The sequence below is a fragment of the Aeromonas sp. 159 genome (genome assembly GCF_963862045.1).
In the GTDB taxonomy this organism is placed as follows: Bacteria; Pseudomonadota; Gammaproteobacteria; order Enterobacterales; family Aeromonadaceae; genus Aeromonas; species Aeromonas veronii.
This window is the reverse complement of the sequence record NZ_CAWLMI010000013.1, coordinates 1-52,190: the sequence shown is the minus strand read 5'-3', so window position 1 is coordinate 52,190 and position 52,190 is coordinate 1. Positions and strand designations below refer to the sequence as shown.

The window sequence follows — 52,190 nt, the reverse complement described above, 5'->3', positions numbered from 1 at the left end:
TCGCCTGCCGAGACGGCGGCGCCGCCATCCTGATCGGCACTCGCTCTGCGGTGTTCACCCCGTTTCACAACCTCGGCATCATCATCATCGATGAGGAGCACGACGGCTCCTTCAAGCAGCAGGACGGTTTTCGCTACCACGCGCGGGATCTGGCGGTGATGCGGGCTCATCGTGCCGGTATCCCCATCCTGCTTGGCTCGGCCACCCCGTCGCTGGAGACGCTGCACAACGCCCGCACCGGCAAGTATCACCATCTCACCCTGACTCGCCGTGCCGGTAACGCCCAGACCGCCCGTCAGGTGATCCTGGATATCAAGAACGTGCGGCTGCAGGCCGGGCTCTCTCCCCAGCTGGAGCAACTGATGGCAGAGCATCTGGCGGCGGGCAATCAGGTGATGCTGTTTCTCAACCGCCGTGGCTATGCCCCGGCTCTGATCTGTCACCAATGTGGCTGGAGCGCCGCTTGTGAGCGTTGCGATGCCTGGTACACCTGGCATCAGGCCGGGCGACGGCTGCACTGCCACCACTGTGATAGCGTGCGCCCGTTGCCCCACCACTGCCCCGAGTGTGGCAGCAACGAACTGATCGGATCGGGAGTCGGCACCGAGCAGCTGGAACAGCTGCTCACCACGGTTTTCCCGCAATATCCGGTGGTGCGCATCGATCGGGACAACACCCGTCGCAAGGGGGAGCTGGAGACCCATCTCGGCGACATCAAGGCGGGCAAGTACAAGATCCTGATCGGCACCCAGATGCTGGCCAAGGGCCACCACTTCCCGGATGTGACGCTAGTGGGTCTGCTGGATGTGGATGGCGCTCTGTTCAGCGCCGATTTTCGCGCCGCCGAGAAGCTTGCCCAGCTCTACACCCAGGTGGCGGGCCGTGCCGGTCGTGCCAGCAAGCCCGGGTTGGTGGTGCTGCAGAGCCACCATCCGGAGCACGCCCTGCTGCAGGATCTGACCCAGAACGGTTACGGCCACTTCGCTGATACGGCGTTGAAAGAGCGCCGCCTGCTGGGGTTGCCGCCCTTCAGCTATCAGGGGCTGTTTCGGGCCGAGGCCAACGGCCGTGACGAGGTGCAACTGTTCCTCTCTCGCCTTGCCGATACCCTACGCAGCGCCCGCTATCCCCACGTTCAGGTGCTGGGGCCCATCAGCGGTTTTATGGAACGCAAGGCGGGCAAGTTCCGCATGCAGTTGCTGGTGCAGGGGCCGAACCGGGCACCGCTGGCCCAACTGCTGGATTGGGCGGTGAAGGAGCTGGAAGGCTGGCCCGAGACCAAGCGGGTGCGCTGGAGCCTTGACATCGACCCCACCGAGCTGAGTTGATGGTGGCACCGGAGCCGGTCGCTGGCAGTTATCGTCAGCGACCGATGGGTGATTTCATTTCAAGGCTCAGACCCGCAGATCGATCTGCTGCACCCAGCCTCCTGTACCCTGTTCGGTGAGATAGAGGCCGGATTGGCGCAGCACCCCCTGAGTGCCGCTCTCCCCCAGATGGTTGAAGGGGGTGTCGAGGGGGCGTAGCAGGATGGCGCCGATCCCCAGTTCGACCAGCGCGATAGGTGCGTGCTCCGGATGCCAGAACTGCAGGGCTGAAAACTGGCTATCCCCCTCATCCAGCACCCCGTTGCCATCCTCATCCAGGGTTGCCAACTCGCCGAAGCCATTGCCGGATCGAGCACCAAACAGCTCGCCCCCATCGTCTATGGTGCCGTTGCCATTGCGATCCAGCGCCACAAAGCCGCTGCCTTCACTCAAGCCCGGCAGGCTATCCTCTTTGCCATCCTGATCGATGTCGAAATTGACCCGTGCCTCGGTCAGATCGGCAATCTTGCCATCCAGACTGAGCACCAGCGGATCCTTGAGGGCATTGAGGGTGGTGCGCCGCTGGCTCACCTCCAGCTGGCGCCAGTCGAGCACAAAGCCGAGATCGAGCTGAATAGTCTGACCATCCCGAGTCGCTACGCTGGCCGATGCCACCACGTTGAGCTGCTCCTGTTGCAGCATGGTGTCTGTCACCTCCACCAGTTGATCCGGCTCGGCGGCCTGAGCTGCGGTTTCTACTTGGGTCACCCCTTCGCCCCCCTCTTCGGTGGGTTTGATCGGCTTGGGCAGCTCGATCTCGTGGCCCAGCATCGCCTCGATCATCAGCTTGATCAGCCGCTGGCGGTTATCCAGTCCATCGTCGGGAATACCATCCTGCTCTTTGCCTACGTCCGCTGCGGGCGGGGCGGGAGGTGTTGCAGCTTGTTGGCTGGCGGCTGATTGCCTTGCGGTTTGCAACGTCAGGGCGCTGGTGAGGGTCAGAGTGCTGCTGCGTTCGCCGGCCGCAGCCGTGTTGTTGCCCTCCGGTGGATTGACGACGGGTGGCACTGGTCCGAGGTTGCGCACCTTGCGGCTCTGTGCCTGTTGTTGCCAGTATTGCACCTCCCCCTGGAGGTCGTAGTGATCGATGCGCATACGTTCGCCCTCGGCGCTATACATCTGGTCAGTTATCGACCAGTCAATGAGCAGGGCTTAACACCAAATCGGACTAATCAGAGAGGTGGTTAGTACTAGGTTGCAAGGTGGTGGCGTGGCAGGATGATGGGCATGCGGGTGCTGGCCCGTTTGCCCAAGCGCAGGGCGCAACAAGTGAAGAGGAAGAGAGGATGAGAAATTGTCTGGTGATGGGAGCGGCAGGCTATATCGGTTACTATCTGGTGCCTCACCTGCAAACGCTGGGCTACAAGGTGATTGCCGGGGCGCGCCGTCCCTGCCGCTTGCCTGAGGGAGTCGAGTTTCGCCTCGCCGATAGCCTCAAGCCGATCACCTTGCTGCCTGCGCTGGCGGGCATCGATACCGTCTTCTATCTGGTGCATGCCATGGGGGCGGGGGCCGATTTTCATCGGCTGGAGCAGCAGGGGGTAAAGAATTTTGCCGCCGCTGCCCGCGCCGCCGGGGTGCGCCGCATCATCTATCTGGGGGCGATCCAGCCTGAACAGTGCAACAGCCGCCATCTCAATTCCCGCCGCCACTGTGGCGAGCTGTTTCGTGACTCCGGTGTGCCGACGGTGGAGCTGCGCGCCGGCATCATCATCGGGCCCGGTTCGGCGGCGTTCGAGGTGATGCGGGATCTGGTGTTCAACCTGCCGATGATGGTTACGCCCAAATGGGTGCGCTCGCGCACGCCGCCGATTGCGCTGTCCAACCTGCTGCACTATCTGGGTGGGCTGGTGGAAGCCGACGAGGTGGATGGCCGCATCTTCAATGCGGTCGGCCCCGAGCTGCTCAGCTATCAGCAGCAGTTGCAGAAGTTCGCCGCCCATATTGGCAAGCGCTGCCCCATCATTCCCATCCCGTTTCTGAGTCCGCGCCTCTCTGCCTGGTGGCTGCAGTTTGTCACCTCGGTGCCGCAGCCGGTGGCCAAGGCGCTGGTGGGCGGTCTCAAGCACGATATCCCGGCCGACGACGGCCCGCTGCGTGCCCTGCTGCCCCAGACTCTGCTCAGCTTCGACGAGGCGCTGGCGGAGAGTCTGGCGCTGGAGCAGAAGCTGGGTGCCGAACAGCAGGGGCAGGAGACGCCGCTCGGCCTGCGCTGGCGCCATCCCGAATATGGCTTCTATGACCGTACCGCCAGCGGCGAGGCCATCTGCCTCGCCTCTCCCGAGGTGGTGTGGCAGGTGTTGCAGCAGTTGGGGGGGGAGCAGCGCTACTTCTACATGAACGAGCTGTGGGTGGTGCGCGAATGGATGGATCATCTGATCGGCGGCCCCGCCCGCACCCGTGGCCGCACCAATCCGGATCACTTCGTGAAGGGGGATATGCTCGACTCCTGGCAGATCCTCGGGGTGGATGAGGGGCGCAGGCTCGATCTCTTGTTCAACATGAAGGCCCCGGGCGTCGGGCGGCTGGAGTTCAACATCCTGCCGGAGGAGTCCGGGTTGACCCGCATCCGGGTCACCGCTCACTGGCACCCGCAGGGCGCCTGGGGGCTGGCCTACTGGCTCGCCATGCTGCCGTTCCACCTCTTTATCTTTCAGGGGATGACCGAGGCCATCGCCCGTCAGGCCGAAGCGAGGGCAGGTATCCCGGTGATGGATTAAACCCTCTTCACACTATCCCCGCTGATAGAGTGCCCCATTCGGGGCATTTTTTATGCGGCGGCCATGCCAGGTTATGGCAGATAGTGGTAGGCGTCTCATGGCAAAGGCTGGCATCATGCCGCGGTCTTGTTTACCGCGGATAGATAATCAGTCAGAAAAAGAAGGGATTATGAAGAAAAAACCGTCAATTTTGGGGGGCGCCTGCATCATTGCCAGCGTCTGCGTGGGAGCTGGCATGCTCGGTCTGCCGAGTTCGGGGGCGGGGGCCTGGACCCTCTGGTCGGTGCTGGCGCTGACCGTCACCATGGTGATGATGACCCTCTCCGGCTGGATGCTGCTGGAATCCTTCCAGCACCACGATATGCGGGTCTCCTTCAATACCGTGACTCGCGAGCTGCTGGGGGAGAAGCTCAATCTCCTCAACAACCTCTCGGTCTACTTTGTTGGCGGCATTCTGCTCTACGCCTATATCACCTCCTCCGGTGCCATCCTGCAGGGGATACTGGGGATCGACAGCAAGCTCGCGTCCGTGCTGTTTGTGGCGCTCTTCTCTGCGGTGGTGTGGCACTCGACTCGCGCCGTTGACCGTATTTCGGTGGTGCTGATCGCCTTCATGATCCTCAGTTTCGCCCTCGGTGTGGCCGGGCTGCTCGGCAGTATCAAGCTGCCGACCCTGCTCGATCTGGCGGGCAGCGAGAGTCGCTACGCCCCCTATGCCATGGCGATGCTGCCAGTGGCGCTCACCTCGTTTGGCTATCACCACTCGGTTGCCTCCCTGCGTGCCTATTACCAGAACGAGCAGCAGGCCAGATGGGCCATTCTGGGGGGAACCCTGATCGCGCTGGCGCTATACGTGCTCTGGCTGCTGGGGATCTTCGGCAACCTGCCCCGTCAGGATTTTGCCCCTGTGATTGCCAAGGGAGGTGATGTGAGCGTGCTGCTCTCCGCCCTTTCCGGGGTCATTGAATCGGAGAAGGTGGCCAGCGCCATCAACGGCTTCTCCATGGCGGCCATTCTCTCCTCCTTTATCGGGGTGGGGCTCGGGGTGTTCGACTATCTGGCTGATCTGTTCAAGTTCGACAACAGCCGCGCCGGTCGCTGCAAGACCTGGGCGGTCACCTTCCTGCCGCCGCTGATGCTCTCCCTGCTCTTCCCGTTCGGCTTCCTGCTGGCCATCGGCTATGCCGGTGCCGCCGCCACCATCTGGACCTGCATCATCCCGGCACTGCTGGTATTGCGCACCCGAGCGCGGGCCGAGCGGGGCGAGGTGACTCCCCACTTCGTCACCCCCGGCGGCAAGCTGATGGCCTGGCTGCTGATCCTGTTCGGATTGGCGACCGCGCTGTTCCATTTCCTGTCGATGGCAGATCTGTTGCCGGTCTATCTGGGCAACTGAGTCAGGTCTACAGCACTGGCAGAAAGGGTGGCAAGGCCAACTTGCCGCCCCTTTTGCTCCATTTTTATCCCATGCGGCAGAATCTATAACTAAAGTGGTAGGTGTGGGTGGGGTAAGGTGCTGAAATAACTGGTCTGATCTGGCTGATGGCAGCATGATCTGCTGGGCATGCCCACCGCTTTCTTTTATGATCCCCGCCCTTCTGCGTGCCCCCTGTCGGCACCTCATTTTTGCACCAACCACATCGGGGTCCCCCATGTCCGATCTGCGTCAAGAAGCACTCGATTACCACGCCCAGCCCGTACCGGGCAAAATTGCCATCGCCCTGACCAAGCCTGCCGAAACCGCCCGTGATCTGGCGCTGGCCTACAGCCCGGGTGTTGCCGAGCCGGTGCGCGAGATCGCCGCCAACCCGGCCGATGCCTACCGCTATACCGGCAAGGGCAATCTGGTGGCCGTCATCTCCAACGGCACCGCCATTCTGGGTCTGGGCAATCTGGGGCCGCTGGCCTCCAAGCCGGTGATGGAGGGCAAGGCCCTGCTGTTCAAGCGCTTCGCCGGCATCGACGCCATCGACATCGAGGTGAAGCACGAGACCAGCCAGCAGTTCATCGACACGGTGGCGGCTATCGCCGATACCTTCGGCGGCATCAATCTGGAAGATATCAAGGCGCCGGAGTGCTTCGAGATCGAGCAGGCGCTGATCGAGCGCTGCGATATTCCGGTGTTCCATGATGACCAGCACGGTACCGCTATCGTCACCGCAGCCGGTCTGCTTAACGCGCTGGAGATCCAGGGCAAGCTCATCAGCGACAGCCGCATCGTCTGCATGGGGGCGGGGGCTGCCGCGACCGCCTGCATGGATCTGCTGATCAAGTGTGGCGCCAGAGCGCACAACATCTTCATGCTGGATCGTCAGGGTGTTATCCACACCGGCCGCAGCGATCTCAACAAGTACAAGCAGCGCTTCGCCAACGAGACCCCGCTGCGCACCCTGATGGATGTCATCGAAGGGGCTGATGTGTTTGTCGGCGTCTCCGGCCCCGATGTGTTGCCCGCCGAAGCGGTCGCACTGATGGCGCCCAATCCGGTGATCTTCGCCTGCTCCAACCCGGACCCGGAGATCAAGCCTGCGCTGGCCCACGCCGTACGCAGCGACCTCATCATGGGCACCGGCCGCTCCGACTACCCGAACCAGATCAACAACGTGCTCTGCTTCCCCTTCATCTTCCGCGGTGCCCTCGATGCCCGCGCCAGCCGCATCAACGATGCCATGAAGATTGCTGCGGTCGAGGCGATCCGCGCGCTGGCCAAGGAGCCGGTGCCGGCCGAAGTGCTGACCGCCGCCGGGGTCAGCGAGCTCGCCTTCGGCAAGGATTACGTCATTCCCAAGCCGATGGATGCCCGTCTGCTGCCGCGCGTAGCCCGCGCCGTGGCGCTGGCGGCGGTTGCCTCCGGCGTCGCCCGCATCGAGCTGCCCGCGGACTACATGCTGTAATCCGGCATTGCAAACGGCCCCATAGCGGGGCCGTTTTGATTTCTGCTTCTGGCGATAGCCAGAGACGCCATCCGGGCGACAGGTTGGGGCAGATCGAGGCAAATCGGGTGCAAAGGTGGTCAAACAGCGCTCTCCTCTGACACAATATTGCCACTATGACGCTAACGAGAATCAAGATGCAGCAGCCTGTCAGCGGCCGTTTGGCCCACGCCCTCTCCTTCTTGCGCCATGATGGTCGCCACTTTGCCCAGTTTGTCTGGGGCCGTTTCCAGCAGGACAGATTGACGGTTACCGCCGGTTATCTGGCCTATGTCACCCTGCTTTCACTGGTGCCGATGATCGCCGTGGTGTTTGGCATGATGTCCGCCTTCCCGGTGTTCCAGAGCCTCAAACAGGCGATGGAGCAGTTCGTCTACCACAACTTCGTGCCGACGGCGGGAGAGGTGCTCAAGGAGTACATCGACGGCTTCGTCGCCAATGCTACCAACACCACGGCGGTGGGGATCGGGGCGCTGGTGGTGGTGGCACTGATGCTGATCTCCGCCATCGACAAGAACCTCAACTACATCTGGCGTTCGACCCAGGGCCGCCCGCTGGCACAGGCGTTTGCCATGTACTGGATGATCCTGACCCTGGGGCCTGTGCTTATCGGGGCCAGTATCGCCATCTCCTCCTACATCTTCTCCCTGCGGCTGTTTGGCGCCGAGAGCCTGTTCGGCATCGGTTATCTGCTGCTGCGTGGGTTGCCGTTCCTCTTCTCGGTGCTCACCTTCCTGCTGGTCTATACCGTGGTGCCGAACTGCAAGGTGCGGCTGATCCACGCCTTTATCGGCGCACTGGTAGCGGCGACCCTGTTCGAGCTGGCCAAGCGCGGCTTTGCCATCTACATCACCAGCTTCCCCTCCTATCAGGCCATCTATGGCGCGCTGGCGACCATCCCGATCCTGTTTGTCTGGGTCTATTTGAGTTGGCTGGTGGTGCTGCTCGGTGCGGAGACCACAGCCTGCCTCGGCGAGTACGAGAAACCGGCGAGCGAGGAGCTTGGCTAAGCCATCGCCTTGCCCACCGGTTTATTGGTAGCATCGACGACCGCCCCTGCAATCGAGCCGGGGCGGTCGTTCTGTTTTCAAAGGAGAGGGATGTGATTGCACTGATTCAGCGGGTCTGCGAGGCCAGCGTGACTGTCGAGGGGGAGGTGACCGGCGCCATCGGTCAGGGACTGCTGGTGCTGCTCGGGGTGGAGCAGGGGGATGATGAGGCCAAAGCCGACAAACTGCTGCACAAGGTGAGCGGCTATCGGGTCTTCTCCGACGAGAATGGCAAGATGAACCTCAATGTCGGCCAGATCGGCGGCAGTCTGCTGGTGGTCTCCCAGTTTACCCTGGCGGCTGACACCAAGAGCGGGATGCGCCCCAGCTTCTCCTGCGGCGCCCACCCGAGCGAGGCCGAGCGGCTCTATGACTACTTCGTGGCCAAGGCTTCAGCCAGCGGCATTCCGACTGCAACCGGGCGTTTTGCCGCCGACATGAAGGTGGCGCTGGTCAACGACGGCCCGGTGACCTTCTGGCTACAGGTCTGAGGATGCCTGATCCCGCGGTATGACGTGGACGATCACGTTGATGAGCCCCGCGACCGGGTAGGGGGTAGCCGGGCCAATCCACTGTTCTATCAGTGTCAGGGCGTGGGTTAGCTCCAGTTCGGTGCGTGGCAACAGGTTGATGACCAGAGTGCCGCAGAGGCGGGGAGCCAGCGCCCGGTAGAGCCGTTCCTGAAACAACAACAGCGGGTTGCCATCCTGACTGAAGAGATCGAGCAGGATTAGGTCGTACTGCTGCTCGCTCTGCTCGAGAAAGGCGAGGGCATCGGCCTGATGGAGTGCCGGCGCGGCGTGTTCATCGCTCTCCTGATGCTGGAAAAACTGCTGATAAACGGTCAGCACCTCTTCGTCGAGGTCGACGCACTCGTGGCGAGCATCGGGCCAACGCTGACTCAGATGGCGAGTGAGATCACCGCCACCCAGCCCCAGTTCGAGGATCTGCTCAGCCCGCTCCGGCAGCAGGCAGGCGATGACCCGCTGATGGGGTAGACAGAGGGTAGCGGGGTCGGCCAGCGACATGGCGGATTGCACCACGCCGTCTATCTCCAGCCAGCGGTGCTGGTCATTTTCCTGTACCGTGAGGCGGCGCTGGGGTTTGACGCTGAGGTGCAACAAGTGATCGGCTTGGTACGCTTGCAGATTGAAGTCCATGAATTTGCACGGCAAGATGGTTTCCGACCAGTGTAACTCAAGGATGAAACTATGTACTGGGTAGTCACCCCTCAGACAGTCGCCGAGCTGGATGCCTACTACCAGTTGCGCTGGGAACTTCTGCGTAAGCCCTTCAATCTGCCCGTCGGTTCCGAGCGGGACGAATATGACACGGTTGCCATTCACCGGCTGATGCTGGCACCCGATGGCACCCCCATCGCGGTGGGTCGCCTCTTTATCGGCGGCGATGAGGCGCAGATCCGCTTTATGGCGCTGCGTCCGGAATATCGTGGCCAGGGGCTGGGCGCCCGAATGGTGGAGGATCTCGAGGAGCTGGCCCGCAGCGAGAAGGTGAAACGGCTGGTGATGAACGCTCGTCAAGAGGCGGTGGAGTTCTATCGCAAGTGCGGTTTTCTCGAAGTGGGGGGCGGCCCCGTCTCCTTTGGCCGCATTCCCCATCGCCAGATGATCAAATCCCTGAGCCCGTTGCAGACTATCCAGTACCGGCCGGAGTGGTGTCAGGATCTCACCACCCGCTGGTCGCGCGGGGTACCCATCAGCGAGAAGATGGGGATGCACATCAGCCACTACGACGGCCAGACCTTCCATCTCAAGGCCAATCTGGCGGCCAATTTCAACGTGCATGGCAGCATGTTCGCCGGCAGTGTCTACAGCCAGTGCGTGCTGGCGGGCTGGGGGCTGATCTGGCTGCAGCTTAAAGAGGAGGGGCTGGTGGGCGAGCCGGTGCTGGCCGAGAGCACCATCAAATATCATGGCCCGGTCGATGAGGAGCCCGAGGCGCGAGTGGCCCGCGAGGGGATGCCCGCCGTGCTGCAGCCGCTCAAACGGGGCGAGCCTGCCACCTTCAGCCTCAAGATCCAGCTGTTCAGCGGCAGCAAGCTGGCGGCGGAGTTTTGCGGCCACTATGTGGTGCAGCCGCCCCGCCGCCCAGGCCAGTAACCGCGTCGTTTCCCCATCAAACAACAAGGCCTCATCATGAGGCCTTGTCTGTTTTTACCCTTGCTGGCTGTCGCTTGTCTGCCCGGCTTGGGTCTGCACTTGGGCCTGGTTTTGGGCTTTCGGCGCGGGAGCCGGTCGCCAGAGCGGGGCGCTGTTGCCTTGCGGCGGATAGCGTACTCCCACTTCCCAGCCGCAGGCGTCCTGCTTCTGCGGGAAGCTCCAGGCCAGTGTGGGTTCCGTCAGCGGCCCGCGCCACTGGCCGAGCAGCTCGGCGCAGCGGTTGCCATTGAGCACTCCCAGATCGAGCTGCCACTGTTCGTTGACCAGGTCGATCCCCCCTTGCAGCGCCAGCAGATGGGTGATGGTGGAGGCGCCAGCCTGCTCGATCTGCAGTTGCCCCTTGTCGATCTTGCCCTGCAGCTTGATGCGGTAGAAGGGGGTGTCACCCTCCTGCATCGCCTGCCACAGCTGATCCGGCGTCAGGGTGGGCGGGGTCGTCCCTTTGAACCACTCATCCAGCAGCGGATCTATCTTCACCTTGTCCCAGAACGGCTCGTCGGCATCGAGGGCAAAGCTGCCTTGCAGGGTCTGGCGCCACTCGCCCGCCGTTTTGCCGTGTTCGGCTTGCAGGTCGGCGCTCACGTCCGCCTTGCCAGCGAACGAGACAGGGGAGTGGAATATCTTGCCCCACTGCACAAGATCCAGCTTGGTCGCCTGCAGTTGGAGGCGGCTGCTCTGGCCCGGTTCGCGGCCCCACTGGCCACTCAGGCTGAGGGTGCCCTCATCCGGCAGCGAGCTGGTGAGTTTTCCCAGTTGCCAGGAGCTGGGGGTCAGCTCCCCATCCAGCTCGCCGTTGCGGGCGCTGAGTCCATCCCACACCAGCTCGAACCACTTGCTCTCGATACGAGCACGGCCGAGCAACGGGCCTGGCTGGTTATCGCGCAGGGCGAGATCGCTCAGATAGAGCTGCCAGCCGGTCAGCGACAGGGGCAGGGTATCGTCGAAGGAGAGCACCTTGAGCTTGTCAAACGCCAGCTTGCGGATATCGACCTGCTGCGGGCGCCAGCTCTGCCAATCCTGCCACCAACCCTGCGGCAGGCTGATATCCATGCCGCTTAGCGCCACGTCTTTCAGGGTCAGCTTCTGCTGCTGGGTATCGAGGGATAGCTCGACATTGAACTCCCCTTCATAGGCCTTGCCCTGCAGTTCGCCATCGATCTGCTGGGGCGAGAAGGCGAGCTTGCCCTTGATCTCCTCCAGCTGGAACAGACCACGACCCATGTCGCCCAAGGTGCCGCTCAGATAGCCGGTGGGCTGGTTGCCCGCCTGCCAGTTGAAGGCGGTGAGCTGGCCGCTGAAGTTGTTGAAGGAGAGCTCCTGATTGATGTCGTTGAGGCTGACGCCATCCAGCTGACCGCGATCCAGCGACACGCTTTGCAACGGGAAGCGCTGTGGGAAGCCTTGCTGTGTCAGATCCCCCAGCTCCACCCGCATGCCGCGCGCCTTGAGATCGTGCAGTTGCAGGGTGCGAGCGGGCCAGTCCAGCACCATGCCGGTCTCCAGCAGACCGTCGAACAGGTTGGTCACCAGCTTGTCGGTGCGCAGCACTTCCCCTTCCAGCCGTCCTTGCAGGCTGAGACGGGCGAAGGTGAATTGTGGGGTCTCCAGCTGGCCGATATTGAGGCTCAGGTTGGCCTGTGGCTGCCGTTTCGGGTCGATCAGCTCCCAGTCGCTCAGGGTGGCATTGAGGCCGCGCAGGGTCAGCTCGGGGCTTTCCAGACTGAGCCGGTCTATGGTGCTGTCACTGATGGTGAGGGAGTGCACCGGCAGGCTGGGCAGCTGGTTGGGCAGCGGCAGCTTGATGGCGGGGCGAATGAGGTCGAGATGGGCGATCCGCACATCGCGGCTCAGCCAGTCGATGCTCTCGATCTCCAGATAGATCTTGTCGAGGGAGACCGCATCGCCGTAGCGCACCTGCTCCGCCAGCAGGGTGTAGGGGTGGAGCGGGTTGAATACCAGTCGCCCTATGGTAACCGGCACGCCGGTCTGCTGGCTGAGCCAGCTGGCGATGGGGCCTTTGGCGCGCTCGGCGTCGAACAGGCCGAGGGCAACCCAGACAAAGAGCAGCAGGAAGGCAAAGGTGTAGAGCAGGCCGCGTAGCCAGGAATTCATAAGTGCTTTCCTCCTGTATTGGTTGAGTGATCAGGCGTTGGCAGCGTGATTCCGCAGGTCAGGCATTGGAATAGTGATCCCGTAAGCCAAGCCAGCGCCGTATCAAGGGTTCGACATGACTCGGATGCCTATCCATAAGGAAGCGCGCCATCTTCTGTACCTGCGGAATAAGCGGTTGATCCCGCACCAGATCGGCGATTTTGAGATCGGCCAGACCGGTCTGGCGGGTGCCGAGCAGTTCCCCCGGGCCGCGCAGCTCCAGATCGCGCTGAGCGATGAGGAAGCCATCGTTGGTCTCACGCAGCACCCCGAGCCGGCTCTGGGCCGTTTTGGACAAGGGGGCATGATAGAGCAGCACGCAGTGCGAGGCTACCGCTCCGCGTCCGACCCGGCCGCGCAGCTGGTGCAGCTGCGCCAGCCCGAGCCGTTCGGGGTTCTCGATGATCATCAGGCTGGCGTTGGGCACATCCACCCCCACCTCGATGACGGTGGTGGCGACCAGCAGTTGCAGTATGCCTGCCTTGAACTCCTCCATCACCCGCTGTTTCTCGACCGGACGCATCCGGCCGTGCACCAGCCCGATGTGCAGGCCGGGCAGCAGGTTCTGCAGCTCGGCGGCGGTATCCTCGGCAGCCTGACACTCCAGCACCTCCGACTCCTCGATCAGGGTGCAGACCCAGTAGGCCTGCTTGCCCTCGGTGCAGGCGAGCTTGACTCGCTCGATCACATCGCCACGCCGGCTGTCGGGCAGCGCGACCGTGGTGATGGGGGTTCGGCCCGGCGGCAGTTCGTCGATGACCGAGGTGTCGAGGTCGGCATAGGCGGTCATCGCCAGGGTGCGGGGGATGGGGGTGGCGGTCATGATGAGCTGATGGGGATGCACCCCCTCACGTTCCCCTTTCTCGCGCAGGGCGAGGCGCTGATGCACCCCGAATCTGTGCTGTTCATCGATGATGACCAGCGCCAGACGCTGGAACACCACCTGCTCCTGAAAGATGGCGTGGGTGCCCACCACCATCTTGACGCTGCCATCGGCGATGGCGGCCAGCGCCTCCTCCCGTGCCTTGCCTTTCTGCTTGCCCGCCAGCCAGCCGACTCCGATGCCGAGCGGCTCCAGCCATTTGGCGAAGTTGATGGCGTGCTGTTCCGCCAGCAACTCGGTCGGCGCCATCAAGCCCACCTGACAGCCGTTGCCGATGGCCTGCAGGGCGGCCAGCGCCGCGACCAGGGTCTTGCCGGAGCCTACGTCACCCTGCACCAGCCGCATCATGGGGTGACTCTGTTGCAGATCCTTGCTTATCTCGGCCACCACCCGGCTTTGGGCGCCGGTGGGCTTGAACGGCAGGGCGCCGAGCAGCTGTTCGACCAGCGCGGGCGCCGGTTTGAGGGCGCGGGCCAGCTGGGTTTGTGCCTGAGCGCGCACCTTGAGTACCGAGAGGTTGTGAGCCAGCAGCTCCTCCAGTACCAGCCGCTGCTGGGCCGGATGTTGGCCGCTTTCGAGCAGTGGCAGTGCCACCGAGGGGGGCGGACGGTGCAGCAGTTTCAGGGCTGCGGCCAGCTCAATCTGGTGGGGATAGAGGCCGGCGGGCAGCAGCTCCTCGACGCCATAGAGGTCTAGCTGGGCCAGCGCCTGATCGGTGAGGTTGCGCAGGGTGAGTTGGCGCAACCCTTCGGTAGTCGGGTAGACGGGGGTGAGCGCCTCTTCGGTTTGGCCGGCCTGCTCCTCGCCGAGCAGCTTGTACTCGGGGTGGGCCATCTCCAGCCCGTATTTGCCGGGGCGTACCTCGCCAAAGCAGCGGATCAGGCGGCCTGTCGCCAGACTGTTCTTCTGGGCGGCGGTGAAGTTGAAGAAGCGCAGGGTGAGGGTGCCGGTACCATCGCTGATACGGCAGACCAGCATGCGGCGGCGCCCCATCACCAGCTGAGTGTCCTGGATCTCCCCCTCGACGGCGCCGTGCAGGCCGGGCGGCAGATCGCCGATGGGCCACACCTGGGTGCGGTCCTCGTAGCGCAGGGGGAGGTGGAACAGCAGGTCCTGTACCGTGGCCAGTCCCAGCCGCTCGAGCTTCTCCTGCATCTTGCTGCCGACACCCTTGAGGCTGTCGAGAGGAATTTTATCCAATTTCATCAATTAGATGCCCGAAAACACTGTAAATATGTCCAGATGATAGGGGTTGTTGAGGGGCCGATGCAAGCCGAGTTGCTGCTGGCTGAGTCGCCAACGCGGGGGAGATGACGGATATAACAAAGGCCTGCCGAAAACGGGAGGCCTTGGTCTGATTGCCGTTGGGCTGGGTGGGCGCTGCGCGCCCCCGGGTCAGATGATCCGCTTGAGCAGCAGATGCGCCTTGACCCGGTGGATCCGTCCCAGCAGCTTGCGCACTTGCTCCGGGTAGTCGTGGATCTGCTCTACCTGATCGAAGTGGCTGATCCGCTTGGTGTTGGCCAGAATGTTCTCCCGCTCGGCATTGAACTGGGGACGCAGGTGGTGGCGACGATCGTGCACCAGCAGGCCGTTCTCCAGATCCAGCGCCCAGGCACGCGGGTTGAGGTTGTTGCCGGTGAGCAGGGCCCACTCGTCATCCACGAAGATCCCCTTGAGATGGTAGGAGTTGCGCTCGCAGCACCAGAGCATCAGGTTGAGACGACCATCATCGATGTGATGCTGGTTGCGCTCGGCAAACTTGCGCAGGTTGGTCTCGTAGAGATAGGGCAGGCCGCCGATGGTGGAGAACTTCTCCTCCGGCGGGATGAAGAAGTCGTTGGCGGTCTTGTCGCCCACCACAATGGTTACCTTGCAGCCGCGCTGCAGCAGATCTTCGATATCCTTGCTCAACTCCTTGGGCGGGTTGAAGTAAGGGGTACAGATGAAGATCTCCCGCTCGGTGGAGCGCACCAGATTGCGGATCATCTGGTTGAGCTGGTTGTTACGCTTGCCCAGACCCGCCATCGGGGTGATGGCCACCTCCTGGGTGTTGACCGGCATGGTGGCGAAGCGGTACTGCCCCTGACGCAGACTCAGCTTGAAGCGGCGGATCGGCCCCTTCAGCTGTTTGGCGCTGGGCACGTCGCTGCGATCCAGTCGCTGCACGGCGTCGCTCTTCACGAACAGGTCATCCACGTAATTGACCATGCTGCGGGCCAGCTCCGGGCTGATGATCTGGTGATAGCGGTCGAAGCGGTAGCGATCCTGCTGGTGCAGGTAGATGTCGTTGAGGCTGGCACCGGAGTAGAGCACCGCATCGTCAAAGATGAAGCCCTTGAGGTGCAGCACGCCGAGCAGCTCGCGCCCCTTCACCGGTACGCCGTAGATTTCGATCTTGTGCTCGTAGCGGGCAGCCATCTCCTGATACATCAGGTGGTTGCCACCCTGCTTGCCCTTGCCGATCAGGCCGCGCTGGGCACGGTGGAAGTCGACGAACACCTTGACGTCGAGAGCCGGGTTGCGCTGTTTGGCCTCGTAGAGGGCGGTGAGGATCTCGCGACCCGCGTCGTCATCCTGCAGATAGAGCGCGACCAGATAGATGCGCTGGGTAGCACTGGCAATGAGTGCAAGAATGCGGCGCTTGAAATCCTTGGCGCTGTAGAGCACTTCAAACTGGTCTGCCGCGACGGCGATCTGGGGCAGGCGTGTCAGCAGTTGTCGATAATGGGCCGATGAATGCATAGAGAGACCTGAAATCACGGGGTTAAGCGTTCCACTCGGAGCGATGAATAGGCGATTCTAGCAATCTCGCCCTCTCAGCCAAAGAAAGAATCGTCAGAAAGATGAAAAAGGCCTCACAAGTGAGGCCTTTTTTGTGCGTATCGACAGTGATCAGAGGAAGCTGTAAATGATCATCGCCATCACGCCGCCGGTGGTGCCGATGATGGTCTCCATCACGGTCCAGGTCTGCAGGGTCTGCTTCTCGGAGAGGCCGAGGTAGCGGTTGGCCAGCCAGAAACCGGAGTCGTTGACGTGGGAGAGCACGATGGCACCGCCGCCGATGGCGATGGTGACGGCAGCCAGCTGGGCACCGTTCAGGCCGAGCGGCTCCAGCATCGGCAGCACCAGACCGCAGGCGGTCAGCATGGCGACGGTGGCAGAGCCCTGAATCACCCGCACCGCGGCAGCCAGAATGAAGGCCAGCGCGACGATGGGCAGACCGGAGTCGGCCAGCATGTTGCCAAGGGCGGCACCCACGCCGGAATCAACCAGCACCTGCTTGAACACGCCACCGGCACCGGTAACCAGAATGATGACGCCGGCCGGCTGGATGGCGCTGTTGCAGACGCTCATCACCTCGTCACGGGACATGCCGCGGCGAATACCCAGCAGATAGAAGGCGGCCAGACAGGCGACCATGATGGCGGTGAAGGGGTGACCGATGAACTCCAGCCAGTTGTGCAGGGTAGAGCCCGCCTCGACGAAGCGGCCGACGATGGTCTTGAGGCCGATCATCAGCAGCGGCAGGCCGATGAGACCCATGGCCAGCCCGAAGGAGGGCAGGGATTTGCTGTCATCGTGGACGCTGTTCTGGGCATCGGCGGGCAGCGGCACATCGACGATCTTGCTGATGAAGTCACCGAACAGCGGGCCTGCCAGGATCAGCGCCGGTACGGCGGCGATCAGGCCGAACAGGATCATGTAGCCGAAGTCGGCACCCAGCTGGGAAGCGACCAGAATCGGGCCCGGCGCCGGAATAAGGAAGGCCTGACAGGTGGCGATACCCGCCAGCAGGGCGATACCGATCTTCACCACGCTGCCGCCGCCACGACGGACGATGGCGAAGGCGACGCCGATCAGCAGCACCACGGCCACGTCAAAGAAGAGCGGCAGGGCGCAGACAAAGCCGGTCAGGGCCATGGCCCAGTTGGCGCGCTTGACGCCGAACTTGCCGAGCAGGGTGTGAGCCACCCGGTCGAGGGCGCCGGTCACTTCCATCACCTTGCCAAACATGGCACCCAGCGCCACCACCACGGCGACGAAGCCGAGGGTGCCGCCCATCCCTTTCTGGATGGTGGCGGCGATGTCGGCCGGGTTCATGCCGGCGGCAAGACCGGCCACCATGGAGACCAGAATGAGGGAGACGACGGCGTGCAGACGAGCCTTCATCACCAGGAAGAGCAGCAGCACGATCGAGCCAGCGGCCGTCATGATCAGGGAGAGGTCAGACATTGTTATGCGTTCCTTAATCCAAGTTCGGTAGTGACACCCTGTCGATCCGTCGACAAACCATATCTTTATGATTTATTTAGATTTATGGCAAGGGCTCAACATCATATGCCCAGGTGACTATGGGTTTGCTCAGTCTGTGGCAGACTTCACATTTTTAATCGTTACCGGTAACATGTTACCGGTAACGTGCTAGATTAGAACCCATCAACAGCTGGTTTTTTGAAAAGTGGGACAGAGGTCAAATTATGGCGGGTAAGTGCATTATCGTGATGGGTGTATGTGGCAGCGGTAAATCCAGCGTGGGCCTCAAGGTGGCAGAAGCGCTGGGCGCCAAGTTCATCGATGGTGATGATCTCCACCCCAAGGCCAACATTCAGAAGATGGCTGGCGGCAACCCCCTCAACGATGAGGATCGCGCCCCCTGGCTGGAGCGGATCCGCGACGCCGCCTACAGTCTCGAGCAGAAGAACGAGACCGGCATCATCGTCTGTTCCGCCCTCAAAAAGAAGTACCGCGACCAGATCCGCGAAGGCAACGAGTCGGTCAGCTTCATCTTCCTCGACGGCAGCCAACCGCTAATCCTCGAGCGGATGCGTGCCCGCAAGGGCCACTTCATGCGCGAAAGCATGGTACAAAGTCAGTTCGATACTCTGGAGCGCCCGGATGGCGAAGCCGGTGTATTCCACATCGATATCGACGGCACCTTCGAACAGGTGGTTGACCGCGCCGTCACAGCATTGGAGCAAGCCCAATGATTCATAAGGTAATTTCCGACGTCACTGCCCGCATCCGCGAGCGCAGTGTCGCCCGTCGTCAGGCATTTCTGGCCCGCATCCAGCGTCAGGCCGAGCAGGGCAAGACCCGCGCCACACTGGCCTGTGGCAACCTGGCCCACGCCGTGGCCGCCTGCAGCAGTGACGAGAAGGGTCGCATTCTCGACATGACCCGTGCCAACGTCGGCATCGTCACCGCCTACAACGACATGCTGAGTGCCCATCAGCCCTATCAGGGCTATCCGGATATCATCAAGGGCGCGCTGGCCGAGCTGGGCCACAGTGCTCAGGTTGCTGGCGGCGTGCCCGCCATGTGCGACGGGGTGACTCAGGGTCAGCCGGGGATGGACATGTCCCTCTTCTCCCGCGACCTGATCGCTCAGGCAACCGCGCTGTCGCTCTCTCACAACACTTTCGATGCTACCCTGCTGCTCGGCATCTGCGACAAGATCGCCCCGGGCCAGATCATGGGGGCGCTCTCCCACGCCCACCTGCCGACGGCATTTGTTCCTGCCGGCCCGATGGCGAGCGGTATCAGCAACGACGAGAAGGTGAAGGTTCGCCAGCAGTACGCCGCCGGTGAAGTGGGCCGCGATGCCCTGCTGCAGATGGAGTGCGGCGCCTACCATGCGGCGGGCACCTGCACCTTCTACGGTACCGCCAACACCAATCAGCTGGTGTTCGAGGCCATGGGCCTGATGCTGCCGGGCTCTGCCTTCGTCCATCCGCACAGCGAGCTGCGCCATGCCCTGACCGTTGAGGCGGCACGCCGCATCAGCGCCATGATCCCGGGTTCCCCGGCCTATCGCCCGCTGAGCGAAGTGCTGGACGAGCGCTCGCTGGTCAACGGTCTGGTGGCCCTGCTCGCCTCCGGCGGCAGCACCAACCACAGCATCCACATGGTGGCGCTGGCCCGTGCGGCCGGTCTGGTACTGACCTGGGATGACATCAGCGATCTCTCCGACGTGGTGCCGCTCTTGGTTCGCATGTACCCGAACGGCCCAGCCGACGTCAACGCCTTCGAACAGGCGGGCGGCGTGCCCGGCCTGATGCGCCGTCTGGCCGAAGAGGGGCTGATCCACATGGATGCCACCCCGGTCTTTGGCGAGATGCAGGATTACCTCAGCCGTCCGGCATTGGTCGATGGCCAGCTGGTATGGCAGCCGGTGGGCGAGAGCGGCGATGCGAGCGTGCTGTCGCCTTCCGGCAGCGTATTCCAGGCCACCGGCGGCACCAAGCTGCTGGCGGGCAATCTGGGCCGCGCCGTGGTCAAGGTCTCCGCCGTGGCTCCCGAGTATCGGGTCATCGAAGCGCCGGCGCGGGTCTTCTCCTCCCAGCATGCGGTGGAAGCGGCCTACAAGGCGGGCGATCTCAATCAGGATGCCGTGATCGTGGTGCGCCACAATGGCCCGGCCGCCAACGGTATGCCGGAGCTGCACAAGCTGATGCCGGTGCTCGGCAACCTGCAGAAGGCGGGTTACAAGGTGGCGCTGGTCACCGATGGCCGCCTCTCCGGTGCCTCCGGCAAGATCCCGGCCGCCATCCACGTCACCCCGGAAGCGCTGCACGGCGGGGCCATCGGCCTGCTTGCTGACGGCGACCTGCTGCGGGTTGATGCGGTAAACGGCAGCCTCGACTGCCTGACCGATTTGAGTGGCCGTACCCAGGCCGAGATTGACCTCACTCTGGAACAAGAGGGGTGGGGCCGTGAACTGTTCAGCGTGATGCGTCGCGCGGTATCGAGCGCCGAGTGTGGCGCTACCATCTTTGACTAAGGAAGAGCTATGCAGAACTGGAAAGTGACCCAGGCCGAGGTGTTTGCCGCCTCCCCGCTGGTACCCGTGATGGTTATCAACGAGCTGGATCAGGCCCTGCCGATGGCCAAGGCGCTGCTCGACGGCGGCATCTCTGTCTTCGAAATCACCCTGCGCACCCCGGTGGCCCTCGATGCCATCGCCCTCATCGCCAAGGCGATGCCGGATGCCATGGTCGGTGCCGGTACCGTGCTCAACTGCGAGCAGTTTGACGCAGCCGTCGCTGCCGGTGCCCGCTTCGTCATCTCCCCGGGGATGACCCCGGCCCTGCTGGCCCACGCGGCCAAGAGCACTGCACCGCTGATCCCGGGCGTCGCTACCCCGTCTGAAGTGATGCAGGCGCTGGAAGCGGGCTATGACCATCTGAAGTTCTTCCCGGCCGAAGCGAACGGCGGCACCAAGGCGCTCTCCGCCATTGCCGCGCCGCTGCCCCAGGTGAAGTTCTGCCCGACCGGCGGTATCGGCCCGAAAAACGTGGCCGACTATCTGGCGCTCAAGTGCGTCGCCACCGTCGGCGGCTCCTGGATGCTGCCGGCCGATGCGGTCAAGAGCGGCAACTGGGAAGAGGTGACCCGCCTCTCCCGCGAGGCGGTTGAGTTGGTAAAACGCTAAGCATCAGTTGTGCAGAAAAACCAGACAGGCCACCCTCGGGTGGCCTGTTTGCTATCAGCGTGACTTAAGTGGGTGAGGGAAGGGATTACCCAAGACTCTCCCCGACATAGAGGGAGAAGCCGATATCCTTGCGGGTGTCGGGTTGGGATTGGCCGTTGAGACGAGCCAGCAGCATGGTGGCCGCCTCCCGACCGATCGCTTCCCGCGGGGTGGCGATACTGGCCAGTTTGGGGGTCATGGCGTGGCCGATGTCGAGAGCGTTGCAACCGGCGATGGCGATCTGCTGGGGCACCGGGATCCACTTTGCCTGACACTGCAGCAGGGCGCCCACCGCCAGGTCATCGTTGGTGCAGAACAGGCCGTCGAGGTCGGGATAGCGTACCAGCGCCTGATCCAGCAGCTCACCCCCCAGAGTGAAGCTGGAGGATTGTTCGGTCAGCAGATGCTGGCCGGTGAGGCCGAAGTCGGTCATCGCCTGATAGTACCCCTCCATCCGCAGCTGGGTGCGCACGTCGAGCCGCGCCCCCAGATAGACCACCTTGCGTCGGCCCCGGCGCAGCATATCTGTTACCATGGCCCGGGCCGCGGCTCTATGGTCCATGCCGACCACCATGTCGATGGGGGTTTGCGGCAGATCCATGGTCTCCACCACCGGAATGCCGGCGGTGGCGATCATCTTGCGGGTGCGCTCTGTGTGCTGGCTGTCGGAGAGGATCAGCCCATCCACGTGATAGGAGAGCAGGGACGCGACTTGCTCCTCCTCCCGCTCCGGACTGTAGCCGTAGTGGGCCAGCAGGATCTGGTAACCAGCCGGTCGGGTCACCGACTCGATGCCATGGATCACCGCAGAGAATACCTGGTTGGAGAGGGAGGGGATCAGGATGCCGATCGCCTTGCTGGTCGCGTTGGAGAGAATATCCGGCGCCCGATTGGGGATATAACCCAGCTCTTCCACCACGGCCGCGATCCGCTCGCGGGTCCCCTCCGCCACGGTCTGCGGGTCGCGCAGATAGCGGCTGACAGTCATCTTGGTCACGCCGGTCTGGTCGGCGATATCTTGCAGGGTGGGGCGGCGCTTGCGGGTGGGGCTCATAAGGGTGTCCAGCGTGGATGTTACATGTAACATTACCGTTTTTGGCGGATAAAGTCAGCATATGAAGCCGTTTTTGCAGGAGTTTTCCGATGATCAGAGGCAAGCAGTTCGTGGATGTCCGGTTCGAGCAACAGGATGTGGAGGGGGAGCAGTTCTCGGAGTGCCGCTTTATCGGCTGCAACTTCTCCTGGCTGGATCTGAGCGATAGCCGCTTCATCGACTGCAGCTTCTACGATCGGGCGAGTGAACGGGGCTGCCTGTTGCAGGGTTGCGATCTGCGCGAGGCCAGCTTCCTGCGCTGTGATCTCACCATGGCCGATTGCAGCCGCAGCCAGTGTCTGGGGTTGGAGATGCGCGACTGTCAGGCGGTCGGCATCAACTTCGGCCACGCCAGCTTCGCCAACCAGATCACCGCCAAATGCTACTTCTGCGAGGCCCATCTGACCGGCAATAACTTCAGTTACGCCAGCTTCGAGAGTTGTCTGCTGGAGAAGTGCGAGCTGACCGGCAACCGTTGGCAGGGGGCCAACCTGTTTGGTGCCTCGCTGGCGGGCTCCGATCTCAGCGGCTCCGAGTTTGGCCAGATCGACTGGACCAGCTTCAAATTGCAGGGCTGCGATCTGCGCCAGTGCGATCTGCCGGGGCTGGATCTGCGGCGGGTCGATCTGCAAGGGGTGCAAATTAACGAGGATCAGCAGCAGGTATTGCTGGAGCAGATCGGTATGGTTGTCTTTCCCTGAGCCGAGCGAAAAATTAGGTAATTTTTCATCAAATGGGGGTGACAGCGGGTTGCTGTACTCCTGAAACGACAAAAGCCTGCGTGAGGCAGGCTGTTGTTGTGAGCGTGTGATGCGTTTGTCGGCCGGGTTGACTCAACCCCTGGCCAGCCATTTGGTCGGGTTGATCGCCTCGCCCTGATAGCGAATTTCGAAGTAGAGGCCCGGTCTGTCCTGACCGCCACTGTCACCGACCAGCGCCACCGGTTCACCCTGTTCCACATTCTGGCCAACCTGACGCAGCAGCGACTGATTGTGACCGTAGAGGCTCATATAGCCCTTACCGTGATCGATTACCAGCAGCATACCGAAGCCATCGAGCCAGTCGGCGTAAACCACCTGGCCCGGCGCGACCGCCTTGACCTGGGTTCCTTCGCTGGCGCCGATCAGGGTGCCTTTCCACTTGAGCTGGGCGGTGCGCGGCGAGCCGTAGGCGATGAGGATCGGCCCCTGTACCGGCCAGCGCAGGCTGCCATTGGTCTTGAGCCCGCTGTAGTAACCTGCGGTCCCAATCCCCGAGCCTCGCTCCGGTTTGGTACTGGACATCTCTTCGACCGGTTCTGCCGGTTTGACGGTTTTGTTCTGCTGGGCGGCAAGTCGTTGTTGCTCGGCGCGGCGCTGCTCGGCCAGCTTGCGCTGACGCTCCTGTTCCGCTTTCAGCTTGGCCAGCCGCTCCCGTTCGGCCCGTTCGCGGCGCTCCTGCTCTTCCCGCTGGCGGCGCAGCTCTTCCAGCCGGGCTTTCAGCGCCTTCTCCGCCTTGACCAGCTTGGTGAGCTTCTGCTCGTCATCCTGTACCGACTGCTGCAACTGGTTGCGCACCTTGGCCCGGCTCTGCTGGCTGGCCAGCAGGGTCTGGTGATGCTCCTGCTGTTCGGCAAGCAGGGTCTGCAGTCTGGTTTCGGTCTCTTTGGTTGCCTGCTGGTTTTTCGCCAGCTTGTCGCGGGTGACGCGCAGGGCGTCGATGGCCTCGATGCGGGCCTTGTTGAGGTAGTCGTAGTAGTCGAGGGAGCGGCTCAGTTTGGCCGGATCCTGCTGATTAAGCAGCAGTTTCAGGTAGTCGTGGTTGCCCGCCTGAAAGGCGCTCTCCGCCTGTTTGGCCAGCAACTGCTTTTGATGTTTGGCTTGAACTTCCAGCGCCAGCTTGTCTTTTTGCAGGGTCGCCAGCTTCTGCTGGTTCTGCTTCAACTGCTGTCTGGTCTGGTTGAGTTTGGCGGCGGCGGCCGAGATGGCCTGCTCGTCAGCCTTGAGCTGGGTATTGAGCTTGGCAAGCTCCTGCTTGCTGAGCTTGATGGTCTTCTGTTGCTCTTTGATCTGGGACTGCATGGTGCCCAGCTGCTGATTGGCGGCCAAAGCCGATTTGCTGGCGCCAAACAACAGGCAAAAAAACAGCGCGCCGGCCAACAGGCCGACGCGACTGGTTTTCTGTGAAATAACTTCGCATCCCCGCATGGGGAAGGATTATTTCAGAATCATCAGGGGCTTGCCAGTCATTTCCGGCGGCACCGGCAGACCCATCAGGGTCAGCATGGTGGGGGCCAGATCGGACAGTTTGCCACCTTCAACTACCTCGGCTTTGCGACCGAAATAGATGAGCGGAACCGGCAGATTGGTGTGGGCAGTGTGGGCCTGACCAGTCTCTTCGTCCAGCATCTTCTCGGCGTTGCCGTGGTCGGCAGTGATCAGGCACTCGCCACCCACTTCGGCCAGGGCGTCGGTCACACGGCCGATGCAGTGGTCAACGGCTTCACAGGCTTTGACGGCGGCATCGAACACACCGGTGTGGCCAACCATGTCGCCATTCGGGTAGTTACAGATGATGACGTCGTACTTGCCGCTCTTGATGGCCGCAACCAGCTTGTCGGTCAGCTCTTCGGAGCTCATCTCCGGCTGCAGGTCATAGGTCGCCACTTTCGGGCTGGCCACGATCTCGCGATCTTCGCCGGTGAAGCAGGACTCTTCGCCACCGTTGAAGAAGAAGGTAACGTGAGCATACTTCTCGGTTTCGGAGATGCGCAGCTGGGTCTTGCCCTGCTTGGCCAGCCACTCACCCAGGGTGTTGACCAGAGCGGTCGGCGGGTAGGCACAGGCGGTTTTGATGTCGGCCGCGTATTCGGTCAGCATCACGAAGTTCAGCTTCGGCTCGACTGCACGGGCGAAGCCGGTGAAGTCGGTGTCAACGAAGGCGCGGGTGATTTCACGGGCACGGTCGGCACGGAAGTTCATGAAAATCAGCGCATCGCCATCTTCCATCGGGGCAGCTTCGCCGATGCGGGTCGCTTTGACGAACTCGTCGTTCTCGTCGCGGGCATAGGCGGCAGCCAGCGCTTCGGTGGCGCTCTCGGCGGTGAACTCGCCCTTGCCCTGGGTCATCAGGTCATAGGCTTGCTGCACGCGATCCCAGCGGTTGTCACGGTCCATGGCGAAGTAACGACCGATCATGGAGGCGAAACGACCCTTGCCCAGCTTGGCGAACAGGGCGTCGAACAGCTCGATGGAGGACTGGGCGGAGCGCGGCGGAACGTCGCGGCCATCCAGGAAGGCGTGCAGATAGATCTTCTCGGCGCCACGCTTGGCGGCCATTTCGATCATGCCCATGATGTGCTCTTCGTGGCTGTGTACGCCACCCGGGGACATCAGGCCCATGATGTGAACGGCTTTGCCGTTGGTCACGGCAGCGTCAACAGCCTTGGCCAGCTCGACGTTCTGGAAGAATTCACCGTCCTGGATGTCTTTGGAGATGCGGGTCAGCTCCTGATAGACGATGCGACCGGCACCGATGTTGACGTGGCCTACTTCAGAGTTGCCCATCTGGCCATCCGGCAGACCGACATCCAGACCGGAGCCGGAGATCAGGGTGCTGGTGTAGTCACGGGCCAGACGATCGAGGTTGGGAGTCTTGGCGGCAGCGACGGCGTTGTGCTCTTGCTTGGTGCTGTAGCCCCAACCGTCCATGATGACCAGAACCAAAGGTTTCTTAGCTGTTGACATAAGACTATGTCCTCTCGGATTGGAAAAAATGCGGGAAATGAAACTAGCGTAATATTACTACATCTGCCGAAATAGTCACCTGATAGCCAAGGGGCGCTCCCGCGGCCCCGCAAGCCACGCCCTTCCTGCCATGCTCGCTGCCCAATGATGATGGGAGCCTGCTCGCGCTTTGCCGCCAAGATGGCTGATCTTATCAATACCCCCATGTATACTCGGGCCCTTGTCTTGGTCCCTGGATAGTAGAAGATGCAAGAGTATTTGGATTTTGCGGCCCGTAACCCGCTGCTGACCGCAGCCTGGTTGGGTCTGGCTGGCACCCTGGTTTACACCACTGTGCGTGCCCGTTTGTCTCCGGTAAAAACCGTCAACAATCACACCGCGACCCTGCTGATCAACCGCGAGAATGCCACCGTGGTGGATATTCGCAGTCAGGAAGAGTATGCCAAGGGCCATCTGGCCGGTGCCCAGCACCTGCCGCTGACCCAGATCCAGAGCAATAATCTGGGCCCGGTTGAAAAGCATAAAGATGCCCCCATCATAGTGGTGTGCGAGTCGGGAATGACTGCGGGCGGCGCGGGCCGTCAGTTGAGCAAAGCTGGCTTCAAGCAGGTTTATGTGCTAGGCGGTGGCATGGCCCAATGGCGTGCAGAAAATCTGCCGGTAACCAAGAAACGCTGATTTAAGCAGGGCCTGAGCCCACTTATCCATATAACAAGGAATCAAACGAAATGGCTGACGAGATCAACAACCAGGAAGTACAACCGGAATTCCACATCCAGCGTGTTTACACCAAGGATGTCTCTTTCGAAGCGCCGAACACCCCGCACATCTTCCAGAAAGAGTGGCAGCCGGACGTCAAGCTGGATATGGATACCAAGACCAACATCCTGGCTGAGAGCGTGTACGAGGTTGTCCTGACCCTGACCGTGACTTGCAAACTGGAAACCGAAACCGCCTTCCTGTGCGAAGTACAGCAAGCTGGTATCTTCACCATCGGTAACCTGCCGGAGCCGCAACTGGCTCACTGCCTGGCTGCCTTCTGCCCGAGCATCCTGTTCCCGTATGCCCGCGAAGCCGTGGCCAACATGGTGAGCAAGGGGTCCTTCCCGCAGCTGAACCTGGCACCGGTCAACTTCGATGCCCTGTTTGCCCAGCACATGGCGCAAGCACAGGCCCAGCAGGCGACTGCGGAAGCCTGATAATGGCTGACCAGATCGCTATCTCGGTCTTGGGGGCGGGGTCTTATGGCTCCGCCCTTGCCATTTCTCTGGCGCGCAACGGTCATCCGACCCTGCTGTGGGGTCACGACCCTGCTCATGTCGCCGAGCTGGAACAAGACCGCTGCAACAAGGCTTTTCTGCCTGATGTCCCTTTTCCTGCCGATCTGCAGCTAACTGCGGATCTGCAACGTGCGGTACAGGCTGCCCCCGTGCTGCTGCTGGTCGTGCCGAGCCATGTATTTGGCGATGTGCTGACCCGGATCAAGCCCTTCCTGCGCCCCGATACCCGTATCGCCTGGGCCACCAAGGGTCTGGAGCCGGACAGTGGCCGTCTGCTGCAGGATGTGGCTCGTGAAGTGCTGGGTGACGAGATGCCGCTGGCGGTCATCTCCGGCCCCACCTTCGCCAAGGAGCTGGCTGCCGGTTTGCCGACCGCCATCTCGGTCGCCTCGACTCACGACGAGTTCGCCGACGATCTCTCCCACCTACTGCACTGTGGCCGCTCGTTCCGGGTCTATACCAATCCGGACTTCGTCGGTCTACAGCTGGGTGGGGCGGTGAAGAACGTCATCGCCATCGGTGCCGGTCTCTCCGACGGGCTCGGGTTTGGCGCCAATGCCAGAACCGCGCTCATCACCCGGGGTCTGGTGGAGATGCAGCGTCTGGGGGCTGCGCTGGGTGCCGATGCCAAAACCTTTATGGGGATGGCGGGGCTCGGGGATCTGGTGCTCACCTGTACCGACAACCAGTCGCGCAACCGTCGCTTCGGGCTGGCCCTCGGGGCTGGCAAGGATGTGAACACCGCCATGACCGAGATCGGTCAGGTGGTGGAGGGATATCGCAACACCAAAGAGGTGCATCTGCTGGCGGCCCGCTGCGGCGTCGAGATGCCCATCTGCGAGCAGATCTTCAAGGTGCTTTACGAGGGTAAGAACCCGAAAGAGGCGGCCATCGCCCTGCTGTCGCGAGACAAAAAGGACGAGTAATCTGCCGATTGCCCATGCAAAAGGCCCCGCCAGATGGCGGGGCCTTTTCTTTGCAGCCGCAAGGGCCACAAATCAGTAGTAGGAGTGGTCGCCGCGCTGGTGCTCGGTGGCGTCTTTCACGCCGTTGAGCTCACCCGGGAACTTCTCCAGCAGCTGCTTCTCGATCCCCTCTTTCAGGGTGTAATCGACCATGGAGCAACCGTTGCAACCACCGCCAAACTGCAGGATGGCCAGTTTGTCTTCAGTCAGCTCGACCAGGGTGACCTTGCCACCGTGACCGGCCAGCATGGGGTTCACTTCGGACATCAACACGTACTCGATGCGCTCGATCAGCGGCGCGTCATCGGCCACTTTACGCATCTTGGCGTTCGGTGCTTTCAGGGTGAGCTGGGAGCCCATCTGATCGGTCACGAAGTCGATGGTGGCATCCACCAGGAAGGGGGCGCTCAGGGGATCGACCATGCAGTCGAAGCCGCTGAAGGGCAGGTGTTGATCTTCCGGGTCCACGGCATCGGGCGGGCAATACGATACGCCACACTCGGCATTCTGGGTTCCCGGATTGACCACAAACACCCGGATATTGGTGCCATCAGGCTGTTTTTCCAGCAGTTTACGGAAATGGGCCTGGGCGGCGTCGGAAATGCTGATCATCACTATCCTCATAAACCTGAGTGTACGACTAGGGTATTCATGATAACGCGGTTATTAATGCTTGGGTAGCATGCCGATGGCTACTTGCTGTGCCGCAGGGTTCGACAGATTGCCCACACTTCCACCTTTGTGATGCCGCTCTCATGGAGAAGACGGCTGAGCTGCCCAGCGGTGGCGCCTGTGGTCACGACGTCATCGAGCAGGGCGACATGACGGTATTGGTGGGAGCGGATCCGGAATGCCCCGCGCAGATTGCGCCGCCGCTGCCCGGCGCTCAGGGTTGTTTGTTGTGGGGTCGCCTTGATGCGCTGCAACAGAGTGTTGTCGCAGGGAATGTCGGTGAACTCGCCAAGGGTTTGCGCGATCTCCTCCGCCTGATTGAACCCGCGCCGCCACTGCCGCCACCAGTGCAGGGGAACTGGAATGATCGCCTCCGGCGGCTCGCGGCCATCCAGATGATCGGCCAAGAGGCGTGCCAGTAGCGGCGCCAGCAGGATCTGGCCGGAATATTTAAGCCGGGGGATCAGCATGGGGTAGGGGGCTCGGTAGTCGCCAATCACCTGCAACCGCTCCCAGGGGGGAGGTCTGCGCTGGCAGCGACCACAGACCGGTATGCTCTCTTCTATATAGTCAGCCAGCGGTGCGGCGCAGAGGCGGCATCTTGGCTGTGACTGGTGCAGCGCCTGCCGACACCAACTGCAGAGCAGGGGCTCGTTGTCACAAGGCTGATGACAGAGCAGGCAGCTCCCTTGCCAGTCGGCGTGGCTGCCGAGCAGCGGGCTTGCTTTAGCGAGCAGTCGCTTTAACATGCTGACCCCAAGAGCATGAACAGGGATCTTGAGTCTAGATGAGCATATCGGTAGAGCAGTTTGGCCAGGGGCCCGATCTGGTGCTGTTGCACGGTTGGGGGATGAACGGCGCGGTCTGGCATGGTATTGCCCAGCAATTGGCGCTCCACTACAGGGTTCATCTGGTGGATTTGCCCGGTTTTGGCAACAGCCCGCTGGCAGACCAGGTGGATTACAGCCTGCCCTGGCTTGCCGAGCAGGTGGTCGCCATCTTGCCGCAGAAGAGTCATCTGCTTGGCTGGTCGCTCGGCGGTCTGGTGGCAAGCCAGTTGGCGCTGACGTATCCCGATCGGCTGCACTCCCTGATCACGGTGGCCAGCTCCCCCTGTTTCATGGCCCGTGATGAGTGGCCGGGGATCGCCCCCAAGGTACTGACCGGCTTCAACCAGATGCTGGCGGGGGATTTTCGCCAGACCATAGAGCGCTTTCTGGCGATCCAGGCCATGGGCAGCGAACATGCCCGGGACGATATCCGTCAGTTGCGCCACTGGCTGGCCGAGCGGCCGGCGCCCGAGTTTGCCGCACTCGAGGCCGGACTGACGCTGTTGGCCGAGATTGATCTGCGCGAACCGCTGCTGGAGCTCGATCTGCCCTGGTTGCGGATCTATGGGCGACTGGATTCATTGGTACCCAAGGCGGCCATTCCCCTGCTGGATGATCTCTACCCTGCCAGCCGTAGCGTGACCCTCAATAAGGCCTCACACGCACCTTTTATCTCCCACCCTGACGAATTCATTGAAATCGTTCGAGATTTTGTTGGCTAAAAAACAGCCTGCAAGCTTCATTAATCCTCTGGTCTGGCGGATAATTAAGTTGTGACCAGAGGAGTAACATCATGCGTATTGATTCTGCTTTCAACAGCGGGGTACAGGGATTTCAGCGAGCCGAGCAGATTGCCGACAAGGCATCCAATCAGATCGCCCGCCTCAACACCCCCAGCGGGGATCAGGTGCAAGTGACCGATGAGCTTGTCAATCTCAAGGTGGCCGAGCAGCAGGCTGGCGCTTCCGCCAAGGTAGTGCAGACTGCCAGCGATATGATGGGAACCCTGATCGACATCCGGGTGTGAGATGAACATCAATGTCAGTCTGCCTCCCCTTATCCCGACACAGCTGCAACCTCAGGTGGAAGCGGCGAGGACGGATAATCGCCGGGCAGAACTGATCCCTCAGGCCCGAGCGGGCCAAGCTTCCGTTGCCGAATCTGAAGTCGGCTCCCAGAAAGAGAAATCCAAAGCCGCTCAGGCCTCCAGCAATCAGACCTCCCAGAACAGCCGTGAAACCGGGCAATTAGCCCCGACGACACTGCCAGATAATCGCTTTGTCGAGGCCACCGGTGAGGATGGGCAGCGCAAGCAGCAAGATCCCAAACAGCAGGAGCAGCAACAGCGGCAAGAGCAGCAGGTTCAGGATTTTGTCGAGCGTGACAAGGAGGTGCGCACTCACGAGCAGGCGCACCAGTCTGCGGGTGGAGAGTACGCCAGCTCGCCCACCTATCAGTTTACGCAAGGGCCGGATGGCAAGCGTTATGCTACGGGTGGCGAAGTCCAGATCGATACCAGTGTCGTACCCGGTGACCCTGCGGCTACCATCGCCAAGATGCAGCAGATCCGCGCTGCAGCGCTGGCGCCTGCCGAGCCTTCCGCGCAGGATCTGGCCGTCGCGCGCAGCGCCGCCGCGAGTGAAGCCAAGGCGCGCAAAGAGCTGATGGCCGAGCAGAGCGCGAAATCGGGCGGTGTGCTGAGCGCCTATATGGACAAGCGCAACAGCGTCATCGCGGGCCACTATCGACAGGCTGTCAGCCCGGCCTCGACCCAGTCCCTCAGTCTGCATATCTGAGTCACCCTCGCCAAACTTTCAGCTGCTTTGCCTGTTTTGCAACTAACCTGAAGATCAGGCCCATTCCAATTTCACAGGAGCTGTCATGCATTTCGATGAAGTCAAAGCGGAAGATTTCACCACCTTCTCCCGTGTACCGCCCCCCCACCTGCAGATGGAGCAGTTTCTGATGCAGCTTGGAGGAGGGGGAACTGAAGGAACCAGTTTCAAGAAGAAAGTGATGCTGGCGGCTGGCTGGAGCCACACCGGCGTCGTCTCTTACGGCAAGTATCCGCAAGAGGCCTGCAAGGCATTTAACCGACTGCGGGAGGTGCTGGCCCAGCATGGAGAGCCCGAGAGCATTCTTGCTGCCCTGGCGCAGTGATCCAGAGCTTCGCGTGTAAAAAAGCCCCTTGCGGGGCTTTTTGCATTCAGAGGTGTTCTGGAAGGTGTCGTTACTTTTTCGCTTTGGAGAGCGCTGCCGCGAAGGCGTTGCCCATGGCACCACCCATAGGGGGGCTTTGCCGAGGCTCATTTCTTGGTTTGGTGTTGCCAGCACTGCTGTTGCGCGCTTCAGCCGGCTTGCGGGCAGCTTGCCCCGCTTTCTCGTCGAGGCGCATGGTGAGGCTAATCCGCTTGCGCGGGGCGTCCACTTCCAGCACCTTGACCCGCACAATGTCGCCCGCCTTGACCACCTCGCGGGGATCCTTGATGAAGCGGTCGGTCAGGGAGGAGATGTGCACCAGCCCGTCCTGATGAACACCGATATCGACGAAGGCGCCGAAGTTGGTGACGTTGGTGACCACCCCTTCCAGTACCATCTCTGGCACCAGGTCGCTGATCTGCTCCACCCCTTCCTTGAAGGTCGCGGTTTTGAACTCGGGGCGCGGGTCGCGGCCCGGCTTGTCCAGCTCGCCGATGATGTCGGTGACGGTAGGTACGCCAAATTGCTCATCGGTGTAATCGGCCGGTTTCAGGCTGCGCAGCAGGCTGCTGTTGCCGAGCAGGCTCTCCACGGTCTGCTCCAGCTTGGCGAGGATCCGCTCCACCACCGGATAGGACTCCGGGTGCACCGCCGAGCTGTCGAGGGGATTGCTGCCGCCGCGAATGCGCAGGAAGCCGGCGCACTGTTCGAAGGCTTTAGGGCCGAGCCGGCTCACTTTCAGCAATTGCTGACGGCTCTTGAATGCGCCGTGCTCATCCCGGTAGGCGACGATGTTCTGGGCCAACGTCTGGGATAGGCCGGAAACCCGGTTGAGCAGGGCGACCGAGGCGGTGTTCACATCGACCCCGACCGCGTTCACGCAATCCTCGACCACGGCATCCAGTCGGCGGGCCAGCTGGCTCTGGCCGACGTCGTGCTGATACTGGCCCACCCCGATGCTCTTGGGGTCGATTTTGACCAGTTCGGCCAACGGGTCTTGCAGGCGGCGGGCGATGGAGACGGCGCCACGGATCGAGACGTCGAGATCCGGGAACTCCTGGGAGGCGAGTTCGGAGGCGGAGTAGACCGAGGCTCCCGCTTCGCTCACCACTATCTTCTGCGCCTTGGCGGCGGGGTAGCGCTCGAACAGGTCGCTGACCAGCCGGTCGGTCTCCCGCGAAGCGGTACCGTTGCCGATGCTGATGAGCTCGACCTTGTGTTTCTGGCACAGCTCGCTCAGGGTCTTGAGGCTTTGATCAATCTGGCGTTTTGGTTCGAACGGATAGATGGTGGCGTGATCGACCAGCTTGCCGGTGGCATCCACCACGGCAACCTTGACCCCGGTGCGGATGCCCGGATCCAGCCCCATGGTGCAGCGCATGCCCGCCGGGGCAGCCATTAGCAGATCCTTGAGGTTCATGGCGAACACCTTGATTGCCTCCTCCTCTGCCGACTCGCGGATACGGCCGATCAGCTCGGTCTCCATCTGAAGCGACAACTTGATCTTCCAGGTCCAGCTCACCACCCCATGCAGCCATTTGTCGGCCGGACGGTTCTGCAGATTGAGCTTGAGGTGGTGGGCAATGATCCCTTCGCAGGGGCTGGCACTCTCGTCGTCACCGGTGACCAGCGCCAGATTGAGGATCCCCTCATTGCGGCCGCGCAGCATGGCCAGCACCCGGTGAGAGGGGGCCTTGTGCAGGGGTTCGTCGTGTTCGAAATAGTCCTTGAACTTGGCCCCTTCCTGCTCCTTGCCTGCCACCACGCGGGCGCGCAGGGTGGCATTTTGCCACAGGTAGTCGCGCAGCTTCTCCAGCAGGTCGGCCTGCTCGGCGAAGCGTTCCATCAGGATATAGCGGGCGCCGTCGAGGGCTGCTTTGCTGTCGGCAATGCCCTGTTCGGGATTGAGGAAGGCGGCCGCCGCTTGCTCGGGATCCTGCATCGGGTCGCTGAGTAGCAGGTTGGCCAGCGGCTCCAACCCGGCTTCGATCGCCATCTGCCCCTTGGTGCGGCGCTTGGGTTTGTAGGGGAGGTAGAGATCTTCCAGCCGAGTTTTGCTGTCGGCCTCGTTCAGCTCACGGGCCAATTCTGGAGTGAGTTTACCCTGCTCCTCGATGGAGCGAATGATCACCTGACGGCGATCTTCCAGTTCACGCAGATAGCCGAGGCGGCTCTCCAGAGTACGTAGTTGGCTGTCGTCCAGACCGCCGGTCACCTCTTTACGGTAACGGGCGATAAAGGGCACGGTCGAGCCTTCATCCAGCAGGCGCACTGCGGCCTGCACCTGCTCCGGGCGAGCATGGAGCTCACCGGCAATCTGTCTCTCTATGGTTTGCATCATGATGTTGTTGAGGGCCTCTGTGGTCGAGTCCGCGCCATCAGGCGCCAAGTGTGAGCACTATATGGGGTCGTGTTGCGGGATGCCACCCTGCGCCGGGGTCTGCACCCGTCAGACTGATAAAGTTGCAGGGGAGGGCGTTTATCTTGCCATTGCACCTGTGACTCAGGATGTGCCTGTGGCAAGCAGTCCGGCTATTTGGGGTAGCAGATCTCGTTGATATACCAGCAGACGTCACCAACTGGCGTACGGACGATGGCCTCATCGCCGACCTCTTTCTTGAGCAGGGCGCGGGCCATGGGGGAGTCGATAGAGATGTAATCCTTGCGCTCGAAGATCTCGTCATAGCCGACGATGCGAAAGCGCTTGGTCTCGCCCTCATCGTTTTCCACCTCGACCCAGGCGCCGAAGAAGACCTTGCCCTCCTGCGCGGGGGCATAGTCGACGATCCCCAGCTCTTCGAGGCATTTGCGCAGGTAGCGCACCCGCCGGTCGATCTCCCGCAGCCGCTTCTTGTTGTACTGGTAGTCGGCATTTTCGCTGCGATCCCCCAGGCTGGCGGCCCATGCCACCTTCCTGGTGACCTCGGGGCGCTCCTGACGCCAGAGGAAATCGAGCTCTTCTTTCAGCTTGTTGTAGCCTTCGCGGGTGATCAGCTTTGTCTTCATGGTGATGCGGACCTGGTCAAAGAGGGGTATTCATCGCTAACTGCTCGGGAATATTAGCTTTTGCCCTCTTGCTGTCGAGGGAAATCGTGATGGCTCGGCTGGCGCCATTCAGGGAGTGGATGGCCAGCGCAGTGACTTGATGGTCGTCACGCTCTCGGGATGGGTAATAACCGGTAACATATTTGTGCTTTGCTCCCGCTATATCCCCCCCTAGTATTGGGGGCAGCTAAAGAATGAAGAGGCAAAGCAATGAGTCAGCAGCAATACAAGGTCCTGGTCGTGGACGATGACCTGAAATTACGTTCCCTGTTGGAGCGCTATCTCACCGAGCAGGGATTCGTAGTACGCGGCGTGGCCAATGGCGAGCAGGCCGATCGCTTGCTGACTCGTGAAAACTTCAGCCTGATGGTGCTCGACCTGATGTTGCCGGGGGAAGATGGACTCTCCATCTGCCGCCGTCTGCGGGAAGCGGGCAACCAGATCCCGGTGTTGATGCTCACCGCCAAGGGGGATGAAGTGGATCGCATCGTCGGGCTCGAGATGGGGGCCGATGACTATCTGCCCAAGCCGTTCAATCCCCGCGAACTGCTGGCGCGGATCCGTGCCGTGCTGCGCCGCCATACCGTCGAGCTGCCGGGGGCCCCCTCGGCTGCAGAGAAGGTGGTCAACTTCGGTGCTTTTCAGCTCAATCTGGCGACCCGCGAGCTGAGCCGGGATGGCGAGCCTATGGCGCTCACCAGTGGTGAATTTGCGGTGCTGAAAGTATTGGTCAGCCATCCGCGTGAACCGCTCTCCCGCGACAAGCTGATGAATCTGGCCCGTGGCCGCGAATACACCGCCACCGAGCGCAGCATCGACGTGCAGGTCTCTCGTCTGCGCCGCCTGCTGGAGCAGGATCCGGCCCAGCCCCGCTACTTGCAGACCGTGTGGGGTCTGGGGTATGTGTTCGTGCCAGATGGTGACGGTGCATGAAAAAAGTCGGCAGCATGTTCTCACGCATGCTCTGGTTTCTGGCCGCCGTTCTGGTGGTCTATCAAGCGGTCTCCTACGTCACCTTCTACAACTATCTGCTGGCGCCCACCGTCAAGCAGATCAGTCACTTGCTGGCCAATCAGGTCAAGCTGATCTTTCCGGTCAACACTGAACAACTGGCGCTGAGTGAAGATGCCGAGGCGCTGGTCTATGTGACGACCGGTACCGACATCTATACCCAGAGCGAGGCGGTGCAGCATGGCTTCAACGATGCCAAGCCGTACCCCTATCTGGAGGAGAACATCAGTCGCGAACTGGGTGGCCCGGCCAAGGTGCGGGTCGAGATCCAGGATCACTACATCATCTGGATCCAGCCGCCGCAGGCCAGCAAAATCTGGGTGCGGATCCCGCTGACCGAGATCGAAGATGACGATATCGAACCCCTCATCATCTATCTGAGCGTGCTGTTGGTGATCACCCTGTTTGCGGCCTGGCGCTTTGCCCGGCAGTTGGTGCGCCCGCTCGAGGATCTCGAGGCTGGTGCCGTTGCTGTTGCCAGGGGCCATTTCCCCGAGGCGCTGGGGGAGTTGGGCTCAAGGGAGGTGCGGCGACTGACCCGCACCTTCAACCATATGTCGCACTCCATCAAGAGCCTAATCGAAGAGCGTAACCTGATGATGGCGGGGGTTTCCCACGATCTGCGCACTCCGCTGACCCGCATCCGGCTGGCCACCGAGATGATGTCCTCTGGTGACGAGTACCTCAAGGAGAGCATCAACGCCGACATCGATGAGTCCAATGCAATCATCGATCAGTTCATCGACTACATCCGCCCGGACGAGGGGCAGGATTTGGAGCCGATCGACCTGACCCAGCTGGTGCACGATACCTTGCTGATCTACTCGGAGCAGGGGTTGGAGGTTGATCTGGCGCTGCCGCAAGAGGCGGTGCGGGTGGCCTGCAATCCGGTCAGCATCCGGCGGGTGTTGAACAACCTCTCAAGCAACTCGCAGCGTTACGGGGCGAGCCGCTTGTATGCCGAGTTGAAGGACGATGGGCACTGGGTGCGCTTGCGCCTTTCCGATGATGGCCCCGGCATTCCGGAGCAGGACTACTCCCGGGTGCTCAAGCCGTTTACTCAGGGTAATGTGGCGCGAACTGTTGGCGGCAGTGGCTTGGGGTTGGCCATCGTGGCCAAGATAGTCGCCCAGCACCACGGCACTATCCGGTTGGGACGTTCGGAGCTCGGCGGCCTGCTGGTCGAGATGCGGCTGCCGAAACATCAGCCACAGGAGTGGATGGATTGAGAGAAGGGCGTATCCGTGGATACGCCCTTCTGCATGGTCAGCTCTTGGTTTCGACTGATGCTCGATAGCGTTTGCCGTACTTGAGCTGCTGGATCAGCAGGGCGGCAACGATGAGCGCCAACCCGATGGGGGTGGCCGGATGGATGGCTTCGCCGATCAGCAGATTGAGCAGCACCAGTGAGGCAAACGGCGAGATAAAGATGAGGTTGCTGATGGGGGCCGTGTTGGTGGCATGGCGCAGCGCCATCAGCCAGAGCACGAAACCGAAACCCATTTCGAACAGTCCCACATAGATGGCTCCAGCCCATCCCTGCCAGGCGGTCATGGCAAAATCGGAGAGCAACCAGGTCGCCACGACGATAAAAGGCAGGCTGATCATAAAGCCGAGCAACAGGCTGACAATGGGATCGCCCTGATTGCGGGTGTTGAGGATCCAGTAGCTGGCCCAGATGAGAGTCGAGACCAGCGCCAGCGTCACGCCGAGGGGGCTGTCGAACTGCAGGCCGAATACATCGCCTCTAGTGGCGATCACAAGTGCGCCAAAATACCCCAGCACGATGGCGACGCCATCACGCCGACGCAGCTTCTGGCCGAGGAAGGGGACGGCCAGCAGACTGAGAGTGATAGCCCAGGTGTAGTTGAGGGTCTGTGCCTGCTGGGCAGGCAGCAGGTCATAGGCCTTGAACAGCAACAGATAATAGAGAAAGGGGTTCAGCACACCCAGAGTCAGGTAGTAGAAAGGGCGGGCCTTGATGTAGCTTCCCAGCAGCGGCAGTTTGCCCTGTTTGGCGACGACGGCTGTCAGCGTGAGAGTCGAGGTGAAGGCGGCCACAAGCAACAGTTGCACAGGTTCGAAATAGGCGAGGGAGATCTTGAAGGCTGTGGCGACCGTCGACCAGAGGGCAACGGCGCAAAGGCCATACTGATAGGCTTTCTTTTGATCTTTGAGCATGGGATGTCGTTCCACTGACAGAGGCAAGCGCACAGTCTACCAGTCTGCTTGTAACATTGTCGTTACCTTGGTGTCGGCAGCAGAGTGTGTTGCCGCAGGCGAGATCCATCTGTCACATAAAACTGCGCATAATCTGTTCGCTCTCCCTTGCGCAAATTTGAAAAATCCGTATAATCCCCTCCGCTTACCCATGAGGTAAGCCAGACGATATGTCTGCTGCTGAGTTTCCTGTTTACAGGAGCCAGCCATACAGTCCTCCCGATATGGGGGGAAACGTGAAAAATCACACCTCTGGCGGGAGCAATCTCGGTCGGGCGGTGTTGATTTATGTTCTTTTATCTATTGGAGCTCTGTCAATGCAGAACCAAAGAATCCGTATCCGCCTGAAGGCTTTTGATCATCGCCTGATTGATCAATCCACTGCGGAAATCGTTGAAACTGCTAAGCGCACTGGCGCGCAGGTTCGCGGTCCTATTCCGCTGCCGACTCGCAAAGAGCGCTTCACCGTCCTGATCTCCCCGCACGTCAACAAAGATGCGCGTGATCAGTACGAGATCCGCACTCACAAGCGTCTGGTAGACATCGTTGAGCCGACTGACAAGACCGTAGACGCCCTGATGCGTCTGGATCTGGCAGCTGGTGTAGACGTCCAGATCAGCCTGGGTTAATTACGGAAAGAGGTTGATAACAATGACAATCGGTCTTGTAGGTCGCAAAGTGGGTATGACTCGCATCTTCACTGAAGATGGCGTTTCTATCCCGGTGACTGTTATCGAAGTTGAAGCTAACCGTGTAACTCAGGTCAAATCTGTAGAAACCGACGGCTACAACGCTATTCAGGTTACCACTGGCGCCAAGAAAGCCAGCCGTGTGACCAAGCCGGAAGCTGGCCACTTCGCCAAAGCTGGTGTAGAAGCCGGTCGCGGTCTGTGGGAATTCCGCCTGAACAACGGTGAAACTTTCACTGTTGGTAGCGAGCTGAAAGTAGATCTTCTCGCTGACGTTAAGCTGGTAGACGTTACCGGCACATCCAAAGGTAAGGGCTTTGCTGGTACTGTTAAGCGCCACAACTTCCGCACCCAGGATATGACCCACGGTAACTCCTTGTCTCACCGCGTTCCGGGTTCTATCGGTCAGAACCAGACTCCGGGTCGTGTATTCAAGGGCAAAAAGATGGCTGGTCACATGGGTGCTGAGCGTGTAACGACTCAGAACCTGGAACTGGTTCGTGTTGACGCTGAACGCAACCTGCTGCTCATCAAAGGTGCAGTACCGGGTGCAACCAACGGCAACGTGATCGTCAAACCTGCCGTCAAAGCGTAACGTCTGAGGAGATAGTAATGGAATTGGTAATGAAAGACGCCAAGAGCGCTCTTGAAGTTTCCGAGACTACCTTCGGGCGCGAATTCAACGAAGCTCTGGTTCACCAGGTCGTCGTTGCATATGCCGCTGGTGCCCGTCAGGGTACTCGTGCGCAGCTGACTCGCTCTGAAGTGTCTGGTGGCGGCAAAAAGCCGTGGCGTCAGAAGGGTACTGGTCGTGCCCGTGCTGGCTCCATCCGTTCGCCCATCTGGCGTTCCGGTGGTGTGACTTTTGCTGCTAAGCCGCAAGATCACAGCCAGAAAGTAAACAAGAAGATGTACCGCGGCGCTATCCGTAGCATTCTGTCCGAGCTGGTACGTCAAGAGCGCCTGATCGTTGTTGAGAAGTTCGGCATCGAAGCTCCGAAGACCAAAGAACTGATCGCCAAGCTGAAAGAAATGGAACTGACTGACGTTCTGATCGTGACTGCTGAAGTCGATGAGAACCTGTTCCTGGCTGCTCGCAACCTGTACAAAGTTGACGTGCGTGACGTTGCCGGTATCGACCCGGTCAGCCTGATCGCTTTCGACAAGGTTCTGATGACTGCTGACGCAGTTAAGCAAATCGAGGAGATGCTGGCATGATCCGTGAAGAGCGTCTGCTGAAAGTTCTGAAGGCTCCGCACATCTCTGAAAAGAGCACCATGGTTGCAGAAAAGCAGAACACTATCGTGTTCAAAGTTGCTGTTGATGCTACCAAGGCGGAAGTCAAAGCTGCAGTTGCGAAACTGTTCGAGGTCGAAGTTGAGACCGTCCGTACCCTGAACATGAAGGGTAAGACCAAGCGCGCAGGTGCACGCGTAGGCCGTCGTTCCGATTGGAAAAAGGCTTATGTGACCCTGAAAGCTGGTCAGGACATCGACTTCATGGGCGCAGCCGAGTAAGAGGAGTTCTCAAAAATGGCAATCGTTAAGTGCAAGCCTACTTCTCCGGGCCGCCGCCACGTCGTCAAGATCGTCAATCAAGAGTTGTACAAGGGCAAGCCCTTCGCCGCTCTGCTGGACAGCAAAAGCAAGTCCGGTGGTCGTAACAACAACGGCCGTATCACTACCCGTCATATCGGTGGTGGTCACAAGCAGCACTACCGTATCGTCGACTTCAAGCGCGACAAAGACGGTATCCCGGCTAAAGTAGAGCGCCTGGAATACGATCCGAACCGTACCGCTAACATCGCTCTGGTGTTGTATGCAGACGGTGAGCGTCGTTACATCTTGGCTCCGAAAGGCCTGAAAGCTGGTGACGCTATCGCTTCTGGTGCTGATGCAGCCATCAAGGTAGGTAACGCCCTGCCGATGCGCAACATCCCGGTTGGTTCTACCGTTCACGCTGTAGAGATGAAGCCTGGTAAAGGTGCCCAGCTGGCTCGTTCCGCTGGTACTTTCATCCAGATCCTGGCTCGTGAAGGTAACTATGTAACTCTGCGTCTGCGTTCCGGCGAAGTACGTAAAGTTCTGGCCGAGTGCCGCGCTACCATCGGTGAAGTCGGTAACTCCGAGCACATGTTGCGTCAACTGGGTAAAGCCGGTGCAAACCGCTGGCGTGGTATTCGTCCGACCGTTCGCGGTATGGCGATGAACCCGGTTGACCACCCGCACGGTGGTGGTGAGGGTCGTAACAAGGGCATGCAGCCTGTGTCCCCATGGGGCCAGAAGGCTAAAGGCTTCAAGACCCGTAAGAACAAGCGTACCGACAAGTACATCGTACGTCGTCGTAACAAGTAATTGTTAACATAGAGGAATCACCATGCCACGTTCTCTCAAGAAGGGTCCATTTATTGACCTGCACTTGCTGAAGAAGGTAGAGAAAGCGGTGGAAAGCGGGGATAAAAAGCCGGTTAAAACCTGGTCCCGTCGTTCAATGATCATCCCGAACATGATCGGTTTGACCATCGCTGTCCATAATGGTCGTCAGCACGTTCCGGTTTTCGTTACCGAAGAAATGATCGGTCACAAACTGGGTGAATTCGCACCGACTCGTACTTATCGCGGCCATGCTGCTGATAAGAAGGCTAAGAAGCGCTAAGGGATAAATGATGGAAGCTATCGCTAAACACCGTTATGCCCGTACTTCTGCCCAGAAAGCTCGTCTGGTAGCCGATCAAGTACGTGGTCTGTCCGTAGACAAGGCTCTGAATATCCTGACCTTCAGCCCGAAAAAGGCTGCAGTGCTGGTTAAGAAAGTGCTGGAATCTGCCATTGCAAACGCTGAGCACAACGAAGGCGCCGATATCGACGCGCTGCGTGTTGCTACTATCATGGTCGACGAAGGTCCCTCCATGAAGCGCATCCGTCCGCGTGCCAAAGGTCGTGCGGATCGTATCCTCAAGCGTACCGCTCACATCACTGTAGTGGTATCCGACGCTAAGGCTGGGAGATAAGCAATGGGTCAGAAAGTACATCCTAATGGCATTCGCCTGGGTATTACCAAGCCTTGGAATTCTACCTGGTTCGCGAACACCAAAGACTTCGCTGACAACCTGTACAGCGATTTTCAAGTACGCCAGTTCCTGACCAAGGAACTGAAAAACGCGTCCTTGTCCAAGATCACCATTGAGCGTCCGGCCAAGAGCATCCGTGTGACCATTCACACCGCTCGTCCGGGTGTTGTAATCGGTAAGAAAGGCGAAGACGTTGAGAAGCTGCGCAAAGCTGTAGCCACTATTGCTGGCGTGCCTGCTCAGATCAACATTTCCGAAGTCCGCAAGCCGGAGCTGGATGGCAAACTCGTTGCCGACAGCATCACTTCCCAGCTGGAGCGTCGTGTAATGTTCCGTCGTGCTATGAAGCGCGCCGTACAGAACGCAATGCGCCTGGGTGCCAAGGGCATCAAAGTGGAAGTTTCCGGTCGTCTGGGCGGTGCTGAAATCGCGCGTACCGAATGGTACCGTGAAGGTCGTGTGCCGTTGCACACCCTGCGTGCCGACATCGACTACGCAACTTCTGAAGCCCACACCACTTACGGTGTGATCGGCGTTAAAGTTTGGATCTTCAAGGGCGAAGTTCTGGGCGGTCTGGCTGCTGTTAACGCTGCCGCTGCTCAAGAGCAAGCTCCTGCAAAGCCCAAGCGTGACAACAAGCGCCGCGCTGCTAAGTAAGGAGATTCGGTAAATGTTGCAACCTAAGCGTACTAAATTCCGCAAGACCCACAAGGGTCGTAACCGCGGTCTGGCCACCTCTGGTAACGAAGTATCCTTCGGTACCTTTGGCCTGAAGGCGACATCCCGTGGTCAACTGACTGCTCGTCAAATCGAAGCAGCCCGTCGTGCCATGACCCGTCACGTTAAGCGTCAAGGTAAGATCTGGATCCGTGTGTTCCCGGACAAGCCCATCACCGAAAAGCCCCTCGAAGTTCGTATGGGTAAAGGTAAGGGTAACGTGGAATACTGGGTTTGCCCGATCCAGCCTGGCAAGGTTCTGTACGAGATGGACGGTGTACCTGAGGCTCTGGCGCGTGAAGCGTTTGCCCTGGCCGCAGCTAAGCTGTCTGTTCAGACCACTTTCGTAATTAAGACGGTGATGTGATGAAAGCCCAAGATCTGCGTCAAAAGAGCGTCGAAGAACTGAACCAGGAGCTGCTGGGCCTGCTGCGTGAGCAATTCAACATGCGCATGCAAGCGTCCACCGGCCAGCTGGCTCAGACTCACACTCTGAAACAAGTGCGTCGTGACGTCGCACGTATCAAGACTGTACTGACTGAGAAGGCAGGTGCGTAATGACTGACAAGATCCGTACTCTGCAAGGTCGTGTAATCAGCGACAAGATGGACAAGTCCATCACTGTTGCTATCGAGCGCAAGGTAAAGCACCCGATCTACGGTAAGATCATCAAGCGCACTACCAAGCTGCACGTGCATGACGAAAACAACGAGTGCAAAGCTGGCGACCTCGTGGAAATCCGCGAATGCCGTCCGCTGTCCAAGACCAAGTCTTGGACCCTGGTTGCCGTTGTAGAAAAGGCCTAATCGGTACTTTGTAGTCCAAGCGGCCCCTTTCAGGGGCCGTTTGTTTTTTAGGCTACCTTTTCTGAAAATCCTGTGTTATAGTTTCGCGCCTTTTGAAGGCAGCCAGATCCCATTAGGGATAAGAAGTAAACAAAGCGGAGCACTAAGATGATCCAGATGCAAAGTATGCTGGGTGTTGCCGACAACTCCGGCGCTCGCAGTGTAATGTGTATTAAGGTTCTGGGTGGCTCGCACCGCCGTTACGCCGGCATCGGCGACATCATCAAGGTTTCCATCAAGGAAGCCATTCCTCGCGGTAAAGTGAAGAAAGGTGATGTGTATAACGCGGTGGTCGTACGCACCCGTAAAGGCGTTCGTCGTCCGGACGGCTCTGTCATCCGTTTCGACAACAATGCGGCTGTGTTGCTTAACAACAACCAACAGCCAATCGGTACTCGTATTTTTGGCCCGGTGACCCGTGAACTGCGTAATGAGAAGTTCATGAAGATTGTGTCCCTGGCACCCGAAGTACTGTAAGGAGTCGAACGATGGCAGCTAAAATCCGTCGCGAAGACGAAGTGATTGTTCTTACCGGCAAAGACAAGGGCAAGCGTGGCAAAGTCACTCAAGTCCTGATTGCAAAAGGTAAGGTAATCGTGGAAGGCATCAACCAGGTGAAGAAACACCAGAAGCCGGTACCCGCACTGGGTCAGGCTGGCGGTATCGTCACCAAAGAAGCCCCCATCGATGTATCAAACGTAGCGCTGTTCAACTCTGCCACTGGCAAAGCTGACCGCGTTGGTTTCCGGATTGAAGACGGCAAAAAAGTCCGTTTCTTCAAATCCACCGGCGAACTTGTGAAGTAATTGGAGTTTAACGATGGCGAAACTGCATGATTACTACAAATCCGATGTAGTAAATGAACTGTCCAAGCAGTTCGGTTACAAGACTATCATGCAAGTCCCTCGGATCGAGAAAATCACCCTGAACATGGGTGTTGGTGAAGCGATCTCTGACAAGAAGTTGCTGGAAAATGCTGCTGCCGATATGGCTGCCATTTCCGGTCAGAAGCCGTTGATCACCAAAGCTCGCAAATCTGTTGCGGGCTTCAAGATTCGTGAAGGCTACCCGATAGGTTGTAAAGTAACCCTGCGTGGCGAGCGTATGTGGGAGTTCCTGGAACGGCTGATCTGCATCTCCGTACCGCGTATCCGTGACTTCCGTGGCCTGAACGCTAAAGCGTTCGATGGTCGTGGTAACTACTCCATGGGCGTGCGTGAGCAGATCATCTTCCCGGAAATCGACTATGACAAAGTCGATCGCGTCCGTGGTCTGGATATCACCATCACCACTTCCGCGAATACCGATGAAGAAGGCCGTGCTCTGCTGGCTGCCTTTAACTTCCCATTCCGCAAGTAAGGTTAGGGTTATGGCTAAAACATCCATGAAAGCGCGCGAAGCAAAGCGTGCCAAGCTGGTAGCCAAGTACGCGACCAAGCGTGCCGAGCTGAAAGCTATCATCGTTGACATGAACGCTTCTGAAGAAGCGCGTTGGGATGCTGTACTGCAACTGCAACAGCTGCCCCGTGATTCCAGTCCGTCCCGCCAGCGTAACCGTTGCAATATTACTGGTCGTCCGCACGGTTTCCTGCGCAAGTTTGGCCTGTCTCGCATCAAGGTGCGTGAGCATGCCATGAAGGGCGAAATTCCGGGCCTGAAGAAGGCTTCTTGGTAACGAATCTCGGGAGTTAGACTTATGAGCATGCAAGATCCGATCGCGGATATGCTGACCCGCATCCGTAACGGTCAGGCGGCGAGCAAAGTTGCGGTTTCCATGCCTTCTTCCAAGCTGAAAGTGGCTATCGCCAAAGTGCTGAAAGAAGAAGGTTACATCGCTGGCTACTCCGTAGCTGGTGACGTGAAGCCGGAACTGGAAATTGAACTGAAATATTTCCAGGGCAAGCCAGTTGTAGAACTGATCCAACGCGTGAGCCGTCCAGGCCTGCGTATTTACAAGCGCACTACTGATCTGCCGAAAGTTATGGGCGGTCTCGGTGTTGCTATCGTGTCCACGTCTAAAGGTGTGATGACTGACCGTGCTGCTCGCAAAGCAAGCATGGGCGGTGAGATCATCTGCTACGTCGCTTAATAGGAGGTAGGAAATGTCTCGTGTTGCTAAGGCACCCGTCACTATTCCTGCTGGCGTAGAGGTGACTCTGAACGGCCAGGAACTGACCATCAAAGGTGGTAAAGGTTCTCTGGTTCGCTCTATTCACGCCGGTGTAGAAGTGACCAAAGAAGACAATGTACTGAAGTTCGCCCCGCGCGGCAGCATCGCTGGTGCTGACGCTCAGGCCGGTACTGCCCGTGCATTGGTCAACAACATGGTAATCGGTGTTACCCAAGGCTTCGAGCGCAAGCTGCAGCTGGTTGGTGTAGGTTATAAAGCCTCCATCAAGGGCAATGCTGTTGCGCTGGCTCTGGGCTTCTCTCACCCGGTAGAGCATGCGCTGCCGGCTGGTGTGACCGCTGAGTGCCCGACTGCTACAGAAATCGTTCTGCGTGGCGTCGACAAGCAGCTGGTTGGCCAAGTCGCCGCCGATATCCGTGCTTACCGCGCTCCGGAGCCCTACAAGGGCAAGGGTGTACGCTATGCCAACGAGCAAGTGCGTACTAAAGAAGCTAAGAAGAAGTAAGGTAACACTATGGACAAGAAAGCAGCTCGTCTCCGTCGTGCTACTCGTGCTCGGAAAAAGATGCAGGAACTGGGAGCTACCCGTCTGGTTGTTCACCGTACCCCGCGTCATATCTATGCGCAGGTTATTGCAGCCAACGGTTCCGAAGTTCTGGCCTCTGCTTCCACAGTAGAGAAAGCCATCAGTGAAGCTCTGAAATACACCGGTAACGCAGATGCTGCTACCGCTGTAGGTAAAGCTATCGCTGAGCGTGCTATTGCCAAAGGCGTTCAGAACGTATCTTTCGATCGTTCCGGTTTCAAGTATCACGGTCGCATTGCTGCCCTGGCAGCTGCCGCACGTGACGCTGGTCTTCAGTTCTAAGCTAGGAGTCGAAGATGGCTAAAGTCGAATCTCAAGCCGGCGAACTGCAAGAAAAGCTCATTGCAGTAAACCGTGTTTCGAAAACTGTTAAAGGTGGTCGTATCATGTCCTTCACCGCGTTGACCGTGGTGGGTGATGGTAACGGCCGTGTAGGTTACGGTTACGGTAAAGCCCGTGAAGTTCCGGCTGCTATTCAAAAAGCAATGGAACAGGCTAAGCGTAACCTGAACAAGGTTGAGCTGAACAACGGCACTCTGCACCACCCGGTGCGTGGTGTTCACTCTGGCTCCACCGTGTTCATGAAGCCGGCCTCCCAAGGTACTGGTATCATTGCAGGCGGCGCTATGCGTGCTGTTCTGGAAGTTGCCGGTATCCACAACGTGCTGGCCAAGACCTACGGTTCCACCAACCCAATCAACGTTGTTCGCGCTACTGTAGACGCTCTGGTTCACGGTCAATCACCGGAACAGATCGCTGCCAAGCGTGGTCTGCGCGTTGAAGAAATTCTGGGGTAATGCGACATGGCTAACACTGTAAAAGTAACTCAAACTCGCAGCTCTATCGGCCGTCTGCCAAAGCACAAGGCGACTCTGCGTGGTCTGGGTCTGCGTCGCATTGGTCACACCGTTGAGCTGGAAGATACTCCTTGCGTACGCGGCATGATCAACCAGGTTTATTACATGGTTAAGGTGGAGGGCTAAGCATGCGTCTGAACACTCTGTCTCCGGCCGCTGGTTCCAAGCCTGAAAAACAACGTCGTGGTCGTGGTATCGGCTCCGGCCTGGGCAAGACTGGTGGTCGTGGTGTTAAAGGCCAAACCTCTCGTTCCGGTGGCGGTAAAGTCCGCAACGGTTTCGAAGGCGGCCAGATGCCTTTGAAAATCCGTCTGCCGAAGTTCGGTTTCTTCTCTCGCAAATCTTTGGTTTCTGCCGAAGTGCGTCTGAACGAAATCGCCCTGGTAGAAGGTGATGTGGTCGACCTGAGCACTCTGAAGCAAGCCGGTGTTGTTACTAAGAACATCGTGTTCGCTAAAGTTGTTCTGTCAGGCAACATTGACCGTGCTGTGACCGTTCGTGGTCTGTCCGTCACCAGAGGTGCACGCGCAGCCATCGAGGCCGCTGGCGGTAAAATCGAGGAATAATCAGTACAATGGCTAAGAAACCAGGATTGGATGTTAAAGCACAGGGTGGTCTGAGTGAACTGAAGAGCCGTCTGCTCTTCGTTCTCGGGGCGATTATCGTTTTCCGTGCAGGCTCTTATGTGCCGATTCCTGGTATTGACGCCGCCGTACTGGCCGAGTTGTTCCAGCAACAGAAGGGCACCATCATTGAGATGTTCAACATGTTCAGTGGTGGTGCACTCTCGCGTGCTTCTATTCTTGCGTTGGGGATCATGCCGTACATTTCGGCATCGATCATTATCCAGCTGCTGACAGTGGTTCACCCCGCTCTTGCTGAACTCAAGAAAGAAGGTGAATCCGGCCGTCGCAAGATTAGCCAATATACCCGTTGGGGCACGCTGGTTTTGGGAACTTTCCAGGCCATTGGTATTGCAACCGGTCTGCCGAATATGATGCATGGACTCGTGACTAATCCGGGTCTGGGCTTCTATTTCACAGCGGTTGTGAGTCTGGTCACCGGTACCATGTTTTTGATGTGGTTGGGTGAGCAGATTACCGAGCGTGGGATTGGTAATGGTATCTCGTTGATTATTTTCACAGGTATCGTTGCTGGTCTGCCGCATGCCATTGGCGCTACGGCCGAACAGGCACGTCAAGGGGAATTGCACATCCTGCTGTTGTTGTTGCTGGGCTTGATTGTTTTCGCAGTGACTTACTTTGTGGTGTTCGTGGAGCGTGGTCAGCGTCGTATCGTCGTTAACTATGCCAAGCGTCAACAAGGCCGCCAGGTATTCGCCGCGCAAAGCACACACCTGCCGTTGAAAGTGAATATGGCTGGTGTGATTCCTGCGATTTTCGCGTCCAGTATCATCCTCTTCCCGGGGACCATTACCTCTTGGTTTGGTCAGGGTGAGGGTAAAGTAGCTGATATCCTGCAACAGGTCTCTATGGTCCTGCAGCCGGGTCAACCGCTTTACGAGATGCTGTATGCAGCAGCCATTATCTTCTTCTGCTTCTTCTATACCGCGTTGGTGTTCAACCCCCGCGAGACAGCAGATAATCTGAAGAAGAGTGGAGCCTTTATCCCGGGGATTCGCCCGGGCGAGCAGACAGCACGTTACATCGATAAGGTTATGACTCGCCTGACATTGGCAGGTGCGCTCTATATAACCTTTATCTGTCTGGTACCCCAGTTCTTGATGACTGCCTGGAACGTACAGTTCTACTTCGGTGGCACTTCGCTGCTGATTATTGTGGTAGTTATCATGGACTTCATGGCTCAGGTACAAACCCATATGATGTCTCATCAATATGGCGACGTCCTGAGGAAGGCCAACCTGAAGGGCTACGGCCGCTAAAGGTCGGCGTAGTTACGGAGTTAAGCAATGAAAGTTCGTGCTTCCGTTAAGGCAATCTGCCGTAACTGCAAAATCATCAAGCGTCACGGTGTGGTGCGTGTGATTTGCAGCGAGCCAAAGCATAAACAGCGCCAAGGCTAATTTTTTACGGTTAGTACTTGCAACAAATAGTTGTGCTGGCTAATATAGCCAGCCAACTTTTGTTGTGTATTGGTTGACCGCCACGTATCCGCTCACGGGCTTTGTGGTGGTCGTAATCTACTATATGTAGGAGTGAATAGTGGCCCGTATCGCTGGCATTAACATTCCTGACCATAAGCATGCAGTCATCGCTTTGACTGCGATTTATGGCGTCGGTCGTACCCGCTCCAAGGCCATCTGTGCCGCAGCCGGTATCGCTGAGAATGTGAAAATTAAAGACCTGGACGAAGCTCAGATCGAGAGTCTGCGTGAACAAGTAGGTAAATTCACCGTTGAAGGTGACCTGCGTCGTCAGATTTCCATGAACATCAAGCGATTGATGGATCTGGGTTGCTACCGTGGTTTGCGTCACCGTCGTAGCCTGCCTGTTCGTGGTCAACGTACCAAGACCAACGCTCGTACCCGTAAGGGTCCGCGCAAGGCTATCAAGAAGTAACGGGAAGGTAGAAAATGGCTAAAACTCCGACTCGTGCTCGCAAGCGCGTTAAAAAGCAAGTGAGCGACGGTATTGCGCACGTTCATGCATCTTTCAACAACACAATCGTGACCATTACTGACCGTCAGGGCAATGCTCTGTCTTGGGCTACTTCTGGTGGTTCCGGTTTCCGTGGTTCTCGTAAGTCCACCCCGTTCGCTGCTCAGGTAGCTGCCGAGCGCGCTGGTGAGATGGCCAAAGAATATGGCGTCAAGAACCTGGAAGTCATGGTCAAAGGTCCGGGTCCCGGTCGTGAGTCTTCCATCCGCGCCCTGAACGCGGCTGGTTTCCGCATCACTAACATTACTGATGTGACTCCGATCCCGCACAACGGTTGTCGTCCTCCCAAGAAGCGCCGCGTATAACGCTGTAGCTACTTGGTCTAGGATTGTTGGAGAAAGAAGATGGCAAGATATATCGGTCCTAAGCTTAAGCTTAGCCGTCGTGAGGGCACCGACCTCTTCCTGAAGTCAGGTGTTCGTGCGATTGATTCTAAGTGCAAGATTGACACTGCCCCTGGTCAGCACGGTGCGCGTAAAGCGCGTCTGTCCGACTACGGTGTTCAGCTGCGCGAGAAACAAAAAGTTCGTCGTATCTACGGCGTATTGGAAAAACAGTTCCGCAACTACTACCGCGACGCTGCCCGTCAAAAGGGTAACACCGGTGAAAACCTGTTGCAGCTGCTGGAAGGTCGTTTGGACAACGTTGTTTACCGTATGGGCTTCGGCGCTACCCGTGCTGAATCTCGTCAGCTGGTGAGCCACAAGGCCATCATGGTTAACGGTCGCGTTGTGAACATTCCTTCTTTCCAGGTTTCCCCTGAGGACGTGATCTGCGTTCGTGAGAAGGCTAAGAAGCAAGCGCGTATCAAAGCTTCCCTGGAAGTTGCTGGTCAGCGTGAGAAGCCGACTTGGGTAGAGGTTGACGCCGCTAAAATGGAAGGTGCTTTCAAGCGTCTGCCAGAGCGTTCCGACCTGTCTGCCGACATTAACGAACAGCTGATCGTCGAGCTTTACTCCAAGTAAAGCTAGCTTCTAAAGAGAGGACACAATGCTGGGTTCTGTAACAGATTTTCTTAAACCGCGGCTAGTTGACATCGAGCAAGTTAGCCCGACTCATGCGAAAGTGACTCTTGAGCCACTCGAGCGTGGCTTTGGTCACACGCTGGGCAACGCCCTGCGTCGTATTTTGCTGTCATCTATGCCCGGTTGTGCAGTTACTGAAGTCGAAATTGACGGGGTACTGCATGAGTACAGCAGCAAAGAAGGTGTACAGGAAGACATTCTTGAAATCCTGCTCAACCTGAAAGGTATCGCTGTGAAGCTGGAAGGCAAGGACGAGGTAACTCTGTCCCTGACCAAGTCTGGAACAGGCCCCGTTACCGCTGGTGATATCACTCACGGTGATGAAGTCGAGATCGTAAACCCGGAGCACGTAATCTGCCACCTGACGGGTGCCAATGCTGAAATCAGCATGCGCCTGAAAGTTCAGCGCGGTCGTGGTTATGTGCCTGCTTCTGCTCGTGTTCACAACGATGATGAAGAGCGTCCTATTGGTCGCCTGCTGTTGGACTCCGCGTTCAGCCCCATCGTTCGTATTGCCTACAATGTTGAGGCAGCACGTGTGGAACAGCGTACCGACTTGGACAAGCTGGTTATCGACATGGAGACCAATGGTACTCTGGATCCTGAAGAAGCCATCCGTCGTTCTGCCACTATCTTGGCTGAGCAACTGGAAGCCTTCGTGGATCTGCGCGATGTCAGCGTGCCCGAGAAGAAAGAAGAGAAACCCGAGTTTGATCCGATTCTGCTGCGTCCTGTCGATGATTTGGAGCTGACAGTTCGTTCTGCGAACTGTCTGAAGGCAGAAGCTATCCACTATATTGGTGATCTGGTACAGCGTACCGAAGTTGAGTTGCTTAAGACTCCTAACCTCGGTAAGAAGTCCCTGACTGAGATCAAGGACGTGTTGGCCTCCCGTGGTCTGTCTCTTGGCATGCGCCTTGAGAACTGGCCGCCCGCCAGCATCGCTGACGAGTAATCCAGATTACGGGTTTCACAGATTTAGTTAGAAGGATAAGGTCATGCGCCATCGTTTGAGTGGTCGTCAACTGAACCGGAACAGCAGCCATCGTCAGGCTATGTTCCGCAACATGGCCAGCTCCCTGGTTCGTCATGAGATCATCAAGACGACTCTGCCTAAGGCAAAAGAGCTGCGTCGTGTAGTTGAACCGCTGATCACCCTTGCCAAGACTGATAGCGTTGCTAATCGTCGTCTGGCATTTGCCCGCACTCGCGACAACGCGATCGTGGCTAAGCTGTTCAATGAACTGGGCCCGCGCTACCTGGAGCGCGCCGGCGGTTATACTCGCATTCTGAAATGCGGTTTCCGTGCTGGCGACAACGCCCCTATGGCTTATATTGAGCTGGTAGACCGCCCGGCCGCTGCTGAAGCAGCTGCTGAGTGATAAAGAAAAAGCCGGGCTTGTCCCGGCTTTTCTTTTAAGAGATTTTGATACTGCCTCAACTGCCTCAACTGCCTCAACTGCCTCAACTGCCTCAACTGCCTCAACTTACCATTCAACCTCTTCTATATAAGAACTAAGAGTTGTCCCAGAGCCTGGCGGAATAGTTAATTGCTTGCCCTGTTCACTTAGCATCATCGGCCAGCTCGATATCGCCCACCAGTGTCGCGCAGGGATCTACATACACCCGTTTGCCCAGTTGCGGGCGTTTTCCTTTATAGGGTCTCAGTCGCAAGCCCATCTTGGCCTCCTTGTTTTCGGCCATTCTAGCAATCTTGAACCGGTTTCTGTGGATAAGTTTGTATAAAAGCTGTGGCTGGATATGAATAACTAAAAAAGTGCTGTTTTTTGCAATTTTATTGCCGATAAGGGGTTGCCAGAAAGAATTCACTCCC

General features: G+C 59.3%; 62 protein-coding genes and 1 pseudogene. 48 read left to right on the top strand and 15 right to left on the bottom strand.

Annotation, left to right across the window (positions count from 1 at the left end; translation table 11 throughout):
* Positions 1 to 1,328 (top strand): replication restart helicase PriA (gene priA, locus AACR14_RS02980; RefSeq protein ID WP_019445064.1); only part of this gene is annotated, 1,328 nt, incomplete at its 5' end.
* A 66-nt stretch (positions 1,329 to 1,394) separates the two neighbouring features.
* Here priA and AACR14_RS02975 read toward each other — a convergent pair.
* A complete protein-coding gene (locus AACR14_RS02975) occupies positions 1,395 to 2,486 on the bottom strand; it encodes a hypothetical protein (RefSeq protein WP_041201814.1) in 1,092 nt (363 codons plus the stop codon).
* A gap of 167 nt (positions 2,487 to 2,653) precedes the next feature.
* Here AACR14_RS02975 and AACR14_RS02970 point away from each other — a divergent pair, with 167 nt between their 5' ends.
* From AACR14_RS02970 to dtd, 5 genes are all read left to right on the top strand, one after another.
* Entirely contained in the window at positions 2,654 to 4,087 is a 1,434-nt protein-coding gene (locus AACR14_RS02970) for a DUF2867 domain-containing protein (RefSeq protein WP_019445062.1), read from the top strand.
* A 169-nt stretch (positions 4,088 to 4,256) separates the two neighbouring features.
* Entirely contained in the window at positions 4,257 to 5,483 is a 1,227-nt protein-coding gene (locus tag AACR14_RS02965) for an aromatic amino acid transporter (protein ID WP_019445061.1), read from the top strand.
* A 256-nt stretch (positions 5,484 to 5,739) separates the two neighbouring features.
* The gene (locus tag AACR14_RS02960; protein WP_019445060.1) at positions 5,740 to 6,981 is read left to right on the top strand and encodes a malic enzyme-like NAD(P)-binding protein; all 1,242 of its coding nucleotides are present in this window, start codon (positions 5,740 to 5,742) and stop codon (positions 6,979 to 6,981) included.
* 176 nt (positions 6,982 to 7,157) lie between these two features.
* Complete coding sequence (locus AACR14_RS02955) at positions 7,158 to 8,030, top strand: virulence factor BrkB family protein (RefSeq protein ID WP_019445059.1); 873 nt, start codon at positions 7,158 to 7,160, stop codon at positions 8,028 to 8,030.
* A gap of 92 nt (positions 8,031 to 8,122) precedes the next feature.
* Positions 8,123 to 8,560, top strand: coding sequence for a D-aminoacyl-tRNA deacylase (dtd, locus tag AACR14_RS02950; RefSeq protein ID WP_019445058.1), 438 nt, complete (start codon positions 8,123 to 8,125; stop codon positions 8,558 to 8,560).
* Here the strand turns inward: dtd and AACR14_RS02945 are convergent.
* The gene (locus AACR14_RS02945; RefSeq protein WP_026034896.1) at positions 8,549 to 9,229 is read right to left on the bottom strand and encodes a spermidine synthase; all 681 of its coding nucleotides are present in this window, start codon (positions 9,227 to 9,229) and stop codon (positions 8,549 to 8,551) included. The genes dtd and AACR14_RS02945 overlap by 12 nt on opposite strands.
* 51 nt (positions 9,230 to 9,280) lie before the next feature.
* Between AACR14_RS02945 and AACR14_RS02940 the strand changes: the two genes are divergently transcribed.
* Positions 9,281 to 10,189, top strand: a complete 909-nt coding sequence (locus AACR14_RS02940; RefSeq protein ID WP_019445056.1) for a bifunctional GNAT family N-acetyltransferase/hotdog fold thioesterase — start codon at positions 9,281 to 9,283, stop codon at positions 10,187 to 10,189.
* Positions 10,190 to 10,243: 54 nt separating this feature from the next.
* On the opposite strand, the gene AACR14_RS02935 is transcribed toward AACR14_RS02940, so the two are convergent.
* The 4 genes from AACR14_RS02935 to gntU form a co-directional block, all read right to left on the bottom strand.
* The gene (locus AACR14_RS02935; RefSeq protein WP_019445055.1) at positions 10,244 to 12,361 is read right to left on the bottom strand and encodes an AsmA-like C-terminal region-containing protein; all 2,118 of its coding nucleotides are present in this window, start codon (positions 12,359 to 12,361) and stop codon (positions 10,244 to 10,246) included.
* A 58-nt stretch (positions 12,362 to 12,419) separates the two neighbouring features.
* Positions 12,420 to 14,489: an ATP-dependent DNA helicase RecG gene (gene recG / locus AACR14_RS02930; protein ID WP_019445054.1), complete on the bottom strand. Its 2,070-nt coding sequence runs from the start codon at positions 14,487 to 14,489 to the stop codon at positions 12,420 to 12,422.
* A gap of 189 nt (positions 14,490 to 14,678) precedes the next feature.
* Positions 14,679 to 16,028, bottom strand: coding sequence for a CDP-diacylglycerol--serine O-phosphatidyltransferase (gene pssA, locus AACR14_RS02925; protein ID WP_019445053.1), 1,350 nt, complete (start codon positions 16,026 to 16,028; stop codon positions 14,679 to 14,681).
* A gap of 150 nt (positions 16,029 to 16,178) precedes the next feature.
* Positions 16,179 to 17,519, bottom strand: a complete 1,341-nt coding sequence (gene gntU, locus AACR14_RS02920) for a gluconate transporter (RefSeq protein WP_019445052.1) — start codon at positions 17,517 to 17,519, stop codon at positions 16,179 to 16,181.
* 245 nt (positions 17,520 to 17,764) lie between these two features.
* Here gntU and AACR14_RS02915 point away from each other — a divergent pair, with 245 nt between their 5' ends.
* The 3 genes from AACR14_RS02915 to AACR14_RS02905 are packed head-to-tail and all read left to right on the top strand — an operon-like array spanning position 17,765 to position 20,718.
* A complete protein-coding gene (locus AACR14_RS02915; protein WP_005340649.1) occupies positions 17,765 to 18,274 on the top strand; it encodes a gluconokinase in 510 nt (169 codons plus the stop codon).
* A complete protein-coding gene (gene edd / locus AACR14_RS02910) occupies positions 18,271 to 20,067 on the top strand; it encodes a phosphogluconate dehydratase (protein WP_019445051.1) in 1,797 nt (598 codons plus the stop codon). Before AACR14_RS02915 ends, edd begins: the two co-directional genes overlap by 4 nt.
* A gap of 9 nt (positions 20,068 to 20,076) precedes the next feature.
* Complete coding sequence (locus tag AACR14_RS02905; RefSeq protein ID WP_019445050.1) at positions 20,077 to 20,718, top strand: bifunctional 4-hydroxy-2-oxoglutarate aldolase/2-dehydro-3-deoxy-phosphogluconate aldolase; 642 nt, start codon at positions 20,077 to 20,079, stop codon at positions 20,716 to 20,718.
* 85 nt (positions 20,719 to 20,803) lie between these two features.
* On the opposite strand, the gene AACR14_RS02900 is transcribed toward AACR14_RS02905, so the two are convergent.
* Positions 20,804 to 21,811, bottom strand: coding sequence for a substrate-binding domain-containing protein (locus AACR14_RS02900; RefSeq protein ID WP_019445049.1), 1,008 nt, complete (start codon positions 21,809 to 21,811; stop codon positions 20,804 to 20,806).
* A gap of 89 nt (positions 21,812 to 21,900) precedes the next feature.
* Between AACR14_RS02900 and AACR14_RS02895 the strand changes: the two genes are divergently transcribed.
* Entirely contained in the window at positions 21,901 to 22,551 is a 651-nt protein-coding gene (locus tag AACR14_RS02895; RefSeq protein WP_019445048.1) for a Qnr family pentapeptide repeat protein, read from the top strand.
* 132 nt (positions 22,552 to 22,683) lie between these two features.
* On the opposite strand, the gene envC is transcribed toward AACR14_RS02895, so the two are convergent.
* On the bottom strand, positions 22,684 to 24,036 hold the full coding sequence (gene envC, locus AACR14_RS02890; protein ID WP_019445047.1) for a murein hydrolase activator EnvC: 1,353 nt from the start codon (positions 24,034 to 24,036) through the stop codon (positions 22,684 to 22,686).
* Positions 24,037 to 24,045: 9 nt separating this feature from the next.
* Positions 24,046 to 25,575 (bottom strand): 2,3-bisphosphoglycerate-independent phosphoglycerate mutase, encoded by a 1,530-nt coding sequence (gene gpmM / locus AACR14_RS02885; RefSeq protein WP_005356867.1) that lies wholly within the window; start codon positions 25,573 to 25,575, stop codon positions 24,046 to 24,048.
* A 246-nt stretch (positions 25,576 to 25,821) separates the two neighbouring features.
* On the opposite strand from gpmM, the gene AACR14_RS02880 reads away from it, so the two are divergent.
* From AACR14_RS02880 to gpsA, 3 genes are read left to right on the top strand one after another with little or no spacing between them, the layout of a single operon-like run.
* A complete protein-coding gene (locus AACR14_RS02880) occupies positions 25,822 to 26,253 on the top strand; it encodes a rhodanese-like domain-containing protein (protein WP_005340640.1) in 432 nt (143 codons plus the stop codon).
* A 50-nt stretch (positions 26,254 to 26,303) separates the two neighbouring features.
* Complete coding sequence (secB, locus tag AACR14_RS02875; RefSeq protein WP_019445046.1) at positions 26,304 to 26,774, top strand: protein-export chaperone SecB; 471 nt, start codon at positions 26,304 to 26,306, stop codon at positions 26,772 to 26,774.
* Positions 26,775 to 26,776: 2 nt separating this feature from the next.
* The gene (gene gpsA / locus AACR14_RS02870) at positions 26,777 to 27,781 is read left to right on the top strand and encodes an NAD(P)H-dependent glycerol-3-phosphate dehydrogenase (protein ID WP_019445045.1); all 1,005 of its coding nucleotides are present in this window, start codon (positions 26,777 to 26,779) and stop codon (positions 27,779 to 27,781) included.
* A gap of 72 nt (positions 27,782 to 27,853) precedes the next feature.
* On the opposite strand, the gene nfuA is transcribed toward gpsA, so the two are convergent.
* Positions 27,854 to 28,432, bottom strand: a complete 579-nt coding sequence (gene nfuA, locus AACR14_RS02865; RefSeq protein ID WP_005340636.1) for a Fe-S biogenesis protein NfuA — start codon at positions 28,430 to 28,432, stop codon at positions 27,854 to 27,856.
* A gap of 80 nt (positions 28,433 to 28,512) precedes the next feature.
* Positions 28,513 to 29,241 (bottom strand): ComF family protein, encoded by a 729-nt coding sequence (locus AACR14_RS02860; protein ID WP_026034895.1) that lies wholly within the window; start codon positions 29,239 to 29,241, stop codon positions 28,513 to 28,515.
* A gap of 38 nt (positions 29,242 to 29,279) precedes the next feature.
* Here AACR14_RS02860 and bioH point away from each other — a divergent pair, with 38 nt between their 5' ends.
* The 4 genes from bioH to AACR14_RS02840 all read left to right on the top strand — a co-directional run bounded on the left by bioH (position 29,280) and on the right by AACR14_RS02840 (position 31,482).
* Positions 29,280 to 30,044 carry a pimeloyl-ACP methyl ester esterase BioH gene (gene bioH, locus AACR14_RS02855; protein WP_019445043.1) on the top strand — a complete coding sequence of 255 codons (765 nt, stop codon included), beginning with the start codon at positions 29,280 to 29,282 and terminating at the stop codon, positions 30,042 to 30,044.
* A 71-nt stretch (positions 30,045 to 30,115) separates the two neighbouring features.
* Positions 30,116 to 30,349 carry a flagellar basal body rod C-terminal domain-containing protein gene (locus AACR14_RS02850; protein ID WP_005340632.1) on the top strand — a complete coding sequence of 78 codons (234 nt, stop codon included), beginning with the start codon at positions 30,116 to 30,118 and terminating at the stop codon, positions 30,347 to 30,349.
* A gap of 1 nt (position 30,350) precedes the next feature.
* Entirely contained in the window at positions 30,351 to 31,118 is a 768-nt protein-coding gene (locus AACR14_RS02845) for a putative metalloprotease CJM1_0395 family protein (protein WP_019445042.1), read from the top strand.
* 85 nt (positions 31,119 to 31,203) lie between these two features.
* On the top strand, positions 31,204 to 31,482 hold the full coding sequence (locus AACR14_RS02840) for a hypothetical protein (protein ID WP_005340630.1): 279 nt from the start codon (positions 31,204 to 31,206) through the stop codon (positions 31,480 to 31,482).
* A gap of 70 nt (positions 31,483 to 31,552) precedes the next feature.
* On the opposite strand, the gene AACR14_RS02835 is transcribed toward AACR14_RS02840, so the two are convergent.
* Positions 31,553 to 33,862, bottom strand: coding sequence for a Tex family protein (locus tag AACR14_RS02835; RefSeq protein ID WP_026034894.1), 2,310 nt, complete (start codon positions 33,860 to 33,862; stop codon positions 31,553 to 31,555).
* Positions 33,863 to 34,053: 191 nt separating this feature from the next.
* Positions 34,054 to 34,527: a transcription elongation factor GreB gene (gene greB / locus AACR14_RS02830; RefSeq protein ID WP_019445040.1), complete on the bottom strand. Its 474-nt coding sequence runs from the start codon at positions 34,525 to 34,527 to the stop codon at positions 34,054 to 34,056.
* Positions 34,528 to 34,776: 249 nt separating this feature from the next.
* On the opposite strand from greB, the gene ompR reads away from it, so the two are divergent.
* Together ompR and envZ are read left to right on the top strand one after the other, a co-directional pair.
* Positions 34,777 to 35,499 carry an osmolarity response regulator transcription factor OmpR gene (gene ompR, locus AACR14_RS02825; protein ID WP_005340625.1) on the top strand — a complete coding sequence of 241 codons (723 nt, stop codon included), beginning with the start codon at positions 34,777 to 34,779 and terminating at the stop codon, positions 35,497 to 35,499.
* Positions 35,496 to 36,806: a two-component system sensor histidine kinase EnvZ gene (gene envZ, locus AACR14_RS02820; protein ID WP_019445039.1), complete on the top strand. Its 1,311-nt coding sequence runs from the start codon at positions 35,496 to 35,498 to the stop codon at positions 36,804 to 36,806. Before ompR ends, envZ begins: the two co-directional genes overlap by 4 nt.
* Positions 36,807 to 36,843: 37 nt before the next feature.
* Here the strand turns inward: envZ and AACR14_RS02815 are convergent, their stop codons facing one another.
* The gene (locus AACR14_RS02815) at positions 36,844 to 37,758 is read right to left on the bottom strand and encodes a DMT family transporter (RefSeq protein ID WP_005355344.1); all 915 of its coding nucleotides are present in this window, start codon (positions 37,756 to 37,758) and stop codon (positions 36,844 to 36,846) included.
* Between the two features lie 356 nt (positions 37,759 to 38,114).
* On the opposite strand from AACR14_RS02815, the gene rpsJ reads away from it, so the two are divergent.
* The 28 genes from rpsJ to rplQ all read left to right on the top strand — a co-directional run bounded on the left by rpsJ (position 38,115) and on the right by rplQ (position 51,738).
* On the top strand, positions 38,115 to 38,426 hold the full coding sequence (gene rpsJ / locus AACR14_RS02810) for a 30S ribosomal protein S10 (RefSeq protein ID WP_005307944.1): 312 nt from the start codon (positions 38,115 to 38,117) through the stop codon (positions 38,424 to 38,426).
* A gap of 22 nt (positions 38,427 to 38,448) precedes the next feature.
* Positions 38,449 to 39,081, top strand: a complete 633-nt coding sequence (gene rplC, locus AACR14_RS02805) for a 50S ribosomal protein L3 (protein WP_005340620.1) — start codon at positions 38,449 to 38,451, stop codon at positions 39,079 to 39,081.
* A 17-nt stretch (positions 39,082 to 39,098) separates the two neighbouring features.
* Positions 39,099 to 39,704, top strand: a complete 606-nt coding sequence (gene rplD, locus AACR14_RS02800; RefSeq protein WP_005340616.1) for a 50S ribosomal protein L4 — start codon at positions 39,099 to 39,101, stop codon at positions 39,702 to 39,704.
* A complete protein-coding gene (gene rplW / locus AACR14_RS02795) occupies positions 39,701 to 40,003 on the top strand; it encodes a 50S ribosomal protein L23 (RefSeq protein WP_005307955.1) in 303 nt (100 codons plus the stop codon). The genes rplD and rplW overlap by 4 nt, the downstream gene beginning before the upstream one ends.
* Before the next feature lie 15 nt (positions 40,004 to 40,018).
* On the top strand, positions 40,019 to 40,840 hold the full coding sequence (gene rplB / locus AACR14_RS02790) for a 50S ribosomal protein L2 (protein ID WP_005340614.1): 822 nt from the start codon (positions 40,019 to 40,021) through the stop codon (positions 40,838 to 40,840).
* 22 nt (positions 40,841 to 40,862) lie between these two features.
* Positions 40,863 to 41,141: a 30S ribosomal protein S19 gene (gene rpsS / locus AACR14_RS02785; RefSeq protein WP_005307960.1), complete on the top strand. Its 279-nt coding sequence runs from the start codon at positions 40,863 to 40,865 to the stop codon at positions 41,139 to 41,141.
* A gap of 10 nt (positions 41,142 to 41,151) precedes the next feature.
* Positions 41,152 to 41,496, top strand: a complete 345-nt coding sequence (gene rplV, locus AACR14_RS02780; RefSeq protein WP_005319741.1) for a 50S ribosomal protein L22 — start codon at positions 41,152 to 41,154, stop codon at positions 41,494 to 41,496.
* A 3-nt stretch (positions 41,497 to 41,499) separates the two neighbouring features.
* The gene (gene rpsC, locus AACR14_RS02775) at positions 41,500 to 42,213 is read left to right on the top strand and encodes a 30S ribosomal protein S3 (RefSeq protein WP_005307962.1); all 714 of its coding nucleotides are present in this window, start codon (positions 41,500 to 41,502) and stop codon (positions 42,211 to 42,213) included.
* Between the two features lie 13 nt (positions 42,214 to 42,226).
* Positions 42,227 to 42,640 (top strand): 50S ribosomal protein L16, encoded by a 414-nt coding sequence (gene rplP / locus AACR14_RS02770; RefSeq protein WP_005340612.1) that lies wholly within the window; start codon positions 42,227 to 42,229, stop codon positions 42,638 to 42,640.
* Positions 42,640 to 42,831: a 50S ribosomal protein L29 gene (gene rpmC / locus AACR14_RS02765; RefSeq protein ID WP_005307965.1), complete on the top strand. Its 192-nt coding sequence runs from the start codon at positions 42,640 to 42,642 to the stop codon at positions 42,829 to 42,831. The genes rplP and rpmC overlap by 1 nt, the downstream gene beginning before the upstream one ends.
* A complete protein-coding gene (gene rpsQ / locus AACR14_RS02760; protein WP_005307966.1) occupies positions 42,831 to 43,079 on the top strand; it encodes a 30S ribosomal protein S17 in 249 nt (82 codons plus the stop codon). Before rpmC ends, rpsQ begins: the two co-directional genes overlap by 1 nt.
* A gap of 147 nt (positions 43,080 to 43,226) precedes the next feature.
* Entirely contained in the window at positions 43,227 to 43,595 is a 369-nt protein-coding gene (rplN, locus tag AACR14_RS02755) for a 50S ribosomal protein L14 (protein ID WP_005307975.1), read from the top strand.
* Between the two features lie 11 nt (positions 43,596 to 43,606).
* Positions 43,607 to 43,924, top strand: a complete 318-nt coding sequence (gene rplX / locus AACR14_RS02750) for a 50S ribosomal protein L24 (RefSeq protein ID WP_005307977.1) — start codon at positions 43,607 to 43,609, stop codon at positions 43,922 to 43,924.
* Between the two features lie 13 nt (positions 43,925 to 43,937).
* Positions 43,938 to 44,477: a 50S ribosomal protein L5 gene (gene rplE / locus AACR14_RS02745; RefSeq protein ID WP_005331162.1), complete on the top strand. Its 540-nt coding sequence runs from the start codon at positions 43,938 to 43,940 to the stop codon at positions 44,475 to 44,477.
* A gap of 10 nt (positions 44,478 to 44,487) precedes the next feature.
* The gene (rpsN, locus tag AACR14_RS02740) at positions 44,488 to 44,793 is read left to right on the top strand and encodes a 30S ribosomal protein S14 (protein WP_005340609.1); all 306 of its coding nucleotides are present in this window, start codon (positions 44,488 to 44,490) and stop codon (positions 44,791 to 44,793) included.
* 21 nt (positions 44,794 to 44,814) lie between these two features.
* On the top strand, positions 44,815 to 45,207 hold the full coding sequence (gene rpsH / locus AACR14_RS02735; RefSeq protein ID WP_005307980.1) for a 30S ribosomal protein S8: 393 nt from the start codon (positions 44,815 to 44,817) through the stop codon (positions 45,205 to 45,207).
* A gap of 13 nt (positions 45,208 to 45,220) precedes the next feature.
* A complete protein-coding gene (gene rplF, locus AACR14_RS02730) occupies positions 45,221 to 45,754 on the top strand; it encodes a 50S ribosomal protein L6 (protein ID WP_005340607.1) in 534 nt (177 codons plus the stop codon).
* A gap of 9 nt (positions 45,755 to 45,763) precedes the next feature.
* Positions 45,764 to 46,117, top strand: coding sequence for a 50S ribosomal protein L18 (gene rplR / locus AACR14_RS02725; protein ID WP_005340606.1), 354 nt, complete (start codon positions 45,764 to 45,766; stop codon positions 46,115 to 46,117).
* Positions 46,118 to 46,131: 14 nt separating this feature from the next.
* Positions 46,132 to 46,632, top strand: a complete 501-nt coding sequence (rpsE, locus tag AACR14_RS02720; protein WP_005340605.1) for a 30S ribosomal protein S5 — start codon at positions 46,132 to 46,134, stop codon at positions 46,630 to 46,632.
* A gap of 6 nt (positions 46,633 to 46,638) precedes the next feature.
* Positions 46,639 to 46,818, top strand: coding sequence for a 50S ribosomal protein L30 (rpmD, locus tag AACR14_RS02715; protein WP_005307985.1), 180 nt, complete (start codon positions 46,639 to 46,641; stop codon positions 46,816 to 46,818).
* Positions 46,819 to 46,820: 2 nt separating this feature from the next.
* Entirely contained in the window at positions 46,821 to 47,258 is a 438-nt protein-coding gene (gene rplO / locus AACR14_RS02710; protein WP_019445038.1) for a 50S ribosomal protein L15, read from the top strand.
* Positions 47,259 to 47,266: 8 nt separating this feature from the next.
* The gene (secY, locus tag AACR14_RS02705; protein WP_005340602.1) at positions 47,267 to 48,595 is read left to right on the top strand and encodes a preprotein translocase subunit SecY; all 1,329 of its coding nucleotides are present in this window, start codon (positions 47,267 to 47,269) and stop codon (positions 48,593 to 48,595) included.
* Positions 48,596 to 48,622: 27 nt separating this feature from the next.
* Positions 48,623 to 48,736: a 50S ribosomal protein L36 gene (gene rpmJ, locus AACR14_RS02700; RefSeq protein WP_005319705.1), complete on the top strand. Its 114-nt coding sequence runs from the start codon at positions 48,623 to 48,625 to the stop codon at positions 48,734 to 48,736.
* Between the two features lie 139 nt (positions 48,737 to 48,875).
* On the top strand, positions 48,876 to 49,232 hold the full coding sequence (rpsM, locus tag AACR14_RS02695; RefSeq protein ID WP_005307991.1) for a 30S ribosomal protein S13: 357 nt from the start codon (positions 48,876 to 48,878) through the stop codon (positions 49,230 to 49,232).
* A gap of 14 nt (positions 49,233 to 49,246) precedes the next feature.
* Positions 49,247 to 49,636: a 30S ribosomal protein S11 gene (gene rpsK, locus AACR14_RS02690; RefSeq protein ID WP_005307993.1), complete on the top strand. Its 390-nt coding sequence runs from the start codon at positions 49,247 to 49,249 to the stop codon at positions 49,634 to 49,636.
* A 39-nt stretch (positions 49,637 to 49,675) separates the two neighbouring features.
* Entirely contained in the window at positions 49,676 to 50,296 is a 621-nt protein-coding gene (gene rpsD / locus AACR14_RS02685) for a 30S ribosomal protein S4 (protein ID WP_005340600.1), read from the top strand.
* Between the two features lie 25 nt (positions 50,297 to 50,321).
* Positions 50,322 to 51,311 (top strand): DNA-directed RNA polymerase subunit alpha, encoded by a 990-nt coding sequence (locus AACR14_RS02680; protein WP_005307997.1) that lies wholly within the window; start codon positions 50,322 to 50,324, stop codon positions 51,309 to 51,311.
* A 43-nt stretch (positions 51,312 to 51,354) separates the two neighbouring features.
* Entirely contained in the window at positions 51,355 to 51,738 is a 384-nt protein-coding gene (gene rplQ, locus AACR14_RS02675; RefSeq protein WP_005307999.1) for a 50S ribosomal protein L17, read from the top strand.
* Between the two features lie 187 nt (positions 51,739 to 51,925).
* Here rplQ and AACR14_RS02670 read toward each other — a convergent pair.
* Positions 51,926 to 52,036: pseudogene (locus tag AACR14_RS02670) on the bottom strand (gamma carbonic anhydrase family protein); the annotation flags it as partial.
* Positions 52,037 to 52,190 lie beyond the last annotated feature (154 nt).

Excerpts from the sequence above, each read along its gene's own strand:
- AACR14_RS02975 (WP_041201814.1), bottom strand. The coding sequence starts at position 2,486 with ATGTATAGCGCCGAGGGCGAACGTATGCGCATCGATCACTACGACCTC.
- AACR14_RS02970 (WP_019445062.1), top strand. The coding sequence starts at position 2,654 with ATGAGAAATTGTCTGGTGATGGGAGCGGCAGGCTATATCGGTTACTAT.
- AACR14_RS02965 (WP_019445061.1), top strand. The coding sequence starts at position 4,257 with ATGAAGAAAAAACCGTCAATTTTGGGGGGCGCCTGCATCATTGCCAGC.
- AACR14_RS02960 (WP_019445060.1), top strand. The coding sequence starts at position 5,740 with ATGTCCGATCTGCGTCAAGAAGCACTCGATTACCACGCCCAGCCCGTA.
- AACR14_RS02955 (WP_019445059.1), top strand. The coding sequence starts at position 7,158 with ATGCAGCAGCCTGTCAGCGGCCGTTTGGCCCACGCCCTCTCCTTCTTG.
- AACR14_RS02945 (WP_026034896.1), bottom strand. The coding sequence starts at position 9,229 with ATGGACTTCAATCTGCAAGCGTACCAAGCCGATCACTTGTTGCACCTC.
- AACR14_RS02940 (WP_019445056.1), top strand. The coding sequence starts at position 9,281 with ATGTACTGGGTAGTCACCCCTCAGACAGTCGCCGAGCTGGATGCCTAC.
- AACR14_RS02935 (WP_019445055.1), bottom strand. The coding sequence starts at position 12,361 with ATGAATTCCTGGCTACGCGGCCTGCTCTACACCTTTGCCTTCCTGCTG.
- recG (WP_019445054.1), bottom strand. The coding sequence starts at position 14,489 with ATGAAATTGGATAAAATTCCTCTCGACAGCCTCAAGGGTGTCGGCAGC.
- pssA (WP_019445053.1), bottom strand. The coding sequence starts at position 16,028 with ATGCATTCATCGGCCCATTATCGACAACTGCTGACACGCCTGCCCCAG.
- gntU (WP_019445052.1), bottom strand. The coding sequence starts at position 17,519 with ATGTCTGACCTCTCCCTGATCATGACGGCCGCTGGCTCGATCGTGCTG.
- AACR14_RS02915 (WP_005340649.1), top strand. The coding sequence starts at position 17,765 with ATGGCGGGTAAGTGCATTATCGTGATGGGTGTATGTGGCAGCGGTAAA.
- edd (WP_019445051.1), top strand. The coding sequence starts at position 18,271 with ATGATTCATAAGGTAATTTCCGACGTCACTGCCCGCATCCGCGAGCGC.
- AACR14_RS02905 (WP_019445050.1), top strand. The coding sequence starts at position 20,077 with ATGCAGAACTGGAAAGTGACCCAGGCCGAGGTGTTTGCCGCCTCCCCG.
- AACR14_RS02900 (WP_019445049.1), bottom strand. The coding sequence starts at position 21,811 with ATGAGCCCCACCCGCAAGCGCCGCCCCACCCTGCAAGATATCGCCGAC.
- AACR14_RS02895 (WP_019445048.1), top strand. The coding sequence starts at position 21,901 with ATGATCAGAGGCAAGCAGTTCGTGGATGTCCGGTTCGAGCAACAGGAT.
- envC (WP_019445047.1), bottom strand. The coding sequence starts at position 24,036 with ATGCGGGGATGCGAAGTTATTTCACAGAAAACCAGTCGCGTCGGCCTG.
- gpmM (WP_005356867.1), bottom strand. The coding sequence starts at position 25,575 with ATGTCAACAGCTAAGAAACCTTTGGTTCTGGTCATCATGGACGGTTGG.
- AACR14_RS02880 (WP_005340640.1), top strand. The coding sequence starts at position 25,822 with ATGCAAGAGTATTTGGATTTTGCGGCCCGTAACCCGCTGCTGACCGCA.
- secB (WP_019445046.1), top strand. The coding sequence starts at position 26,304 with ATGGCTGACGAGATCAACAACCAGGAAGTACAACCGGAATTCCACATC.
- gpsA (WP_019445045.1), top strand. The coding sequence starts at position 26,777 with ATGGCTGACCAGATCGCTATCTCGGTCTTGGGGGCGGGGTCTTATGGC.
- nfuA (WP_005340636.1), bottom strand. The coding sequence starts at position 28,432 with ATGATCAGCATTTCCGACGCCGCCCAGGCCCATTTCCGTAAACTGCTG.
- AACR14_RS02860 (WP_026034895.1), bottom strand. The coding sequence starts at position 29,241 with ATGTTAAAGCGACTGCTCGCTAAAGCAAGCCCGCTGCTCGGCAGCCAC.
- bioH (WP_019445043.1), top strand. The coding sequence starts at position 29,280 with ATGAGCATATCGGTAGAGCAGTTTGGCCAGGGGCCCGATCTGGTGCTG.
- AACR14_RS02850 (WP_005340632.1), top strand. The coding sequence starts at position 30,116 with ATGCGTATTGATTCTGCTTTCAACAGCGGGGTACAGGGATTTCAGCGA.
- AACR14_RS02845 (WP_019445042.1), top strand. The coding sequence starts at position 30,351 with ATGAACATCAATGTCAGTCTGCCTCCCCTTATCCCGACACAGCTGCAA.
- AACR14_RS02840 (WP_005340630.1), top strand. The coding sequence starts at position 31,204 with ATGCATTTCGATGAAGTCAAAGCGGAAGATTTCACCACCTTCTCCCGT.
- AACR14_RS02835 (WP_026034894.1), bottom strand. The coding sequence starts at position 33,862 with ATGATGCAAACCATAGAGAGACAGATTGCCGGTGAGCTCCATGCTCGC.
- greB (WP_019445040.1), bottom strand. The coding sequence starts at position 34,527 with ATGAAGACAAAGCTGATCACCCGCGAAGGCTACAACAAGCTGAAAGAA.
- ompR (WP_005340625.1), top strand. The coding sequence starts at position 34,777 with ATGAGTCAGCAGCAATACAAGGTCCTGGTCGTGGACGATGACCTGAAA.
- envZ (WP_019445039.1), top strand. The coding sequence starts at position 35,496 with ATGAAAAAAGTCGGCAGCATGTTCTCACGCATGCTCTGGTTTCTGGCC.
- AACR14_RS02815 (WP_005355344.1), bottom strand. The coding sequence starts at position 37,758 with ATGCTCAAAGATCAAAAGAAAGCCTATCAGTATGGCCTTTGCGCCGTT.
- rpsJ (WP_005307944.1), top strand. The coding sequence starts at position 38,115 with ATGCAGAACCAAAGAATCCGTATCCGCCTGAAGGCTTTTGATCATCGC.
- rplC (WP_005340620.1), top strand. The coding sequence starts at position 38,449 with ATGACAATCGGTCTTGTAGGTCGCAAAGTGGGTATGACTCGCATCTTC.
- rplD (WP_005340616.1), top strand. The coding sequence starts at position 39,099 with ATGGAATTGGTAATGAAAGACGCCAAGAGCGCTCTTGAAGTTTCCGAG.
- rplW (WP_005307955.1), top strand. The coding sequence starts at position 39,701 with ATGATCCGTGAAGAGCGTCTGCTGAAAGTTCTGAAGGCTCCGCACATC.
- rplB (WP_005340614.1), top strand. The coding sequence starts at position 40,019 with ATGGCAATCGTTAAGTGCAAGCCTACTTCTCCGGGCCGCCGCCACGTC.
- rpsS (WP_005307960.1), top strand. The coding sequence starts at position 40,863 with ATGCCACGTTCTCTCAAGAAGGGTCCATTTATTGACCTGCACTTGCTG.
- rplV (WP_005319741.1), top strand. The coding sequence starts at position 41,152 with ATGGAAGCTATCGCTAAACACCGTTATGCCCGTACTTCTGCCCAGAAA.
- rpsC (WP_005307962.1), top strand. The coding sequence starts at position 41,500 with ATGGGTCAGAAAGTACATCCTAATGGCATTCGCCTGGGTATTACCAAG.
- rplP (WP_005340612.1), top strand. The coding sequence starts at position 42,227 with ATGTTGCAACCTAAGCGTACTAAATTCCGCAAGACCCACAAGGGTCGT.
- rpmC (WP_005307965.1), top strand. The coding sequence starts at position 42,640 with ATGAAAGCCCAAGATCTGCGTCAAAAGAGCGTCGAAGAACTGAACCAG.
- rpsQ (WP_005307966.1), top strand. The coding sequence starts at position 42,831 with ATGACTGACAAGATCCGTACTCTGCAAGGTCGTGTAATCAGCGACAAG.
- rplN (WP_005307975.1), top strand. The coding sequence starts at position 43,227 with ATGATCCAGATGCAAAGTATGCTGGGTGTTGCCGACAACTCCGGCGCT.
- rplX (WP_005307977.1), top strand. The coding sequence starts at position 43,607 with ATGGCAGCTAAAATCCGTCGCGAAGACGAAGTGATTGTTCTTACCGGC.
- rplE (WP_005331162.1), top strand. The coding sequence starts at position 43,938 with ATGGCGAAACTGCATGATTACTACAAATCCGATGTAGTAAATGAACTG.
- rpsN (WP_005340609.1), top strand. The coding sequence starts at position 44,488 with ATGGCTAAAACATCCATGAAAGCGCGCGAAGCAAAGCGTGCCAAGCTG.
- rpsH (WP_005307980.1), top strand. The coding sequence starts at position 44,815 with ATGAGCATGCAAGATCCGATCGCGGATATGCTGACCCGCATCCGTAAC.
- rplF (WP_005340607.1), top strand. The coding sequence starts at position 45,221 with ATGTCTCGTGTTGCTAAGGCACCCGTCACTATTCCTGCTGGCGTAGAG.
- rplR (WP_005340606.1), top strand. The coding sequence starts at position 45,764 with ATGGACAAGAAAGCAGCTCGTCTCCGTCGTGCTACTCGTGCTCGGAAA.
- rpsE (WP_005340605.1), top strand. The coding sequence starts at position 46,132 with ATGGCTAAAGTCGAATCTCAAGCCGGCGAACTGCAAGAAAAGCTCATT.
- rpmD (WP_005307985.1), top strand. The coding sequence starts at position 46,639 with ATGGCTAACACTGTAAAAGTAACTCAAACTCGCAGCTCTATCGGCCGT.
- rplO (WP_019445038.1), top strand. The coding sequence starts at position 46,821 with ATGCGTCTGAACACTCTGTCTCCGGCCGCTGGTTCCAAGCCTGAAAAA.
- secY (WP_005340602.1), top strand. The coding sequence starts at position 47,267 with ATGGCTAAGAAACCAGGATTGGATGTTAAAGCACAGGGTGGTCTGAGT.
- rpmJ (WP_005319705.1), top strand. The coding sequence starts at position 48,623 with ATGAAAGTTCGTGCTTCCGTTAAGGCAATCTGCCGTAACTGCAAAATC.
- rpsK (WP_005307993.1), top strand. The coding sequence starts at position 49,247 with ATGGCTAAAACTCCGACTCGTGCTCGCAAGCGCGTTAAAAAGCAAGTG.
- rpsD (WP_005340600.1), top strand. The coding sequence starts at position 49,676 with ATGGCAAGATATATCGGTCCTAAGCTTAAGCTTAGCCGTCGTGAGGGC.
- AACR14_RS02680 (WP_005307997.1), top strand. The coding sequence starts at position 50,322 with ATGCTGGGTTCTGTAACAGATTTTCTTAAACCGCGGCTAGTTGACATC.
- rplQ (WP_005307999.1), top strand. The coding sequence starts at position 51,355 with ATGCGCCATCGTTTGAGTGGTCGTCAACTGAACCGGAACAGCAGCCAT.